Here is a 57,671-nt window from a genome sequence, read left to right as displayed (position 1 = left end):
CGCGCATCACGCGGTCGAGCAGGAGGATGCTGAGGCCTTGGCCCGGTTGCTGGCCGCTGGTTCCGATCCCGATGAGGTCTTCAGCAACATGACGCTGCTGACGCACGCGATCGATGTCGAGGGTGATGGCTCTCTGCAGAGCGGGCAGCCGTTGACTGTGCACACCACGGCCGTGCTGCTTGCCTTCGGGGCTGATCCGGAGCTCGCAGACCCAGACGGCCGCACCCCCATGGACATGGCCAATCACCACGGCCACGACCTGGCCGTGAAACTGCTGCAGGCCCACATCAGCAGACAAGCCGCCGATAACAGATGAGGGTGCAGGCGATGCTCGTGAAGGCGAGGAAGTGCTCGGCCTTACGCTCATAGCGGCGGTGGAGGCGGCGGCAGCCGGCGAGCCAGGACATGGTGCGCTCGATGGTCCAGCGGTGGCGGCCGAGTCGCTGCGAGGTCTCGATCCCCTTGCGGGCGATGCGGTGCTTGATGCCGCGCTCTCGTAACCATCGCCGCAGGTGAGGATAGTCGTAGCCCTTGTCTGCGTGGAGCTTGTCCGGCCTGCGTCGCCGCCGCCCGCGGCGGGAGCGGATCGGTGGTATGCCCTTCACCAGGGGAATCAGTGCCTGGCTGTCGTGCAGGTTCGCCCCGGAGATTCCGACGGACAGGGGCAGACCCGTCCGCTCGGTGATCAAATGGATCTTCGATCCGTACTTGCCCCGATCAACAGGATTCGGGCCTGTCAGGTCCCCCTTTTCAGGGCCCGCATGTTCACCGAGTCGATCGCGCAGCGGGACCAGTCCAACTCGCCGCGGGAGCCGAGCTCGTCGAGGACCAGGCGGTGGAGCTTGGCCCACACCCTGGCCTGCGTCCACTCGGCAAAACGGCGGTGAGCCGTCGCCCCCGACGGACCGAACGACGCAGCGGGCAACTGCTGCCACGTGCAGCCCGACGTGGCCACGAACACGATCGCGGCCAGCACTTCACGGTCGCCATGCCGGCGGCGGCCACCGCCCTGAGGCCGCGAAGGGGCGTCAGGCACCACCCGCTGGAACAACTCCCACAATTCGTCCGGCACCAGCCGCTCAACAATCCTCACCACGACCCACAGCCTACCGATGCCACCAATTGAGATGACGTCTAAGGGGGGAACGCGCCTCCCTTCAGCGGCAGCTGATCTCCGTCGCGGTTGAGCTTAGGTACCAGCGGGCCGTTCACGCGCTCATGGCCGACGTCGCTGCCTCGGGCGGCGGCGAGGAAGCCATCACCCGCGCACTGCACGGGCTCACTGGACTCCCCGCGCTGATCGAGGACCGCTTCGGTCGGCTGAGGTCCTGGACCGGCCCTAGCCGACCCGACCCCTATCCGGAACCGGACCCCGTGCGCCAGGACGAAATGCTGCACGCCGTCGCCCGAGAGGTCGGGCCGGTGCGGATAAAGGACCGTCTGATCACCCTGGTCCGCCCGCACGGCGAGATCCTGGGCGTGCTGGCCCTGGTCGATGCCCGGGACGAGGCCGACGAGCACACCGTGCTCGCCCTGGAACACGCCGCCACGTCGCTCGCCCTGGAACTGGCGCACCTGCGCAATCTGGCCGAAGTGGAGCTGAGGCTGCACCGCGAGTTGGTCGACGACCTCCTGGCGGGGACTGACGAAGCGAGCGCCTACGCCCGGTCCGAGGCAGTCGGACACGACCTGCACCGCAGCCACTACGTCGTCGTGGTGCAGTGGTCGGACCGGACTGCGGACGACTCCTTTGCGCAGACCGTGGGCCGGGCGGCCTCTGCCGTGGGCATGCGCTCGCTGTTGACCCGACGTTCCGACCACGTGGTCCTGGTCGCCGACAACAGGCCGCACGCCCGCGCGCTGTACGAGGCGCTCGCCCGGGAGACCGGGACACGGTCTGGGACGATCGGGGTGAGCGCCCGTTGCGACTGCCTGGACGACATCCCCCACCGCTACCAGGAGGCGCAGCGCGCCCTGGAAGTGCGCCGCCACTCCCGCGAGCACTACGGCACGACGTTCTTCGACGAGCTTGGCCTCTACCGCATCCTGGGACCTGGCAGCGATTACCGGGAACTGGAGACGTTCGTCCACGAGTGGCTCGGGCAGCTCATCGACTACGACTCCCGGCACCACGCGGCCATGGTGGAGACCCTGTCCCGGTACTTCGACTGCGGCGGCAATTACGACGAGACCGCCGACTCCCTCGCAATCCACCGCAGCACGCTGCGCTATCGGCTCCAGCGCATCCGCGACATCAGCGGCCACGACCTCGCGAACGTCGAGGACCGGCTGAATCTCCAGGTGGCGACCCGAGTGTGGAAGATCGTGCTGGGTGGGCCCGGCTGAGGCGCCCACGCACCGCGGCGCCGGCTCCGCTGTCCCCATCACCGTGGGGAGCAGGATGCGGCCAGACTGAAGAAGAGGTCGTCGAACCGGGCCGCGTACTCCTCCAACGGCCCCGGCGCAGACGGACACGGACGGCGAGCGGTCATCTACAGTCCCCAGCACGGCAGTTGACTCCTACCACCGGCCTACGACCAAGCCGAACTGCCGTCAACCCACGCCACCGCCGGATTTAACGGACTACCGGTAACTGCTGCCATTTCCGCCCCTTTGCTGATCCGCCGTCAGCGCCCGCTCCACAACGCCCTGGTGCGACCCACCGAACCCCCGCTGGGTACGCCGGCCGACCTGGCCGACGGAGCCGGGCCGTGCGTCAGACCGCCCTCGAACCCGGCCACCGGATACTGCTCTACACCGGCGGTGTCGTGGAATCACGCGACGAAGGCGGCGAGGAGTTCGGCCTGGAGCGCTTCACCGAGTACGTCACCACCAGCACAACGAACTCAGCGACGACGCGACCATCGTGCTGGTCGAGTGGCAGCCGCCCAGCGGCCGCGGCCCGCGCAGTAACCGTTCTCGGCCCGTCCGGCCAGGTCGAAATGCTTGACGGTCTCGCGGGAGCGGCCGCACTCGACCGGCCTGGAGTTGACGATCCACAATGCTGAGCGACGGCAACCGTGCTCCCTACCGGCTGTTACAAGCCGCAACCGACCAGCGAAGCCCAATAGCGCGGCGCCGCACGCGCGGGCCTCATCATGGCCGTAGCGCGTCAAGGGCTCCGCCGATTCGGCGGTGTGCCCCGGACAGTCACGCCGGTTCGGTCGTGTCGCGCGGCCGACGGGCGCCGTTGAGCAGAGCATGGCGATGACACCGAGTCGGCCGCTGACACCACGGACGGGTGCGGTGCCACCCGTCCTGCCCAACGAGTGAGCCACGCGGGCCAGGACCACTCACCGTCCTGGAGGAACCGTGACCCGAGCTGAAGACAAGGCGCCACCGATCGGTGCCCTGAACGGGCGCATGCTGATGGCGGCAGTGGTATCCGCGATCAGCGGGATGCTGTACGGCTACGACACAGGCGTCATCTCCGGCGGGCTGCTCCAGATCGCCAAGGAGTTCCACATCGGAAACACCATGAAGGAGGTGATCGCGGCCGCGATCCTCCTGGGTGCCGTGGTCGGCTCCCTCGCCTGCAGCCTGCTGTCCGAACGTGTCGGTCGACACCGCACGATCCTGATGATCTGCGTGGTGTTCGTCCTCGGCAGCCTGGCCAGCTCACTCGCACCCACTGCGGTCGCTCTGGCCCTGTCCCGGGTGCTGCTCGGCTTCGCCGTCGGCGGCGCCACTCAGACCGTACCCGTGTACGTTGCCGAGCTGGCCCCCAAGTCGATCCGTGGACGTCTGGTGCTCTGCTTCCAACTCGCCATCGGTGTCGGCATCGTCATCGCGACGCTCGTGGGTGCTAGCGAGGCGATCTCCTGGCGGGAGGCGATCGGCGCAGCCGCCGCACCGGCACTGGTGATGCTTCTCCTGCAGTTGCGCCTGCCCGAGAGCCCGCGGTGGTTGGTGCTCAAGTTCGGCCTCGGTCGTGTGGAGGAGGCGCAGAAGGTGCTCTACAGGTTGCGGCCCGACGGCTACGACGTCTCGTCCGAGCTCGAAGAGATCGTCGCTCTGGAGGGACGCCAGCAGCGGACCAGCAGAGGCAACCGCGGTTGGAGCGGGCTGCGGCAGCCATGGGTACGGCCGGCCTTGGTAGTCGGCTGCGGCATTGCCCTGTTCACCCAGCTGTCCGGCATCGAAATGATCATCTACTATGCTCCGACCATCCTGACCGACAACGGCTTCTCCAAGACGACCGCGCTCTGGGTCAGCGTGGCGCTGGGCACGGTCTACCTCGTCATGATGGTGGTCGGCCTGATCATCGTCGACAAGGTCGGTCGCCGCCGGCTGACTCTGGTGATGGTGCCCGGCACGGCGCTCAGCCTGTTCGCGCTCGGCGCCTTCTTCGTCACCGGCCACTCCGGCCGCGCCTACGTGCCACCAATCGTCGCTTGCCTGCTGACCTTCATGTTCTTCAACGCTGGCGGGCTCCAGCTGATGGGCTGGCTGACCGGTTCCGAGATCTACCCCCTGGCGGTGCGTGCGGCGGCCGCAAGCGTGCAATCGGCCACTCTGTGGGGCACGAACCTGCTGATCACGCTCACACTGCTGACGATGATCAGTATCTTCGGTGTGGGCCAGGTGTTCTGGATCTACGGGATGTTCAACGTCGCGGCGTGGCTGTTCGTGTGGTGGCGGATGCCCGAGCTCACCGGGCACAGCCTCGAAGACATCGAGAGGCACCTGAAGAGCGGGCGGTTCCGCCCGCGCGACTTCGCTCGCGTCTGACTGCTTGAGCAGGACCATCCGGGGACGCGCGTCCGGCAGGTGCGGTCGCATGCGCGAGCTGATGCGTGAGCCGATCGGGATCGCCCAGCGCGCCGGTATGCGCAAGCACTTCCACTTCTCCCTTCACTCCTTGACAACGGCCGCCACTGTGGGAGGCCCTGACGCTCAAGAACTGCTTATCCGCATAGCCCAAGAGCAACTTGTTGACAAGGTCGATCCAAGCGGCCCTGGTGCTCGTCGGCGGAGCCGGCTGGGAACGGTGGGGCGCTGGCGGGGTGCGTCCGCCGGGGCTACGAGTCAGGAGCTGGGTGGCTGTTCCGGCTCCCCGTCGTTGGCGGTGAACACTTTGGTGAAGGTGGCTCCGCAGCGGCAATGGGAGTGCTCTATCAGTTCCCCGGCTTCGGACACGCTCAGCCCCTGACTGAGTCGCACGTGCACATGATCGGCCATGAGGAGCTGCTTTCCTTGACGTCCGTTATGCGCCTCAGGGTGACGACTCGTCGCGTTCGATGGCAATGTCGCAGCTCACACCAAGTGTTTGATCTTTGTGTGCCCGCCAGTCTTCCTTCGCCCCAGCTGACGTCCCGGCGGCACCTGTTCGGCGCACCCGCAGGCCGCCGGACTGGTCACTGCCCCCCGCTTGCTCCGGGCGGGCGGCAGCGCTCCACGAAGAATTGGCACTCTCCTGCTGGGAGTGCCAATTGGCTGGGTCGGGTGACGTGCTCGCGCGGCCCTGAGCGGAGCGCGTGGTCGCACGGGCGAAATGCCGCGGGCGTCACCCTGCTCCGCCATTGTCGACCCAGGCATCGATGCGGAGGATTCGCAACAGTGACTGCCAAGATCATCGCCTATGAGGAGGAGGCGCGCCGCGCGGTGACCGTCCCGCTCAAGCAGATCGCCCGCAACGCCGGCCTGGAGGGTGGAGTCGTGGTGGAGAAGGTCCGCACCCTGCCCGTCGACCACGGCCTGGACGCCGCGACCGGGGGGTGGGTCGACATGCTCGCCACTGGGATCATCGACCCCTCACTCGCTCCGCCCTGCACAACGCGGCGTCCATCGCCGGCCTGTTCCTCACCTCAGAGGCCTTGATCGCCGAGAAGCGGGAGGAGAAGGAGGCAGCGACCGCAGGAGCCGGCGTCGATCTGTGACCGTCGCTGCGTGCGGCGGCAGATCAGGGGGTGTCGATGGCTGAAGTGCTGTCGGCACCCGCTTTTCGCGTCGGTCGACCGATGTCGCCCGAGTGTCGGTGATCAGCGCGAGATCTATCTCCCGATTCCTGCAGAACTACTCGAAGGATCGAGCTTTGCGGCCAGAGCGTGGACCGTGCGGGTGGGGCGCACCTTGATCAGCCCATGCCGAGCCAGCCCAGCAGGGTCTGGAGCAGAACGACGGCCGACAGCAGGGCGATGACGGACACGCACACGGAGGCCACGGCGCGGAAGAGGGGGCCGTTGGCGGCTGCGCCCAGGACGCTGTGGCGGTTGGCCAGGGTGAGGACATAGGTGAGCAGGATGGGGGTGATCAGACCGTTGACGACCTGGGCCCGCACCAGAAGCTGGACCAGGTTGCCGGGGATCAAAGCGATGGCGGCGCCGATGAGAATCTGTGCCGAGAACAGCCCGAGAAACAAAGGGGCTTCGCGAAAACGGCGGGAGACGGAGCTTTCCACACCGACTGCCTCCGCGACGGCGTAGGACGTGGACAGCGGGACCACGGCGGCGGCCAGTGCCGAGGCGCCGAGGAGCCCGAGGCCGAAGAGCTGTGCGGCGAAGCGGCCCGCCACCGGCTTCAGCGCCGAGGCGGCCTGCGCCGCGGAGTCCAGCGGTGCCCGAGTGGTGATCGCGGCGGCCGTGGCGATGATGATGAACATGCTGATGGCGTTGGCGAAGATCGATCCGGCGACGGTGTCGGTCTTCTCCCGCGGGTATTCGGCGGGGCCGATACCACGGTCGGCCACGGCAGCGGCGACGTAGAACTGCATGTACGGGGTGATCGTGGTGCCGATCAGCGCGACCCCGAGCAGCAGGAAGTCCTTGCCGGCGACGAAGTGCGGCCAGGCCAGCTGGGCTCCGGCCTGCCTCCAGTCCGGGTGGGCCAGGACGGCGGCGAGAGGGTAGGTGAAGAACGCCAGCGACAGCACCAGGAAGATCTTCTCCGCGTACCGGTAGGAGCCGAGGACCACCAGCGCCCACACTCCCGCCGCAGCGAGCGGTACCGCCATATAGCGGGAGGCGCCGAGAAGTTCGAGGGCGGCGCCGATGCCGGCGAACTCGGAGACCACCAGGCCCAGGTTGGCGATGATCAGGCATAGCAGGGCGAAGGCGGTGACACGGACGGAGAACTGCTCGCGGATCAGCCCGCCGAGCCCGACACCGGTGTAGGCGCCGAGCCGGGCGCACATCTCCTGCACGACCACCAGCGCGACGGTGACCAGGAGCATGAAGAACAGGGTGCGGTAGCCGTACTGTGCTCCGGCCGAGGCATAGGTGGCGATCCCGCCCGCGTCATTGCCCGCGTTGGCGGCGATCAGGCCGGGACCGGCGACGGCCAGGGCGGTGACCAGGCGGCGCCTCCAGCGCGGCGCGGGCCGGTCCGGCGCAGCCGTGGCGGGCACGTCGGGGACGGCGGGTGCCGTGGTGGAGTTCCGCTCCATGACCGTGGCCTTTCCTCTCGGATATGTGGGCAACAACGAGGCGCGCGGCTTCGCATCAGGGGACGAGGCGGAAGACGCGGAAGCGGCCGCGTTCGGGTACGAGGGCGTCCACCAGGTCGTCGGCGAGGATCCGGCCGACGGGACGGTGCTGGTCGTCGACGACCACGACGGAATGGCGGCGAGTGTCGGTCAGCCGCTCGACCACCTCGCTCAGCGGCGCTCCCGGGGCGACGGTCACCGGGGCCGGCTCTTGGACGAGGTCAGCCAGCTGGGTGCCGGGTTTGGCGAGCAGCAGCCGCACCACCGGCACGTCGTCCATCAGCGCGCCGTCACCGTCGAGGACGCACACGGCGTCCAGGTCGGCGGCGTGCTCGGCCTGCCCGCGCAGCTCGGCCACCACGTCCGCCACCGACCGGTCGGCGGTGGCGGTGATCAGCAGGGACGTCATCAGCGCACCGGCCGTGCCCTCGGCGTAGCCCAGCAGCCTGCGCAGCCGGTCAGCCTGCTGGGGGTGCATCGCGCCCAGCAGCCGCTCCCGCTCCTGTTCGGGCACGTCGCGCAGCGCCTCACTGGCCTCGTCGGGCTCCATCTCCTCCAGCAGCCGGGCGGCCTGTGCGGTGGGGGCCTCGCGCAACAGCGCCTTGAGGTCGGCGGCGTGCATCTCCTCCAGCGCGTCCGCGGCCTTGCCGGGCTCGACCATCTGAAGCAGTTCGCTGCGCGGACCGCGGCCCAGGTCCTCCAGCAGGTCGGCCAGCTCCGCCGGACGCAAGGTCTTCAGGGCAGAGTTCGGGGCGCGCAGCCGCACCTGTCTCGCTGCGGTGCCCTCGCGCTCCGGGCCGCCCAGCGCCTGGATAGCTGCCCAGTCCAGCACTTTCTCCGGTGCTGGCCGCCGGTGCAGGCGACGCGGTCCGATGCGGCGCAGCAGGACCTTGAGCCCGACCTCTGCGCCCACCAGGTGCCAGGTTCCGTCCACGCGGGCCAGGTACAGGTCCGAGGCGCGGATCACGCGTACCCCGTCGACGTCCACCAGCTGGTGGTCCAGTACATCGTGGGCGAGGCGTACCTCGCCGTCGCGCACCTTGAAGTCCCGCAGGTCCAGCCGGGCCGAGTTCAGCCGCACGCCGTCGGCGGCCAGGTCCGCGACCGCCGTGACCGGCACATAGGCGGCCCGGTGGCCGACCTTGACCACCAGCCCGGACACCGCCGGGTACGGTTCGCCGCTCCACCGGCAGATCACATCCAGCAAATGGCCGATCTCCTGACCGGCGGGGTTGACGACCACCACGCGCAGCAAGCCCGTCAACGAGACGAGGGCCTCCCGCACAGCCCTTTTGCCAAGGGCCCCGTCCTCGCGACGCTTCGGCCTGGCCGACTGCGGTTCCATTTCCGGCATGTTGAATACCCTCACGCACGCTTCGGATCAGGCAGGCACCAACACGCCTGTGGCTGTTGGCTTCGTCCGCGCGGCGCGGAGTCGTGCGGGCTGGGGGACAGCCCGCCTGCTCCCTGTAGCCAGGCTGCCATTACGGCGGTTTCCAGTCCTTCTGGCGGCTCGCCTATCTGGGCAGGTGGAACGGGATGGTCGTGATGACGATCTTCGGCAGTGGTCGCAGAGCCCGCCGCAGTCGGGGGGCGGTCTGGTTGTGGAGGACGCGTTGCCACCAGTGACGCACGACGATCTCGGGGAGGATCACGGTCAGCGTGAGATCGGGTCGCTGGTGGTGCAGGGTCTCGATGTAGTGGACCAGCGGGGCGACGATCGCGCGGTGGGGTGAGACGACGACCTCGAGCGGGAGGTGGTCGCCCCAGGTCGCCCAGTAGCTGCGGAAGCGTTCCGCCTCGGTCTCGGTCGGGCTGAGATGCAGGGCCAGGAGAGGTTGTCCGAGGGAGGCCGCGTATGCCAGTGCGCGCATGCCGGCGAGGTCGAGCCGGGCGATGGGCACGATGACCAGGTGGCTGACCTCCTCCGGGTATTCCTCACTCTCGGCTTCCTCTAGTTCCTCCGTCTCGGTGTCCGCTGTCATAGGGGGCATGGCAGTCGGCCGCACTTGCGGTCCGGAACCCGGTGCCGACTGTCGGGGCAGTTCGATGACGTGGGGGCGCAGGGCGAGGGCCTGGGTGCAGAGGTCGTAGTGGCGGCGGATGCGCAGGGCAAGCAGGACGAGGAGTCCGATCACGAGGACGGCGACCCATGCGCCCTCGGTGAACTTGGTGATGCCTGCGGTGACGAAGACGATGGCGGACAGCAGGCCGCCGGTGGCGTTGAAGATGAGGCTCTTGCGCCAGTGGGCCTGATCGCGGTGGCGCAGCCAGTGCACCACCATGCCGGCCTGCGACAGGGTGAACGCCAGGAACACCCCGACGGCGTACAGCGGGATCAGGGACTGCGTGTTGCCGGCGAACCCGACGAAGATTGCGATCGCGGCCAGCGCCAGGGCCAGGATTCCGTTGCTGAAGGCGAGCCGGTCGCCGACGCGCAGGAACAGGCGCGGTGCGTGGCCGCTGCGTGCCAGCAGGAACAGCACGCGGGGAAAGTCGTTGAAGGCGGTGTTGGCGGCCAGCAGCAGGATGGCGGCCGTCGCCGCCTGTACATAGCCGTACATGACTCCGGGGCCGAAGGTACGGCGAGCGAGTTGGGAGAGGACAGTCTCGTTGCCGTGCGGCACCACCCCGTCGAGGTGGACCAGTGCGACCGTGCCGCCGAACAGGATGATCAGCACGGTGACCATCCAGGTCAGCGTCGTACGGGCATTGCGCCACTCCGTCGGGCGGAATGCTGGTACGGCGTTGGAGATCGCCTCGATACCGGTCATGGCCGTGGATCCGGAGGTGAAGGCCCGCAGGACCAGCAGCAGGGTGACTCCTTCCGTGACCGGAAGCCGGGGCGTCGGCATGGGCTGGAATCCGTGGGCGGCCGCGTCGGCCAGCCCCACGGCCACAAGCGTGAAGACCGCGATGATGAACGCGTACGTGGGTGCCGCGAAGGCGGCACCCGCCTGGCGTACTCCGCGCAGGTTCCCCACCAGCAGGACGACGATCACCGCCACACCGATCATCACCGCGCTCGGGGCGAGTGCGGGCAGGGCTGAGGTGATCGCCTCGATCCCCGAGGCGATCGAGACGGCGACGGTCATGATGTAGTCGATCATCAGGCCGGCGGCGGCGATCACACCTGGCACCCGTCCGAGATTGTCGCTGGCCACGATGTACGAGCCGCCGCCGTGTGGATAAGCGCGGATCGTCTGGCGGTAGGAAACGCCGACGGCGAGCATCATGAAGGCGATGACCGCGGCGATCGGTAGGGAGTAGCGCAGTCCGGCGGCGCCGCCGAGTACCAGCACTGCCAGCATTGCCTCGGGGCCGTAGGCGACCGAGGAGAGGGCGTCCGCCGACAGGACCGGCAGCGCCACCAGTTTGCGCATCCGCTCGGCGGCGATCGCGGTGCCCGCGAGCGGAGGGCCCAGCAGTACCCGCCGGACGTGGTGGCCGACGCGTCCAAGCGGCGACGGTGGGGCCTCAGCTTCCTCTTCTGCCTCGACTCCGGGCAGGCCGGTGAGGGGTACGAAGCGACCGAAACGCTTCGGGCGCACGGCGTCCGGGTAGCCGCCGAGGTTGGGATCCACCGGCAGCGCGGACCGCCACGCTTCGGGACCCTCCAGGACCTGCCCCCACTCGCGTCCGACGTAGCGCAGGATCTTCAGGTCTCGGTCACTGAGCTTCGGCAGCAGGGCATCCGGGCTCGGCGCGCCCGCCGCGGAGGTGTCCGCGCTGTCATTCCCGCTGCCGTTGTCCGTATCCGACGAGCGACCACGCCCGGCTTCCATGCGGATCATGTACCCGATACCTGGACAGTAACCACCTCGTGTCGGTGTGGTCGATTGCTATGCGGCGTGCCGAGGCCGAGGTTGCAGCGGTGAAGTCCTTGGTGGAGATCGTCTTGAAGGCTTTCGTGGCAGCGTCATGGAGTCCAGTGCTCAGCCGATGAATCACAGGATGGTCGCTGCGGGCGACCGGAGCGCCGCGAGGCCGAGTGGGTGAAGGCGCAGGGTGAGGAGGGCGACGTCGTCAGGGCAGCGCTCGGTGAGGGGTCCGGCGAGGAGTTCATCACAGAAGGCGGGCAGGTGTTCGCGGGCGAGGGCAGCAGCGTGCTGGCGCAGTCGGGTCAAACCTGCGTCCAGGGATTCGCCGCGGCGTTCGATCAGCCCGTCGGTGTAGAGCAGAAGGGTGGAGCGGGCAGCGGCTGGGACCGGCTGAACCTCCAGGCGGCGACCCGTGTGTGGAAGATCGTGCTGGGCGGGCCTGATTGAGGCACCCACGCACCGCGGCGCCGGATCCGCTGTCCCCATCACCGTGGGGAGCAGGATGCGCTCCGCCGAAATGGCTCGTCAGGCATCACGCAGACCACCAGCGGTTCGAAGGCGATGGCCTGCCGCACACCGCAGGTGTCCTGCTCCGAGCGGTTCCTCCACGCCGGTGCACGGACAGCCCATGTAGGAATTGTTCACGGGGTCCGCAGAGGGGCAGTGTTCACGGGCTTGGACCGGTGACGTGCACCACTGGTCAACGCTGAGACCGTGTTCATCGCCACGCGGCCCCTACAAGGGTGAGGGAGACACCGTCCACGGCGGGCTTGTCCTTGCCCGGGTACTGGTAGACGACCTCGTCGAGCCGGATCTCCTCGACCGGCGCGGTGAGTTCGCGGGGGCCGCGCTGGGGGGCGCGGGCGGCGGCGTCGTCGAGGAAGGCCTGCATGTCGCTCAGGTACAGGCTGGTGTGGAAGACCGCGGCGCCGTTGATGACGACCTGGGAGAGGGCGGCGAGCGTGGTCTGGACGGCGATGACGGCCGTGGCGGCGACCGCGAGCGCGATCCGGCCGGTCACGGCCAGCCACGCGAGGGCTGCCCAGGTCGCGACGAGGAAGACACCACCGGCCAGCGAGGAGAGCAGGGCGATCCGCAGGGTCCTCGGCGCGGCGGCCAGGGTGCGCCGGTCGCATCGGTCGGACAGGGCCCGGTACCAGTAGACGAGGTAGTCGGTCATCGAGTTGGCGCGGACCTCGTCGCCGTACTTCGGCGTGGTCGCCCACCAGCGCATCATGCCGCGCACGTTGCGGTCGGCGACGTTGGCGTAGTGGATCTCGTAGTCGACCCGTGCGGTCAGGACGGCGCCGACACCGGCCGGCCCCACGGCGAGCAGCAGCAAGGGCAGCATCAGCGGGTTCAGCACCGACAGCACGCCGCCGGCGGTAACCATGCGGATCAGCGCGGACAGGAATCGCTGGGCGTCGGTGACCATGACGAGGGTGCGGATCACCCCCATCTCGGCCGCCTCGTGCCGGTCCGAGAACCCCTCCTCCGCGTACGCCGCGGCCTCGACCCGGCACACCGCCTCGACCAGCGCGGTGTCCGTCTCCGTGGTGAGCAGCGGGGTGATCCGTCGCTCGGCGTACGTGGCCACCGCCCCCGCGGTGCGACCCATCGCCGCCGCGAGCGCCACCACCAGCAGCGCGGGCACGGCGCCGCGCAGCCTCTCGCCGGCGGAGCCGTCCCCGAGGACGGGCTTCATGGCGTGGGCGGTTGCGGCCAGCAGCACCGCGGCCGAGACGCCCGTGAGTACCTGGCAGCCGAGCAGGAGCTGAACCGCCAGCCGGTCGGTCCGCCACGACAGCCGGGCGATCCGGCCGAGGACGGCCGGGATCTGCGCGCACATCCGCCGGAAGGAGACCTCGGCGAGGGGGTTGACGGAGTACTGCCCGCTGTAGGTGATGTCCGCCGGAGGTGGCGGAGGCGGCGCAGCGGTCTGCTGCTCTTGTGTATCGGCCGAGGTCAACGTGGTCCCCCTTGACGGTCGTCCGGCGTGGTCGTGAGGCTCAACGACCCGGCGGAGATATCGAACTCATGTGTTTCGGTCGGTCTCGAAATCCCGGGATTACGCATGTGGCGGAGCGTGGACGATGTATCGACCCGCCTCCGGCAACAGGAGCGCTAGGCACGGGGAGTGGCCGAAACGCCGAGCTTCCGCCCGGCGCCTCACAGAAGGCTCCGAAGCACGCCCCGGACTCGTCCAAGGCTTCGACGAGGGCCCGCATGTACGTAGCGGCCGCGCGGGCATGACCAGTGCGCCGTGGCTTACGAAGCCCGGGCCCAGCGGAGCAGATGTGCTGGGCGAGGGGCACTGTCATCGCCGCGGGGGTCACGCGGCCGGGTGCCTCGTCGATCACGGCCCAGGCGCTGCCCTGCGCGATCGTGATGAGGTTGCCGTCCTCGTCGTCCCAGACGCGGGGGATGGGAAGTCGCGCGGCTCGGCAGTACTCCGACATGTCCCATGCAGTGCGGGCCGCCTCCAGGTCCGCGTTCGACCGGTATTCCTTGACGAACAGCCGTATTCCGTCGTCGGTCAGGACCCGCCGGTTGATCGTGTCGGTTCCCATGTGCACCGGCTCGACCACGTCCACGACCAGCCCGTAGCGCTCCTCCAGCACGTCAGCTGTCACCGCCGCATCCCAGTCCGCCTCGCCCATCCCCGTCACCCGTCCGTGGAGGTGGGGCGGCGCGCGGTGAGGACGGTGAATGTGTTGTCCTCCACGAGGAACCCGCCCTCCGCGAAGGGGACCAGAGCCTTCGCGAGTGCCATCTCGAAGGCATCCTGGCGGTCGCCGAACAGATGCGAGGCCGCGAACGAAGTCGAGTACAGGTAGCCGATGACTTCGGCGATGCTCCATTCGCGGCGAACGGGGATAGTCGTGGAGGTGACATCGCAGAAGGCGGAAGCGCGCAGCACTTCTTCGTACGGCGGCCCGGACGGCCCGAAGACGCCGTCCCCCGCTCGCCGCTGCTCACCGAGGAACTGCTGGACGACGGCGCGCGCGGCTTGCTGCCAGGCACTCTCGGCGGTCCACAGGCTGCGGTCGCTGAACACCGCAAGCACGCCGCCGGGGCCCACGTACTCGGCCAGTCGGTTAAGGAAACGAGGCCGGTCGAGCCAGTGAAAGACACGGCCACAGGTCACGAGGTGCGGCTGCCATCCCGCCGGCGGTTCGAAGTCCTCCGCCAGCGCGTGCCGGATCTGCAACCACTGACCGCCGGAGAGCACGGGACGGAGCACGGCCTCAGCTTCGGCGCACATCGCCTGGTCGGAGTCGACCGCGATCACCTCGTCGAAGTACGGGGCGAGCGCGCTGGCAACGAGCCCTGGGCCGGTGCCGATGTCCAGCAGACGCCGTGGAGAAGCCGCAGGCGCCTCGCAGGCGAGAAGGACGGCAAGGTCGACTGGGATGCCGGGGCGGAAGCGCCGGTAGTAAGAGGCAGTTCCCGCAAAGGCGTTCACGAACCCCACCCGCCCCACATGCGCGCGCCGCTCTCCTGACGCAGGTTCTCCAGCATGGTGTGGGCCTCGTCGACGAGCCCGATGTCACGATGAGTGATCCCCCAGGACAGCGAGTCGAGGGAGTCCAAAGCCGCGTACGCCCGGCATGCCGCCAGCTCCTCTTCGGTGAGTTGGCGGCCGTATCCGTGGTGGAAGGCGGCAAGGAGGTCGGGGCGCTGCGCGAGAATCCGGTAGCGCAGGCGGCTGAAGTCCCGGTGGGCAGCGGGCTGGAGTTCCGCCCACTCGAAGTCGATGATCCGAAGCCGTTGCTCAGCCTCCTCCCACATCCAGTTCTTGGGCATGTAGTCGCCGTGCGCCGCCACCTGCGGCAGACGCGGCGGAGCTTCCTGGAGGAGCGCACGCACCAACGTGATCTCATGGTCCGGCACGTGCTGCGCAGCACCGTCGAGCAGCTTCGCAACCGTCGCGCCCCACACCTCGTCGGTCACGTCCGCAGTCATCGGCTCGTCCGCCGCCGCAGCGTGGTGCCGGGCAAGGAGTTCTCCGGCCTGCTCGTAGGCCTTGCGCTCCTGCTCGGCCGGAACACGGAGCGTGTCCAGACTCCGCCCGGGGACCCCAGTGACCAGGACGGCGCGCGTCTCCGTGTCGGAAGCGACCAGCTCGGGTGCACGGTCGGCGCCGAGGGAGATCGTCCACTTCTGGTAGGCGTCGACTTCGCGTCGGTGCAGCTTGGGGCCGGCATGTTGCTTGGCAAACCACCGCTCACCGCCAGGTCCGTTGACCTCCCAGACCGACGGCCGGATGTTGCAGGGCCGGGGATGTTCAGCTACGACGGTGTACGTGTCGGTCACCGATCCCACCAACTGGTGGAGTGCGCTGGGCATATCGGTCACGTCGGTGCGCCCTTCCGCTGGCTGAGTCGCCCAGCCGAGCCACAACATGTGACCGGACGGGCGCGCAGGGTATTCACGTGTGGTTGGGTAGCTTGCCAAGTGCCACTGACAATGCGGTCTGAGCTGGTCATTTGCGTGCCCGGAAGCGAAGGACGATGCCGGAGGCCATCTCGAGCAGGGACTCGCCCAGAACTCCGTACCTCCAGCCGAGCGTCACCAGGTGTGGGTCGTTTTCCGCCTCGACGCGCTTCCGCAACGCTCGTACCCGTCCCAGGGCTTCGTCGTGACTGATGCGAGTGCGCGCCGCGTACTCCTTCGACGTCGCGCCAATGGCGACCATCCGCCACGTCTCGGTCTCCGCCTCCGAGAAGGCTCCCGGGAAGGCGACCTTTTCGGGGCGCTGGAGCTGCTCGGTGACGAAGCAGGCATGGACGACTGCGGCCCGGCCACGTACGCCGAACTTCTGTCCGCAGTGCTTCAACTGAACGTTGATCGTTCCAGCCGTGATCGCGAGGTCGGAGGCGATCGCGTCGGTGCTCTTGCCCTCCGCGACCTGCTGGACGATCCGGATCTGCGCGGGTGTCAGGTCGAGCGATGTCGGGGACGGGCGTGCCGGTCTGACACTCACAGGAGCTCGTGATCCTTTCAGGGAGGAGGAACGGTTGTCAGGCGCGGGCCAGCCACCGACGCCGCTCGGCATCGGTGACCAAACTCCGCTCGTGGTCAAGTTCCAGCTGGGCAAGACGGGTGTAGTGCTCGACCACATCGGTGCCGAAGGCCTCCTGCGCGAGAGCGCTGTTCTCGAACGCGACGAGAGCATCGGCGAGGGTGGGCGGGACGGAGGTGCCGCCCACCCGGTAGGAGTTGCCCGTCTCTTCCGGACCGAGGGTAAGTTTCTGTTCTATGCCGTGGTCCATGGCCGCCAGGGCCGCGGACAAGGCCAGGTAGGGGTTGGCATCCGCCCCCGGCACGCGGATCTCCAGATGGAGGCCCTCGCCGTGGCCGACAACGCGGACGGCACAGGTGCGGTTGTCGTAACCCCAACTGAACGTGGTTGGCGCGAATGAGCCAGGCGTGAACCGCTTGTAGGAGTTGGTGTTCGGGGCGTAGAGAGGGGCCAGCTCCGGCAGGCCGACGAGCAGGCCCGCGATGGCGTGCCGCCCGGTCTGGGACAGTCCGCCGCCAGGCTCGTTGAGCTGGCTGATGGCCTTCGACCACAGCGACACGTGAAGGTGCAGACCGTTGGTACGGCCGGTTTCCGGGGCTGCCATGAAGGTGGGCGCCAGTCCGGCACGCGAGCCGAGGGTGCGCACCGCGTGCTTGAAGAGCAGGTGCCGGTCGCAGGCGGTGAGGGCGGGCCCGTACGGGAAGGTCACCTCCACCTGGCCAGGCCCGGCCTCCGTCTTGATCGCTTCCACAGGCATTCCAGCACCCGCGAGCGCGCGCTGGAGGTGGCGGAAGAACCGGTCGGAGACCGGATCATGGTCGAGGGCGTAGTCCAGGTTCTCCGTGGCCAGCGGCTGCAGGCCCTGGTACCCGGTCTGCTCCACTTCCGCGTATGTGCCCCTGTAGAGGACGAACTCGGTCTCGATCCCCGCCTTGGGGTGCAGGCCGTGCCTGGACAGCCGGGTCATCTGCTGGTGGAGGACCTGGCGGGGGGCGATCTCGATGGGTGTTCCGTCGTGGGCCACGGCGTCGCCGAGCACGACGGCGGTACGCGGCAGCCACGGCACCACTCGCAGGGTCGACAGGGCCGGCTGCACGGACAGGTCCTGGTAGCCGGTCTCCCACGAACTCAGCGCGAAGCCGTCCGCCGGGCTCATGTCCACGTCGGTGGCCAGGACGTAGGCGCACACCTCAGCACCGTGATGCGCGACGCGCTTGAGGAAGTGATTCGCGTCGTACCGCTTCCCCTTCAGCCTCCCCTGCAGGTCGGGGACGGCGAGCAGCACCGTGTCAATCGCACCCGCCTTGACGAGATTCCGCAGATCGGAAAAGGAGAACGTCTTCGCGGAACGCCCGCCCTGCTCGTGGACGGACGCGGCAGACAGGCGCGCCACAGCACTGCTGCTGTTCGTGGTGCTCGTCATCAGATGACCTCGTCTTCGTACGTAGCCGCCGAGCGGTCGAAGTGCTGGGCCGGCACTTCGTACGAGCTGCCCTGCTTCCGCCACCACCCCCAGGCCAAGGCTAGAACGGCGAGCAAAGCGATCGGCGCGTAGTTGAAGGTCTCCACGGACACCAGGCCGCCGCCGGCGGGGCGCGTCTGCGGCAGGCAGAACAGCACCGTCACGAACACCACCCAGATGACCGCGATCGTGCCGACGGTCACGCCCCAGGTGCCGAGGTTCCACGGTCCGGGCTGGAACCGGTGGCGGTTCTTGATACGCAGGTAGATCGGGATCGCGTACGCCGGGGTGATGCCGACCACGTTGATGCTGGTGATCGCCGCGTACGCGACCGGGCTGTACAGGCTCGGCAGGGTCAGCACAGCGGCGCACGCGACCGCCAGCAGCACGGCCATGCGCGGGGTACCAGTGCGGCCGTCGACCTGGCGCCACAGGTGCGAGCCCGGCAGCGCCCCATCACGCGAGAACGCGAACACCATCCGAGACGCCGCCGCGGTCTCGGCGTTGCCGCAGCACAGCTGGGCGATAATCACCACGAGGAGCAGCGCCTTCGCCCCCGCCACGCCCAGCGCATCCAGGAAGATCTGCGCCGGCGGCACCCCGGTCGCCGTGCCCACGGTGCCCGCGTAGTCCTGGATAGCGAAGGTGAGCCCGGCCAGCAGGACGAACCCGGCCAGCCACGACCAGCCGATCGCGTGGATGATCCCGCGGGATGCGGACACCTGAGCGTCGGTCGTCTCCTCCGACAGGTGCGCGGAGGCGTCGTAACCACTGAACGTGTACTGGGCCAGCAGCAGACCGAGCACCGCTACATAGAGGGGGCTCGACCAGCCGGTGTTGTTGACGAACTCACCGAACACGAAGTCGGCGGACTGGTGGTGGGAGGGCACGATCGCCAGTGCGCCGACGATCACCGCGACGCCGCCGAGGTGCCACCAGACGCTGATGCTGTTGAGGATGCTGACCAGCCGGACCCCGAACAGGTTCAAGGTGGCGTGCAGGACCAGGATGCACAGGAAGATCACCATGACCCTTCCCGGCGTTGGCTCGAAGCCCCACTGCAGGTTGAACAGGGCGCCCGTAAACAGCGCGGCCCCGTAGTCGATGCCGGCGATCGCGCCGAGCAGGCCCAGCAGGTTCAACCAGCCTGTGTACCAGCCCCATTTCCGCCCACCGAGCTGCTCTGCCTGGTAGTACAGGGCACCGGAGGTCGGATAGGCGGAGGTCACTTCGGCGAGGGCGGCGCCGAGGAGCATCACCATGGCACCGACGACGATCCAGCCCCACAGCATCACCGACGGGCCACCGGTGTTCAGCCCGAAGCCGTACAAGGTCATGCAGCCTGACAAGACGCTGATGACACTGAAGGAGATCGCGAAGTTCCCGAACGGCCCCATGCGTCGGGTGAGAACGGGCTCGTAGCCCAGCTCGCGCAGGTACGTGTCGTCGGACTTCCGTGGTGTCGCGTGGCGGTTGGGACTCAGACGGGACATGGGTCGGCCTCCAAGACTCGGAGAATCGGGCGAAAGGGCAGGTTCATGCCAATGGGTTGTGTGGGGTGACGGCTGTCGGTTACGGGTGCGGCCCGGCGCGGGGTCTCCGGGTACGGGCGTAGGAGAGGGACTCGGCGCGCGCCCGAAGGAGCAGCGCCTCACCGGGATCCGGCCCTGCGGCCCCGTCGTGCACTGACGCCCATGGCTCACGGGCCGCATATGAGCCCATCGCCTCGAACACCTCGGCGGCCTCCAGGTACCGGTGCCCCGCCCACAACGCGTAGGCGAGGAGATTCAGATCGGCGACCGAACGGTGCTCGACGGGCGCCTTGTGGAACCAGTCGTGGAAGGCGGTCAGCGTGTAGTCGAGCATCGACTCCTGCGCCCACTGGCGCCGCCACAGCGGATCGGCACGCGACTGTCGTCGCTGCTCGACCTGTGCGTACGCCGGCAGAAGCAGCAGCGGCGATCCAACCGGCCGCTGCGAGGCCACGGATCGGCCGAAGTCGAAGACCGTGGCCAAGGAAGCGCCCGACGGCCCCTCAAGGGCGAGCAAGAACTGCACCACACGGTGGTAGGCCTCGCGGTTGTAGGGATCACGCTGGTTGACCTCGTAGAGCAGTCCCCACGGACCGCTCGGCAGCATCGGTTCGGCGGACCTCATGCGGTGTTCCGGCCGCAGCTGGCGGGCGTCGACCTGGGCCAAGGCGACAAGACACACCCACGGCACGGGATCGTGCGGTGCGCGACGGGCTGCAAGCAGCGCCGCACGCCGCGCTCGCATCTCGAAGTCGAGGGTCTGCGGGTGGTGTTGGCGGTGGGCACGCAATGCCCTCTCGACGGCGACGCGAACAGCCATCAGCTGCGCGTCATAACTGTCGGGCTCCTCGGCGAGCCATACGTCGACGACGTCCGAACGGGCGGCTGCCACGGCCAGCAGCTGGGTGCGTGTCGTTCGCAGCGCCCAGTGCGTACCCGTCTGCCAGAGCAGCTCCCGCGCCTGCCTCCAGCGCCCCGCCTGTAGTTCGACCAAGGCCACACGGAGATCGTCGTCGTGGCCGGCGGGGTGGTAGACGAGACGCATCAGAGTCCCTCGGAGGGAATCGTGCGCCGCTGGCGAGCCGGATCGGGGCAGTTCCTCCGATGCAGGCGGACTGTGGGGGTTGACGTGCTCTGCGCGCTGGACGCGAAAGTCATCGGGGGCCTCGGGCAGGTTGGGGGAGGGCCGGAAAATGGATGGAGGTGAGCCGTCGACCGAGCGGAGAGAAGGGACTCGCGCACCGGCCCCGGCTCGCTAGAAGCGGATCTGTCCGATCATGTCGGCGACGCCCGTCAGGAACCGGTTGATGGTCGGGGCCATGGACGTACTCGCCAGGAAGAACCCGAAGAGCACGCAGACGACCGCAGGACCGGCTTTCACGGACTTGCTGCGGATGAGAACGACCACGAGGATGCCAAGCACCAGCACGAAGGAGATGCTGAGCGCCATCAGGAGGCCGCCTCCTCTGCGGGCCCTCGCCGCTCCCGCCGAGCCTGGCTTAACGCGCGCCGCAGGGCGTCTGGCCGCGTCAGCGCACGCGGACCTCGGGGGAAGACATGCCAGTGCATTCCCGGCGGCGTCGTGCTCTCCGCGGACGGCACGACGACGTGGCACTTCTGCCCCAGAGCGACGGTCCCCGGCTCCTCCCACCGGGCCGCGGTGCCCACGGGAACCAGGAAGTACAGTCGAGGCTCCGGACCTCCGTGGTCAAGAATCACCGGGCCGACCGGCTCGTCCCCCTCGTGGAGGATCTCGATAGCGCGTCGGCCTACAGCCTCCACGGCTCGTACGGCGTCCCACCACTCCCCCGCCGAGCACAACTCGGGCTCCTCCCCGATTGGCATCCAGCGCGGTGGGGTCGCGCGAGCTGCGGGATTGTCGTCGGACATGGAAAAGGCCTCCTCACCACTGGGTGTGAAGAGACCATTCCATTCAGCAAGCTACCCTGCGCGGACAGTCTGTCCGTGGGCTTCGCGCGCCAAAGCCCTTGACACAGACTCAGGTTGTGCTAATGCCCGTCCAACTACCAAAGGCTGATAGCTCGTTGGACGGATGGGCGTCCATCCTGAGCAACGCCGCGGTTGTCTCGCGAACGGACGGGTGGAACCGCGTGTGGTTTGGCGCGACCTTCCGTGCACGCCTGAGGTCCGCGAACGCGCCCTCCCGGTCGCCCGTGGCGAGCTTCGCGGAGGCCACGTCGATGAAGTGGTGGCTCGACCGCTCGCCGACGGTCGTGGTGGGCGGAACCCACTCGCCGCCGGAAACCGGAGACCATTCGGTGAGGCGGGCGAGAGCCTGCTCCGTGTCTCCCATGTCGATCATCGCGTGCACCTCGTGGATGCGGATGTTCGTCGGCCCGAACGACATCTCGTACGCCAGGGAGTCCCGGTTTCCCGCCATGCGTGCGACCTGCTCCGCCTCCCGCAGGTACGAGTCGGCGCGGTCGGCGTTGTTCTCCCGGGCTTCGAGGACGGCCAGCTTCAGCAGCAGCGCGCCGTCGACGGCGAGCGCGTCCTCCGTGAACGAGCGTTCCGGCTGGAGCCGCTCCAGCTCGGTCCGCAACGCAAGGAGCTTGCGGCGCGCCGGCGAGTACGCGCCCTGGCGAAGCATCGCCCCGGCGACGAGGTAGCCGGCCGTGAACTGCATCAGAGGGTCGCCGGAGCGGTCGGCCGCCCAACGGACACGCTCCAGCGCCGTGTTCGACAGGTCGTGGTGGCCCATCTTGTGGGCAAGGGAGTTCACGGCGCGGTAGGCGCGAGCCAGGTGCCAGAAGGCCTTGCTCCGGTCGCCGTTGCCACCGCCGAGAGCCACGTGCGTCAGTTCGGTGATGATCGGCGGCAGCAGGGGGCCCATCGGCGCGTACCGGGCGTCGCGACGCAGGGCCGCCACCTGGTCGACCTCCGACGCGAGCACAGGAAGCGCCCGCGGGGAGATCTCCAGGTCGTCGGGGCTGTCGTAGCAGAGCAGGAGGCGGCGGAGCTCGGGTATGACGGCGTGGACGCCGTCCTCGGCCTCCGGCTCACCGTAGTACGGCTGGCCGGTCAGGACCTCGGGGCCGAAGCGCAGCGCCTTGGCGAGAGCCAGCACTAGGGAGGGTGAGGCCTTACGCGCGCCCGACTCCAACTTCTGCACGTAGCTCGGGGATACCGCAACTTTCTGCGCTAGTTGGGCGGCGGACAGCTTCCGTGTCCTGCGAGCGACGCGGAGACGGTCTCCCAGTGTCAGGTTTTCACTCATCGGTAGAGCTGTCCCTTCGCGATGAAGCACTTCGATCAGAGTACGGATAATGTCCAAGCCTGCGCCCCTGGTCGCCAACTGTTAACAGAGCCGACGGCCGAGTGCCCACGGGGTGGATCTGCGGCACGGACCAGAGACACGTCGCTCATCCCTCCTGGGCCTCCGGTCGCACGACCGAAGTAGGGCATGTCGTGATGAAGCGGACGCGAAATGAGTACAGTTACGACCCTCCAGTCAAGAGGTGGGCGTCGAAATAGCTACGGACAGTTTGTCCGCGTGAATCCTCCACGTGCCGGAAACCCGCGCTCCCCATCCGGCGCAGACAGTAACGAGGTACTTACGGCGAGATGAGGGCTGTCCTGTCGCAAAAGTCAGTCGTACACCTGCCGCTGAGCTGTGTGGACTGGATTGGGTGAGACGAGTGGACACGGTTCGTTGAGACGGACGGCGACTTCCTGTGACAGAAACCTGTAGGGCGGTCCGAGCGGCCGCAGGTCGCGCCCGAGTCGATCCGTGGTCGGCTCGACGAGGATGCGGATGAGCTACTCGACATCGTTCATCAACTCATCCAACGCCTGGCGAGCCAAGGGAACAAAACGTTGCTGGCAGCTCTCTACGAGGGCGTTCCTCTCGGCAGCACTGGAGCGATAACGCTCCTGCTGCTCCTCGCTCAATGGCTCCTTGCTCAACAGCATCAGGGACTCGATTGACGGCTCGATATTCAGATCTATAGCTTTCGCATACTCGTCGGCGGCCTGCGCGACGTCGGCTGGCCCTTCCAGCTGGACTGCGTCGGCTGCGCGGCGAGTCGCACGCACGGCGTCGATGGCTGCACCCCGCCTGATGTCATAGCGGTGTTGGTCAAAGGGTTCCACCGTCAGTCGGCCCAGCTGCCAAATGTCCCCTTGAGCCTCGTGAGCAGCGTCCAGCAGGCCCTGGTAGGCGGCTTGCCTGCGGTCCCTGCGCCATTTCCGGTGCTCGACGCGCAGTTCGCGACGTTGAGTGCGGTCCCGCGCAGCCTCTTCGCGTATCTGCTGTTGTTCCAGGGCTTCGTTTCGGCGCCGCTCGGTCTGAGCGGTCACGAACGCCGTCAGACCACTGCCGAGCAGGGTGCCGCAGATTGCGATGACTGTCGTAATCAAGCTACTCGCCACGTTGGCCTGCGCTCTCCCCTCGTTGCCGTTTCACGGAGGCCCCACCAGAGCCCGCTTGGCCGAGGAGGTTTCGCGGTCGGGCCTCGGGCCGCTGTGCGGGGTGCCCGAGGGAGTTGCGCAGTCGAATGCCGCTGAAACCGCAGGTGCTGGAAATGATGGTCTCCCAATACGGCCACAGGACGCCCAGAACCCGCAGCTGGATGCCGGCATCGGCATGCAGGGCAAGGAGGTCGCCGACGGATTCGGGCGGCCCCAGCGGCTCGACGGGCTCTTCCGCGACGTAGGCGTGCGGGACGGGCTCACCAATGGGGCGGAAGGGAGTGGAGTCGAACCGGTAGGCGTAGAGGCGAACGCTTCGGATCTCCTCCAACCAGTCGTACTCGATCGCGTGTACTCGATCGCCCCCGCCTGGGCCGATGATCCGCTCGCGGTCTGACGGGGACGTGTCGGGCGTCACCCATGCCATCGCCCTGGGACACTGCCTGGGAAACCAGTAGTCGGGGGCGCGGACCGCGTCGACGGCCCAGACGAAGGCCCCCTGGTCCTTCGACGTCGGGGAAACGCGCGGGACGAAGCGGGTGATCGTCGGATCCTCGGAGAAGTGCAATACCTGTCCAGGTTCTGGCCGCATCGGGGCATCGTAAATCCACATGCACAGTTCGTGTCTTCCGCATTTCCAGGCACGCCACTGCGGGGCACCGGAACGAGCCACAAGGTGGCCGGTGCGGGAAGCCCTGAGCGTCAGGGGAGCCATACTGGGATTCGCCTCAACAACTGCGGGTCGGACGCCGCCATGCCGTTGTCGCCGACCGGTTCATGCGTGCGGCACCAGGCGGGGCAGAGGTTGGAGTTCATGTGGCCGCCTCCTTGCGGGCTCCGTGGAAGGCCGTCCTGATCACGGCTCGCTGCGCGTCGCTCAAGGGAGGGGCCGCGTCCACACAGGCGTCGATCCGCGCCCAGTAGGCAGCGTTCCGTCCCGGGGCGGGATCGCGGACGGGCCGGGCGGCGCGTCGGGCCTGTTCGGGTTCGCTGAGAGCCGGGCGGCCGGGGATGCCACGAACATCCCCAGCCGTCGGCGTGTTGGTCGGGACGGTCACAGGAACACTCTGCCGAGCCGGTGACGCTCGATGAGGTCGAGGACCTGGTCCATGACGGCGCCTGGGTCACCGCACCGCTTGATCGCGCCCGCGATGATGTTCCAGAGCTCCGTCACGTTCGCGTCAGCGCCGGACTTGTAGCCCTCGATCTTGGCGAGGGCCTTCTCGACGGCGACGCCCTTAGCGTGCGCGGGTCCGCAGTCGACACAGAGGCCGAAGCTGCTGCCGTTGTCGGCGACGGCCTGCTCGATGGCGGGGCTGCCGTCGTACACGCATACGGTGGTGTCGGTGGTCTTCACGCCAGCACCCCCTGGTGGGTGAGCAGGACGCGGACGGCGGCGAGCCGGTGGGCGGGGGCCTGACCTGTGGGGACGACGATGGTCTTCCGGCCAGCGGTCTCGATGTAGAAGGCGTAGAAGCCGTCACGGAGGTCTTCGGGGAGGCCGCTGGGGTCCCACTCGATGAGCTGGATGCCGTGCTCGGAGAGGACGGCGTGCAGCTGCTCGGTGGGGGTGGGCTTGGCGAGTTCGGCGAGGATGCGGTCGACCGCATCCTCGATGCGGGCGTCCCGGGCGGCGGGCGTCTCCGCCGCGTGGACGGACTCTCGGTCGAGCCGTTGGGTCGCGGTCGACGTTGAGGTCTGTGCGATGCGGTGCATAGAGCTGTTCCGATCTCTTACTTCGCGGTAGGTGCGGATTTGCTCAACAGAGGCGGTCCGGCCGGTACCCGGCCCGCCTTCGTCGTTTCCGGCAGACGCTCCGGCCTGGTACGTCGGAGCGGCGCCGTTCTCCTCGGGCAGGAGGCCGAGGAAGCGGTGGAGGTCGACTGTTCGGGCGACCCGTCGACGCTTGAGGCGGATGACCTCGACGGGCAGCCTGTTCTCGGCCGCCAGCTGGTACGTGGTGGATTCGGCGAGAAGCAGCGGCCGGCCGACGATCGGCCACAGGGGCACGACGGCCGGCCGGTCGAGGATCTCGGCGATTGACATGGCTGGGACCGTCACGCCGACTCCCGTTCTGGGATGTATGGCTTGAGGAGTTGGGGAAGTTCGCGGAGCGCCAGCACCACCGCGAGGCGGTAGAGGGAGTCGGTGGAGAGCTGCTTCTCTCCTCGTTCGGCCTTGGACAGGTGCCCTGGGTCGAGCCCGGAGCGTTGTGCGACAGTCCGAAGGGCCATGCCCCTAGCCGTGCGCACAGCACGGAGAGAATTCCAGTCACCGCGCCGACCCTTGTCCTCGGCCGTCGCCCGTTGCGCCTCACCCTCATCACCGGCGATGCAGAGCGTGAGCATCTACGTCCTCCTCCCGCGCGAACTCATGGCTCACGCAGGCTCTCCACGGCACTCACAGGCCAACTCGACACGCCGAAGAAGATCACCTGAAGAGACCGAACAACGTCACACGAAGGGTGCGGAGATCACAGAGCAGGTTTGCTGGCGGTTTCCTGTCGGCGAGGCGTGAACCAGCCATCCCCGACGCCCGAAAATGTCAACGCCCGTGCATGCAACACCTGTTGTCGTCAAGGGGTTGACGGAAAATTCCTGCGGACACTTTGTCCGCTCGCTGCACTCGCGTAGTGGAATCGTCTCTGCACGCTCCGTTGCACGAATCCCCGACGGACTCCACCACCCATGCGCAACCCAGGTGTGTCTCCGGCCGAGCCACCGTTCTGCCCCGCCTACCCCGCACTGGAGGAGTGTTCCCATGGCAGCCCGTACGCGCAGTTCAGAGGGCATGGCCCCTGTGCCGACCGGCAAAGCAGTACCCCTTCAGAGTCAGAGAGGTGCAGAAGGAACCGTCGGGCCGACCACAGCCACGATCTCGCCGAAGATCGCCGTCGCGCTGCATGACGGCTACTACGGGTGCACATCGGGCACGGGCTTCAGCAACAGGGCCTTCCTTGAGGTGCTCACGCGGACACTGCCTCGCGGACGCCTCCTGGTCATGCCTGTTCACATTTCACGCTCCGATCCCAGTTACGACCCGGCATGGGCGGCCGAGACGGAGGGCATGCTGCGGCAAGCCGGGGCCGAGGTCGTTCCGGTTCCGGGTGGTCGAGCGGCGACCGTCGCCCTCGCGGGCTGCGAAGCATTATGCGAGCGAGTCACGGAAACTGCCCGGAAGCGCCTTGCCGATGCGCCCATGGCACAACTGATCGGTCTGGACATCCCCTTCCTCGGGCTCGGGCCGCATCGACGTTCCGACGATCCGTTCAGCCTCCTTCTCCTGCCTCGGTCAACGAGCGAGCTCGCCTCACCGAAGGACCGACGACGCATCCGCTGGGAGCACAACGGCCTGACAGCGGCGGTGCGCGGCGGTGCACGCATCGCCGCCATCTCGCACCACATGCGCGGCCATCTCGAGCAGGTCTACGGCATTCCGCGACACGCGGTGGTCGATCTCCCCAACGGCCTGCTCCCGGGCGACCACGCGGACGTGGCCCCGGCTCCGCTGCCTCCACAAGCCGAAGCGGGGTTCCTGCTGGCCATGGGCCGGGCGGTGGAGAGCAAGGGCTTCGAGGACCTGCTGGAAGCCCTCCACATCCTCAGCACGCAGGGCGAACGGGTGCCGCACCTCCTGCTCGCACCCACAACGCACACAGAGACACTGACCGGCTACCAGCGGCAGCTCCAGGCGATGGTCCACGACTACGCGATCGACGCGACGTTTCTGCCGCGCTTTTCCCCGATATACCGCTCGTGGCTCAGGAGCCCGGCCCTCCGCGGGGTGGTGGTGCCCTCCCGAGCCGAACCGTTCGGGAGGATCCCCCTCGAAGCCTTCGCCTCGGAGGCCGCGCCGGTGGTCGCGACGCGGGCGGGCGGGCTCACGGAGACGGTCGTCGACGGGGTGACCGGGTTCACGGCGGAAGCCCGTGACCCCATGGACCTCGCCCACGCGATCGGGCGGGCGCTTCACATCGGCGCCCGCGAGCGTGACCAGATGCGTGCACGTGGCAGGACGCTGCTCCTGGCGCGCCACGACTACGAGGCCACGATCCGCTCCTACCTGCGCCGGCACACCCCGTGGGCGATGGCGCTCAGCGCCCCCTTGAGGGGTGGAGCGTGACAACCACTGCGCTGGTCTCCCTCAACTCTCCCTATCCCTTCTGGCAGTTATCCGACCGGCACGCCGGACGATTACGGTCCGCATTCCCGGGCGTCCGCTTTCTGCTCGCCCAGGAGCATGACGTCCCCGTCGAGATCAGTACCGCTGACGTCTATTTCGGCTGGACCTTCGACGCGGAGTGGCTCAAGGCCTCCCCACGGCTCCGCTGGGCGGCCACCCCATCCGCAGGCATCGATCACTGGCCGGTCACCGCGCTCGATGTCGCCGGCATCACGCTCACCCGCGGGTACGGCTACCACGGGAGGCCGATGGCCGAGCACGCGATCGGCCTGCTTCTCGGCTTCTCGCGGGGCCTGTTCACGAGTACACGGCTTCAGACCCGGTCCGTCTGGTGGAAGGACGACCTCGCCGACAGCTTCTTCGACCTGTACGGCGAGACGCTCACGATCGTCGGCTGCGGCTCTGTCGGCATCCGCCTCGCCGAGGTGGCACATGCCTTCGGAATGCACGTCATAGGCGTACGGCGCAAACCCCCTCACTCCGAACCCGGCGGGATCGAATGGGTGCCGGCACACCGTGTTCGTGAAGCCCTCCCGCGTTCGCGTGCCGTCGTCAACCTGCTTCCCGCGAACGACGAGACGTACGGGTTCTTCGACGAGAGCACCTTCAAGGTGTGCCGTCCGGGGACGGTCTTCATCAACCTCGGGCGGGCCAGCACCGTCGACCACCACGCGCTCCTCGGCGCCCTCGACCAGGGCCCGCTGGCCGGCGCCGCCCTCGACGTACAGCCGCGCAAGCCGCCCGCACTCGATGATCCGCTCCGCCACCACCCGGGGATCGTGCTCACGCCGAAGAGCGCTGTCTTCAGCCACGCCTACATGGACCAGGCGGTCGCCTTCTTCGTCGACAACCTCCGGCTTTTCCTCGCCGGCCAGCCCCTCAACGGTGCTGTCACTCCCGACCCACGGAGATCCTCATGACCCACACTGAACAGCAGCTCCCCAGGACCGACCTGTTACGACAGTTCGCCGAGTCGGGACGGAACCATCCCTACCTGGCCTTCACGCTGAACTCCATCTGCAACCTCGACTGCGTCTTCTGCAAGCCGCGGTGCATGCCCGACTACGGGCACAAGGACAAGACGCTCAAGGTCGCCGACTACGCGGGCATCGCGAACGAGGCCGGGCTCTGGGGCATCCGCAAGGCGCACTGCTCGGGCGGGGAGCCGACGCTGCGTGCCGACATCCTCGACATCATCGGAGCGCTCTCCGCCGGTCTCGGCGACGAGGCGACCATCGGCATGACCAGCCACGGCAACCTGCGCCGCGGCCTGACCGTGGACGCGCTGCACAATGCCGGGCTCACGTACCTGAACATCAGCCTGCACAGCCTTGATCCCGCACGGTCTACCGAGATCATGGGCGGCGGCGACCCGCGAGTCTCCCGTGCCACGATCGACCGGGCACTCGAACTCGGCCTCAAGGTCAAGATCAACTGCGTGCTCCAGCGGTCGTACCTGGACGACGCCTTCGGTGTCGCCGAGCTCGCCAGGCAACTGCCCGTCGCCGTACGGCTGATCGAGTTGCAGCGCATCGGTCCGGCGGAGGCCCTCTTCCCCACCGAGTTCGTGCCCGAGGCGGAGGTCCGCGAACGCCTGCACGCCTGGTTCGAGGAGGCCGGCGAGATCTCCCGTACCGAGCTGGGAGTGCGAAGCCCGGGACGGTACCTGCAGCCGCCCGGCTGGGCGGGCTCCGTCGGATTCATCTCCAACTCCTCCTGCGCCACCTGCTCCGACGCCAACCGCATCAAGATCACGCCCACCGGTATCGCCCGGCCCTGCATCCTCCACAACCGCGACATCCCCCTGAAGCCGCACCTCGCGAACGGCAGCATGGCCGACGCCTACGCCCACCTCTTCCGCGCCATGCTCGAACGTGACAGCAACGAGGCCTGGCAGGGCTTCCACTACGTCGACTACGACCTGCGCTGGGACCGCATGGAGCGACCGCAGGGCGTGCCCGTGCTTCCCCTGCTGCCCGTGGCCAGCGGTACGGGTGGGAGCTGCTCGCTTCGCCGGCCCGGAGGTGAGTCCGAGTGACCACGGTCCGCCCCACCTCGTCGTACGCGCAGCTCGGCGTCGTCTACGCCGAGCAGTTGGCCGCCCAGGGCGTCACTGCGAGCATACTCACGCACAAGTGGCAGGTCGGCGACCTCATCGCGCCGCACTCGGACATCGACATCCGCGTCATCCTCGACCAGACCCCCGACTCGTGGTGGGAGTGGAACGAGCGGCTGGCCGCCGCCCATCACCGGGCGGTGGCCATGAACCCGGCCCACAGCCGACTGCTCGAACATCCGCCCGGGTTCGCGTTCACCGCCGACGAGCTCGACCGGAACCAGGTGTCACCAGCCGAGATCTCCACCTGGAGCCTGGTCACGGGCAACGCGGCCACTCTGCGGCGGTGGCAATCCAGTGCGCAGATGCTGCCGTGGAGCCGCGCGGACGAGAGGTTCTACCGCGGGATCCTCGACGCACGGATCGGAGGTCGCTACCAACTCGACAAGGACAGCACCGACAACGTCCACCACGACCTCGACGGCTACCGAAGGCACTGCGTCGCCTGGCACTACGTGGCGCCGTGCTGGTTCGCGGCTGCGGCCCTCGCCACGCGCACCCGCTGCCCCGGGAAGACGGCGGCCCTCACCCAGTGGCACCCCGGCGAACTCGAATCCCATGCCGAGAGGTTCCTTCGCCTGTCCGCCACCACCTCGGATCCGGGCCTCTCTCCCACGCAGCTACTGCGCACGGCCCACATCACTGTGGACGCCGTACTGCGCCGCACACCGCCCCCCAGGCCGCTGCAGGAGGCGGTGGATGCGAAATCAGCGGCCTGGACCACGGCCGCCGGCATGCTCCGCGTACGCGTCGCCCGCTGGATCTACTACCTGAATCCCCCGCCGGAGACCGTGACCGGCTACCTGATCGCTCGTGAGCAGAAGGAACTCCGTTCCGCCCGGAACACCTTGACCCGCCTCGCCGACCTCACCTCCGGTGACAACGCGCTGCTCGTGAAGGCTATGACGGAGCTGCTGCCACCAGGCCCGACCACGGCGAGCACCCTTCACGACCTCCTCGTCCTGTGGGGGCGTCACCGCTCCGTCGTCGACGACTTTCTCTCTGCCAACTCCGCGTGACCAAAGGGGCTCTCCATGACGTCCTCCGTGCTGTCCGGCGCCCAAAGGACCCTCAAGACCGCGAAGATCAAGATCACGACCAAGTGCAACCGCCACTGCGACTTCTGCATCTTCGCCGAAGGCGGTCAAGGCGAGAACATGCCGCTGGACACGTTCAAGCAGGTCCTCGACCGCCTTGGACAGATCCCGTTCCGGCAGCTGCACATCAACGGCGGAGAACCCACCGTCCACCGCGACTTCAGCGAGCTGAGCGGCCTGGCTCGTGACCGTTTCCCGGACCAGGTCATGGTGCTCGGCTCCAACGCGATCACCCTGGCCCGCAACGAGCGCCTCCTCCAGGCGACCCTCGCGCACTATGACCAGGTCCTGATCGGCTGCGACGAGGAGCACGACAACTACGACGAGGTCAGCGTCGTCATCCCGGTACTTCGGGAGGCCGGAAAGACTGTCGTGATCAACAGCGTGCTGGAGGCCATAGCCCCGGACCGCCTGCGGCAGCTGGCGTCGATGTGTGATGAGTACGGAGCCATCCACGTCACCAACCATGTCCACCACATCGATGTCGGCCAGCCTGCCAACGATCTCGGTGGGCTCTGCGACCGCAACGTCGACCAGCACCTCATGATCGAGGTCGACGGCGACTGCTACCGGTGCTTCAACGCCATGGCCAAGAACGACAGCGAGTTCACGGTCTGGGACGACGACTTCGCCGCCAAGGTCTTCGCGCCGCGCGGCAAGCACTACGACTTCTGCCTGAAGTGCCACGAGTACAGGGACTCGGGTCTTCAGGTCGTCCCCGCCCTCGCCCGCCGCACGGCTTCCGTCTAACCACCCTCTTCCCGGAGGTGCCCATGCCCGCAGTGCTCGGTCTGAACTTCCACCACGACACCTCTGCCTGCCTCGTCGTCGACGGCCGCATCTACGCAGCCGAGGAGGAACGATGGAGCGGCGTCAAACACAACCGCACCACACGCAAGGGCATCCTCACCGCCCCCACCCATGCCCTCGACTGGTGCCTGCGGTCCGCCGGCATCACCGCCGACGACATCGACCACGTGTGGACCCCGTCCATGCGGCCCAGCCCACGGCACGGATCGTGGGCGTCCCCGGAACAGGCCGAGCTCGCCGCCCTGCTCCCCCGGGCGCTCGGGCAACGGTTGAAGCTCATCTCCCACCACACCGCGCACGTCCTGGCCGGCTATCTGCTCTCCGGCGAGGAACACGCCGCCGGACTGGTCATCGACGCGGGCGGGTCCCCCCTCGGCACGGACATCGCGTCGGGACGCGAACGGATTACCGGCTACGACCTGAGGCCTGACAGCATCGACCGGATCCACCAGGTTGCACCAGCCATCGCCCCCGGTCCATCCGGGCCCGTGCGCACCCACCCGTCGCTCGGCCACTTCTACCGCAACCTGGCGCTGCGAGTGATTCCGCCGGGCAACGAAGTCGAGGGCAGCATGATGGCCCTGGCCGCGTTCGGGGACCCGGACCACTATTACAAGGAACTCAGCGACCTCGTCCATCTCGGCGAGCACGGGCACGTACACGTCGCGGCGCCATGGGGCTCGTACGACGCCGATACTCCGCTCCGGATCGAAGGCGCCATCTGGACCGCGCAGTCTGCCGACTCGAAGCCGCTGGACGCCCGCGCCGACCTGGCTGCGGCGGCACAGCGGGTCTTCGCCAAGGCGGTCATCCACGTGGCCCGTCATCTGCGCCGCCTCACGGCCGCCCGCACACTGGTCTTCTCCGGCGGCTGCGCCCTGAACTCCCATCTCAACGGCACCCTCGCCGAGGAGTCCGGCTTCGAGAACCTGTTCGTCGCCCCAGCGCCGCACGACGCCGGCACCGCGGTCGGCGCCGCCCTTTACGCCTGGAACTACGTTCTCGGACAACCCCTTGTGCCGACACCCGAGGACGCTGACTGGGGCCCGCTCCCCGGCCCCCTTCCCAACGGAGCGCTCGCGGGCGGCTACCGCAGCGTCTCCGGCCTCGGTGAACGGCTGATCCCAACCGTCGCCGCGCTCCTCGCGGGCCACCACGTCGTCGGCTGGGTACGCGGCGGCATGGAGTTCGGGCCCAGGGCCCTCGGTCACCGCTCGATCCTCGCCCACCCCGGCAAGGCGGAGACCAAGACCCGCCTGAACACCCTCAAACAGCGAGCCGAATACCGCCCGTTGGCGCCCCTGGCACTGGCCGAGGAAGCCGACGCGTGGTTCCTCGGGGACGGCGACCCGTTCATGAACCGCGTCGTACGCGCCCGGCACTGCAAGTCCGACCGGATGCCCGCAGTTGTCCATCACGACGGAACCGCCCGTCTCCAGACCGTGAGCCGAGGGCACTCCGGCGTCCGCCCGCTCCTGGAGGAGTTCCACCGGCTCACAGGCGTGCCCGTCCTTTTGAACACTTCCCTGAACTTCAAGGGAACGCCCATTCTCCGCACCGCCGAACAGGCCGTCGCCGCCGCGGTCGAGCTCGGTCTCGACGCCTTGGTCGTCGAGGACACGCTGGTCCTCGCCCCACACGTGCGCATCGACACGGCCGTGTCGGCCTCCTACGGAACGGACCGCGCATGACCAGCACCCCCGCCGTGAAGGACCAACTCGGCTTCAAGGACTGGCCGGAGCCGGAACGAGAGCGCGGGCGACTCGCCGCAACCCTCGCCACGACGATCTACGCCGGTCACGTCCGTGACCAGGGCACTCCCTACATCAACCACCCGGTGCGCGTCGTGACCATCCTGAAGAACGAGCTCGGCGTCACCGATCCCGAACTGCTCATCCTCGGCCTGCTGCACGACGCGCTGGAGATCTCGCCGTCGGCGGAGCCCCTCATAGCGTCCCGCCTGGGCCCAGCCCTCACACAACGGCTGCGCTCCATGACCCCCGACCACAGGCTGGAGCAGCGCCCCAAGCAGCCGCAGGACTCGGACGTCTGGCACAGCAAGATCAGGAGTCTCGGCCCGGAGGAACTCCTCGTCCGTCTCGCCGACCGAATCGACAACCTGCGCGACCTGCGGCACTCGCCGGACCCGGACCGCCGGACGCGCTTCCTCAACAGCCTGACCAGCACCTACCTGCCGCTCGCCGAGGAGTCCCGCGTCGCGAGCGCACCACTGCGAGCCGCGTACGAGGTGCTCCACACCGAGTACCAGCAGCAGACGGAGGCAGACAGGTGACCCCGGTCGTCCACTCCATGTCGCCGCGGGGCCGCACCGGAGGCCGCGTCTACCTCCGCATGATCCACGACGCCACAGCCGATTCGATCGAATGGCGCACGGTGCCGGACTACAAACGCGCCTACACCGTCCGCCGAGGACGAAAGGTGCGACACCTCGCCCGCCTCGCACCTCACATCCGCGCACTCAGAAACGAGCCGGGCACGTTCCTCTGGGACGACCTCAGCATCCTGTTCTTCACCCGGGAGATGCGGGCCCGGACCGTCTTCGTCTTCCACCACTACGAACCGCTCCAGTTCGACTCCTGGCCTCTCGAACCGCTCCTGTGGCGCAGGCTCTTCGCGGTTCTTCCCCAGTGCCGCGCGGTCGTGTGCGTCGCCCCGTCCTGGGCGGCGTTCCTCCAGGAGCGCGGGGTGAACAACGTCCAGGTGATCTACAACGCCTTCGACCTCGCCAAGATCGACAGAGTCCGCGGCATGGACCCGGCCGAATGCAAGGCCCGCCTCGGTCTTCCCCAGGACGAGATCACCGTGTACGCGGGCAAAGCCGTGCACTGGAAAGGCGTCGAGACGGTCGCTAAGGCCATCAAGGGCGAACCCGGGTTCCGTCTCGTGACCACCGGAAGCAACACCATCGGCTCCCCGGGCCACCACTTCGACCTGCCCCGCCCCCGGTACCTCGAACTCCTGCGGGCCTGCGACGTCGGTGTCTTCACTCCGCGCATGCGGGAAGGGTGGAGCCGGTGTGCCGCAGAGGCCCTGCTTCTGGGCATGCCCTGCCTCATCCAGCCGATCGCCGGACTCGGTGACCTTGCGCGTCTGACCGAGCAGCCGCCCCCGGATCCACGCCGGCTGGCCCGGCAGATACGGGAGCGGGCGGACGCGGCGCCCGACGAGTCGAAGGCCGTGTACGAGACGCTGGCCCGCTTCGACACGACGTACTTCCACGACGCCTGGTCCCGCCTCCTCGCACAGGCGGCGGGACCGTGATCAAGAAGTGATCAGCTGGCGAGCTTAGCCAGCGCCGCGTCGATCCGAGCGAGCGTGCGGTACTTGCCGAGGACCTCGAGGGACTCGAAGAGGGGCAGACCGACCGTGCGGCCCGTGACCGCGACACGCACCGGGGCCTGGGCCTTGCCCAGCTTCAGGCCGTGCTCCTCGCCGGCGGCCAGGACCGCCTCCTTGAGGGACTCGGTGCTGGTCCAGTCGGCCGTCTCCAGCTTGGTGCGGGCCGTGGTCAGGAGAGCCACCGGGTCGCCCTTCATCGCCTTGTCCCAGGACGCCTCGTCCTCCACCGGCTCCTTCAGGAACAGGAAGTCGACGTTGGCCGTGATGTCCGAGAGGACGGCCACGCGGGTCTGGGCATGGGGGGCGATCGCCTCCCATGCGGCCTGGTCGAAGTCCTCGGGCGCCCAGTTGGCGTACGGGGCGCGCAGCCACGGCTGGCAGGCCTCGATGAACTTCTCCAGCGGCAGGGCGCGGATGTACTCGCCGTTGAAGGCGGTCAGCTTCTTGATGTCGAAGAAGGCCGGCGAGGTGTTCACGTCCTCGATGCGGAACTTCTCCTCCAGTTCCTCGTACGGGCGGAGCTCGACGTCGTCGCCGGGGCCCCAGCCGAGCAGCATCAGGTAGTTGGTCATCGCCTCCGGCAGGTAGCCCTCGGCGAGGTAGTCCTCAAGGGCGACCTTGTCACGGCGCTTGGACAGCTTCTGCCGCTTCTCGTTCACGATCACCGGCAGGTGCGCCCACACCGGGGGCTTCGCGCCGAGCGCCTCCCACAGCAGCTGCTGCTTCGGCGTGTTCGACAGGTGCTCGTCACCGCGGATGACCAGGGTGATGCCCTCGTCGAGGTCGTCGACCACGTTGGCGATCAGGAAGACCGGGGAGCCGTCACCGCGGGCGATGACGAAGTCCTCGATCGCCGAGTTCGGGAAGGACGGCTCACCCCGGACGAGGTCCACGACGACCGTCTCGCCCTCGGTGGGCGTACGGAACCGCAGCGCCCGGCCCTCCACGTACTCCAGACCCCGGTCCCGGCAGAACCCGTCGTAGCCGAGGTGCTGCGAACCGGTCCGCTCCTGGAGCTGCTCACGGGTGCAGTCGCAGTAGTACGCGCGGCCCTGCGTATAGAGCTGCTGGGCAGCCTCGCTGTGACGGTTGGCGTTCTGCGACTGGAAGTACGGACCCTCGAAGGTGGGATCGTCCTTGGAGATCCCGATGGCCGCGAGCGCGCTGATGATGCCGTCGATCCACTCCGGCTTGTTGCGGGCCGCGTCGGTGTCCTCGATCCGCAGGACGAACTTGCCCCCCGACTGTCGCGCGACGGCCCAGTTGTAGAGAGCCGACCGGGCCCCGCCAACGTGGAACATTCCAGTCGGAGACGGGGCGAAACGCACGCGCGTGGAGGAGGTAGACATGCGGGCAAGCCTACCGATTCCCAGTAGGTGCTCGCCCGCACCCACGCTTCTTCAGTCCTTTGCCGGGCGACGGTTACGTTCGCATACGTGCCAGGCTGTGGCCGCGCTGATGCCGAATGCCGCGCCGAGCTGGGCATACGTGGCGCCACGTTCCTCACGCATCCGTACGAGATCCGCTTCCTGCGCACTGGTGAGTGCATGCCGTCCGCCTCGACCGGAAGCCGGTACAGGGGGCGGATCGGTCAGATGGCGCCAGGTTGCCCCCTGCACAGCCGCTCGAACCGTCGCGTACTTCAGATGGAACTTGTCAGCGAGCGATCGTAGGGAGGCACCACTGGCATGCGCAAGCCTCATCTCTCCCACTGTCGTCGCAGTCAGGAGTACGCCTGGGCGGCGCGCTTCCCCGGGGACCTTCTCAGACGCCTGTTCATCAACGTGCGCCCAGGTGACGCCCCGGATCGCATCATGAACGGTGTTGTAGGTGAGGCCGTCTCTCGTCGCGAGATAGTGCACCGACGCGCCACCTGCATGCTCGCGTCTCAAGCGACGCACATGGTCATCGTCCAGAACGGTAGGGCTGGGCTGGTCAGGATCAGCGGGCTGAGGCCGGCTGATTGGCGGTGGGTTGTCCACCTGGCGCCAGGTGGCGCCATAGACCGCCTTGGACAGCGCCCTGCTGGTCACCCCAAACGCACGTGCGAGACGATCTACTGAAGCCCCGTTCTGCACCTGCCGCCGCGCCTCGCGCACCAGCTCGGCGGTGAGTACCCTCCGGCCGCCGAGGTACCCCCGATCTGGGCCATCAGGATGTCCCGAGACTTGCGACGGCACTCAACACCCCCACTACTTAGCCCGGGCAGGCCAGATTCATACCTTCGGCAGGTCGTACGTACAGCGACACGACCGAATCCAAGGACCACACCGTTCCTCACCAGCATGCACTGACCGTTCCAATGGCATCGCCGCGTTCAGCTCAGGCAGCTTGATGCCCCTCCCCGATAACCGCCGGGACCGACGACGTCCGCGATTTTACCGGCGGCGCCAGGCAGCCCTGATGATCATCTCGTCGCACGGCAGCTACATGAGGGGAGGACGGGGCCTCCGTGGAGCCGTCGCCAATCCTTTCGTGCGGCGACTCCAGCCCAATCTCGAACCACGTCGTCTTGCCGTCAGGTTTCGGTTGCATGCCCCAGGCATCCGCCAAAGCGCCGACGAGCAGGAGACCTCGGCCGCTCTCGTCGTTCGGCCCGGCTGCGACGGCGCTCGGCATCGTAGGCTCAGTGTCCGTGACCTCCACACGAAGCCGTTTGGCGGTGCGCGTCACAACGACCTCGCACGGGCTGGCTGAATGTAGGACGGCGTTGGCTATGACCTCACTCGCCAGCAGCTCAACGGTCTCCAGCGCTTCATCTTGCAAGGAGGCGTCCAAGGTCCGGGCCAGTTCTACAACTTGGCGACGCGCGGGCGGGACTGCGTCTGCGGCAGCCGAAACCATGAATCCGTTCGCGGGACGTTCGGGATTGCTGCGTGCCATGACGACAACCTCACATCGGTAGCGGCCTCACTGAACGGAAGCCTTCCATCCGACAAGAACCGTGCGACGACAGTTTGTCCCTAGGTATTCCACGCAAGGTGTCTTGAGCTTGAGGCGAGTTGTGGTATTCGAGGAGCAGCGAGCCGTCTCCGACTTCTCGCGACCAGTCAAGATCAGCAGACCGTTCCCCCCTGAGGCCTGCGCCTCCAGCGCCCTTTGGCACCACGAGGTACGAAGCGGAGTAGGGGTCCCTGTGATGGCACCAAGGCGTCTACGACCCGGCGTCGGTGTCTCCTGCCAATCAGCCAGTAATGCCGACGGTCATCTTCCAGTCTTACGTACAGTCAGGCCATCGAGCAGGGCATCGGCGACCGCCTCTTCGTAGAGGGCCTGGTCGGCCCGTCTCATGGCCGCTGCGAGTTCCGGGTCCCATGGCGTGGGCTGCGGCTTACCGCGGAGCCGGATGTGGTCGTCGTCCTGAGCGATTCCGGTGTTGTAGTCGGCCGCGGTCATCATCCAGGGGCGGGCGTTATAGAGGTTGATCAGCTGGCTGGTCATGTCGATACCGGGCCAGTCGAAGTCACCGTGGTAGTGCAGGGTCCCACCCCCGTGCGTGATGGTGCGAGCAAGCCGATGGAAGGCGGTGGAGGGGCGGCCTTCGGCGCAGATCAGCGGCGGGCTTTCTGGGCCGAGTTCTTGTGCGGCGCGGCGCAGGACAGCCGGGTTCTCGCAGACGTAGACGGTCGGGAGGCTGACCGTGATGGGCAGGGTGACCAGTTGGTGGAGGGTGATGTGGAAGGGAGTGCCGTAGCTGGCCGCACCGGTGAGCCACTCGCCCAGCCCCTGTCCGTGGGCGGGGAGGTTGAGGACGAGGACGCGGCTGGCAAGGTCGTCGACGATGACGTCGAAAGCGTCCCACAGCTCACGGCGCTCTTCGGCAGTGGACGGCACGGAGGCGCTGTGGGCGTGAGCCAGGGCGCGTAGGACAAGGTTGGGCAGCGGACCGCGTCCGGGATTGAGGGCTTTGGTGTCACCGGTGGCGATTTCGGCGAGGGCGGGCAGCATGAGCGGTGGGGTACCAGCAGCCCGGGCGTCGAGGTGTTCCAGGACCCGCACGGCGTGGGCGAGCGCTGATGTGTCGCCTTTGTTGATCAAAGTGGTCAGCGTGCCGTCGGTGGCGAGGTTGCTCAACCAGACCCGGTACCAGGGACGTGTGGAGTGGAGCGGGCTGGATTCCGCTTGTGCAAGGAGTTGTGTGCGGGCGTGCTGGAGAGCGGCCTTCTCGGCAGGGCGATTACGCAATGGTCCGCCGGCTCGTGTGAGGACTTCTGCGAGCGGGGACCCAGTGGCAGTACGGATGGCAGCGTCGAGGTCGGCGAGCCGGATGGTGATCTTCGCTGTGCCGGGTGGGCGGTAGGTGCCGGTCAGGCCGATGATGGCCTCGCGTTCGGCGTCGGTGGGTGCGCTGACGCTGATGGTGCCGTCGAGGCGTCCTCCGGTGCGTTCCAGTGAGCGGCGTGCGGCTGCCAGCAGGCGCGTGTATTCCGGCTGCAGGTAGCGCTCGTGGGTTGTCGCAGGAGTGGTGGTCACGCTTCATCCGCTCCTTCGTCCTGCTGGTCGTCAGCGATGTCGTGGTCGTCCGGGCCGGCGAGCAGGCCGTCGGCGGCGCGCGCGTGCCGACTTGGGGTGAAGCCGAGGAGATGGGCGGCCAACTCGTCGGATCCGGGGTAGCCGAGATCGTCGAGGATCTGCTGTCCGTCCCAGAGCATGAGCATGGCGGAGACGGTGTGGCTGGCCTTGTCGTAGTTCATGTCGTAGTGGGCAATGCGGGGGACGGTGGGGTAGGTGATCCACAGGTCGTGCCCGGTCATGAACAGGTCTAGGTCGAATTTGACGGTCAGGGCGAGCAGATCGGGGCGGTACTGCTCGTCGATGCCGGCGAAGGCTTCGTCCAGGGCGATCAGGCGGGGGCAGGTGGGGCGGGCGGAGCTGTACTGGGCGTGGGCTGCGGCGAACAGCGGGAGGTGGATGGAAGCGGATTTCTCGCCGCCGGACATCTCGCTGTGCTTGGAGCGGGTGAGTTTCTCTTCTTTCTCGCCGGGCCGCGACAGCAGCAGTTCGAAGGTGCGCCAGGAGCGGTAGTCCAGGACGTCGGCGATGATCTGCTGGTAGGTCTTGCGGCGGTCGCGTGCTTTGCCGGTGCGGATCTGGGCGCGCAGCAGGGAGCGTAGTTCGGCCAGTCCAGACGGGCCCAGGGCCGTTGCGTCCTTCTTCAGTAGCTGGTTGACGGCGCGCTGTTCGTCGGTCAGGGCGTCGGACTGCACCCAGCGGATGCCGACGGTGGTGCCGGAGGACATGGGTTTGGCGCGGGTGTCGGCGTCCATGGCCTTGACCAGGTTGCGGGCGTCGATGGTGCGGGAGTGGATCTGCTGGGCCAGTCCGGTCAGCAGGGCGTCTTCCAGGACGGTGCGTTCGCGGTCTTCCAGCAGGATGCGCTGGTCGGCGACTTGCTCGGCCAGTCGGAGGCCGAACTCGGCGACCGGGGCGGGGCCTTCGGCGTCGGAGACTCGGGCGAGGATGATGTCGCCGTCCGGTTCCCACTCCAGGTGGTAGCCCTGATCGGATTCCGCGAGCGCGTTTTCCAGGTCGGTCAGGGCGGTGGAGATCTTCGTGGTGGTGGTCTTGAGAACGTTATCGGTAGCCCGACGGCCGCGGGTGGCGGTATCGATGGCGTCCAGGAGCGTGACCGTGGTGGACGGCAGGGCGCTGCGGGCGGCGTCATCCGGGGACACCTGCGGCGGGTTGGCGGTGAGCTGGGCGATCACGTCACTGGCGGCTTGTTCGGCGGTGGGCCAGACGCTGACGGGTGTCCATGGGGTGGCCGCGGGGGCGTCCAGCAGGAGGAGCAGGTCGGGGCGGGAGTAGGGCTCGAGGCCAGCGGTGGTGCGCAGTTGTTCGTCCAGGGCCGTGGTGAGGGCTTCGCTGATGTGTTCCAGGGCGTTCTCGGCGGTGGTGAGCCGGGTTTGCTGCGCCTGGGCTTCTGCGTCGGCCTGGTCGTAGGACGTATTGGCTTCGTCCAAGGCGGTCTGGGTTTCCTCAAGCTGCCTTTGGAGGTCGCGCAAGGGAGCGTCCAGCAGCGCTTCCTCGGTACGCAGGCGTTCCGCCAAGGCCTCGTAGTCGGCCTTGCGAGTGTTCAGTGCCTCGGTCTGTTCGGCGTAGTCCTGGCTCTGCTCTTTGATGCTCTCGCGGCGGTCGGCGAGATCGTTCTCGGTGTCGTGGATGGTGGATCGCGTGGTGTGAAGGTCATTGCCGGCTCTGACGAAATCGTTGACCGCGCGTTCGACGTCAACGAGTGCGTCGCGCTGTCCGGGTAGGCGGGCAGCGGCAGCCGCACGACGCAGCTGGCGCTCTTTGTCGTGGGTATTGGCGATGGCCAGATCGAGGGCCCGGTGTGCGGCATCCCGCCGTCCTCGGGCGTCGGCGAGCTGGACGGCGGTGACCTCGACGTCACGGACGGCTGCGGCGATCGGTGCGGTGGGCGGCAGCCGACGGCGGGCAGTGTCGAAGTCCGCCACGGCCTCGGCGGCGGCTTGCTGCGCGGTGGCCAGGTCAGCGAGCTGGTCTTCCAGCGCGTTGATCGTCTGGTCCAGGGCGTGCAAGCGTTCGCGGCGTCGGGCGGCGCGGGCGGTGGCACCGATGTACTCGGGCTGGGTCTTCGGGTGGGCGCCGAGCTGGATCCCCAGTGTGAACTGTGCGCGAGTGCTCACCGCGGGAGAGCAACCGGTATCAGGGGTGAGGTCGTCGGTAAGGCGTACCGAGGCCAAGACCGCGGCAACGGCTTCGGCCGGGACCTGAGACTGTTCCTCGTCAGGGACGAGGACGTCGGCCAGGGTCCGGCCGGTGGGACGTTGGGCAGCCGGCAGTGGGAGCAGGTAGCCGTCGGGCTCATTGTCGGCGAATGCCTGCACGGTGGCGTCGACGTGCGGGTGGACCCAGGCTGTGAGCAGCCCCGCCCCATACAGGGCGCCTTCCACCGCCGCGGTCTGCTCGTGCGGCACGTCGTCAGTGAAGCGGATCAGCCGCCACAGTGGGGCGCCGGCACGGCCGCTGCGGTCTGCCGGTCGCAGGTCGTTTGGCGGAGGAGCATCATCTTGTTCAGCGGCAACCTTCGCTCGTTCGGCGCGCACCTTGGCGAGTTGTTCGTGTGTCTCGGTATGGCGGCGCTTGAGCGATTCCTGCTGGGCAAGAGCGCTGGTACGGCGTTCGTCGGTGAGCGAATGGAAGACCTCGGTCAGTGCGGGCGCATCCGGCTCGCCGACGGCTTCCAGCGCGTCGGTGAGAGTCGGCGCGTCAGCGGGGAAGAGAACGGCGGTCGGGGCCGTGCCCGTCCAACGGTCGATCATCTTTTGCAGCGCGGCGACGGCATCGGATCGGGCGGCGGCGAGGGCGTCGGCGGCCTGGGTGCAGGCGGCGGTGTAGTCCTGGACCTCCGTGTCTGCGACGTCGAACCGGGTCTGTTCGCGACGCTCGTCCTGGGCAGCGATTTCGGCCGCGTCCAGGTATCCGCGCACCTGACCGATGTCATGACGGCGTACCGCAGCCCGGCTCCCGACCTGGGTCATAAGGTCATCGGTGAGGTTCAGCGGGTCGTCCTCGGTGACCAAGCTGGCGGACTGCCCTGCCAACAGCAGGGCCTGCATGTGCCGGTCGGCAGCGCCGTGCAGCTGACCAAGCCGCTTCTCGACCCCGTCGGCCTCAGCTGTCAGACGCGCCACGCGCTGCCGCACCTTCTCCAGGCGGCTCTCCGTGTCGGCGATGTCCTTTCCCTCGCTTCGGACGCGGTCACGGAGCTCTCGCAGGCCGACCTCTTTCTTCAGAGCGTCGTGGTTGCGCAGCCCTTCCAAGTGGGCTCCGAGCTTCTTGCGGTTCGTCGCGGCTTCGCCCCTGGCTGTATTGGCGGTCTTGAGGGCGGCCTCCGCCACACGGCGGTCCTTCGCCGCTTTGGCGATCTTGTCGCAGTGACCGGTGGTGGCCTCGCAGCGTGCGTTGATCCGCTCGACGCGGTCCCGGGCGTGCGCGCGCAGGTAGGCGGTGTAGTCCCGCAGGAAGTCCTGGACGGCCCCGTCGGCCTTGGTCAGGGAGTCCAAGACGGCCTGGATCTCGGCAAGGTTCTCGAAGTCCCGAGCAGCTTGGGTAATCAGGTCGTCATCGACCGGGCGAAGGCCGGCTGTGAGGGTGTCGGAGAGTTTGTCCGGGTCGAGGTCCTTGGCCAGCAGCGGGCGGCGCAACTGGAGCAGCAGGTTGATCAACTGGGCGTAGCGCTGACGGCCAAGGCCGAACAGGCGGTCATCGATGGCTTCCCGGTACTCGGTGGCGGTCTTGTAGAGCGCGTCGGTGCCGAGGAGCTTCTCGAGCTCTTTCCTGCGCAGTGGCCGAGAGTCGGCGCTGAGCAGGCCGAAGTCCACGCCGATCCGGCCGTCGGTGACGAAGAAGAAGCGGCCCGGGCGTTCCTTGCTCTTCTGAGCCAGTAGGCCGATGCCGACGGTCACGGCCTCCAGCAGTTCGCCGTCGGCGGTGGTGCGGGTAAACTCCATCCACACGTACCCATACGCCGATTCCTGGCCCCGGTAGAGCAGGTTGGACTTCATCGTGCGTTCCTCGCCGCTGAACGGATCCAGTCGGCGCGGGTCGATGCTGCCGTCGAGGACCAGCGGGAAGAGGACCTCCAGCGCCTTGGTCTTGCCCGACCCGTTGTGGCCGCGCAGGACGAGACGGCCGTCAGCGAAGACGAACTCCTCGTCCCGGTAGTCCCACAGGCCGATGATCCCGGCGCGTGTGGGCTTGAAGCGGACGGTCGGAACGTCGTCAGACCGGCTCGGCTCAGGGAGCGTCATCATCAGGAGGGGTCCTCCGCGGCGGAGAAGTCGAATGCGAACTGCCCGTCGCTCTGCGGATGAGGCAGGACGGCGGTGATGTTGCGGTAGCGGCCCGCCGCCGGGCGAACCAATACGCCACCGGGCACCGGATGCACCAAGCGCAGATCGGCGAGGAGGACGAGGGCCTCGGCCAACAGGCCACGCGGGTCCGCCTGCCACTTGCTGGTGAACGAGGCCGGCCCGAACTCCTCATAGAGCTCGTTGATCATCTCTGCCAAGCGGGCGTCTTCAACCAGGGGCAGCTCCGGGGTCCGGACCGGCTCGCTCACCTCGTCTTCGACTTCCACCTGTTCGGGTGAATTGGTGCCGTCGACTGCGGGGGCGTCTAGCGCAAGAGCGGCCAGCGTTCCGGCGTGCGGCAGCGCCAAGTCGATACGGGCGAGCAGGTCGGCGTGCTCTTCCGCAGGATCCGGTGGCTGCATGCGCTTCAGCTCACGCGATCGTTCGGGGTCTTCTTGCAGGTCGGCGATCTTGGCCAGGAGCAGACCGGCCGTGCGGTTAACCGCGCCGCCGCGGCCAGGGAAGCGCCGGTCGGTGAAGTGACCAGTGGTGTCGACAAGCATGATGCCCTCAGCCCGGCGCTCGATCTGCAGCCCCGTCAGGCGCACCAAATCCTCCGCCAATGTGGGCTGGCGTAGTGCGGCGGCAGTTTCGGGATCGGCGTCGGCGAAGTACACCACTGGGTTTTCGATAACGGCGCGGCGCGCCCGCTGCGCCCCATGTCGGCGTCGGGCATCGCGGCCGATGCCGCTCGGCGGTGCCTCCAGCAATCCGGCGGCGCTCGTCAGGTGCTGCAGGGGCTTGCCGGGACGGAACAGGGCGTTGCATAGCTCGTGGTCGATGTCGAACAGGGCGTCCCCGCGGTCCGGGTCGCGGGCCCAGGCTTGGGTCGAACCGTCCGAGACGCGCAGGGCCCCGTACTGCACCAGCCAGTCCATGACGTCCACGATGGCGTCTTTGTGCCCCGGAGCAGTCGGGTTAAAGCCGAGATGATCGATAGCGTTGGCGTGCGGGCTGAAATCCTTCACCAGGTCAGCGAGGGCGATCTCGACCCGGGAGCCGTGCAGGCACGCCAGCACGAGACACAGGTACGCCAACCGTCGTCGGTCGAACGGCCTACGACCGCTGTTGGCCGCGAGGATCGCCTGGCTGCCGTCGAACACGTCCAGGCGCCGAATCAGCCTCGCGTGCCGGGCAGTGGTGTGGAGGGTGTAACCGAAGAGCGAGCGGAAGTCCTCGGCCAGCTCGTCCGCCCAGCGCAGCACCACCGCCAGCGCACCTGGGCGGGGGTGGCTCTCACTGATCACACTGTGCAATAGCACCAGCCGGGCGGCCTCCTGATACGAACCCAGCTGCGCCGGCTCCACCCTCGCAGCAACGCGATGCGCGGCGGCCATCAGCTCACCTCCGCCGTCCCCCGCCGGATCGGTCCTGCGGGAGAAAGCTCCAGTGTGAAGCCGGGCAGCACCAGCGTGCCGTGCACGGTGCGCAGCCGACTGCCGGTCTGGCTGGGGATGAGCCGCAACGTCATTACATCACTTGCCCCGGTGGCCGACCGCAACCGGCCCGCGACCACGGTCCGTGCTTCCAACGCCCGGGTGAGCAGCTTCAGCACCGCCCGAAGCTCGGACTCGTCCAGCACCCGTTCATGGGGACCGTGCTCCAGTAGCCGTTCGGCCGCCACCCGCTCAGCCGCCCGCACCGCCCGCTGCTTCTCCCGCAGCCGGGCGCGCGCCCCGCGCTCGGTACGGATCGGCTGCGGACCCCCGGGCGAGGGCCGTTTGCCATGCCGGAACAAGCTGACGCTCACCTCAATGCCGGGAGCATCCCACCACGTCGAGCGGGAAGAGATCTGCTCACCGTCGTCATGGGCCCCGCCCAGGTGCCGGGCCGAACGCAGGTCGAACGCCGCGGCGATCAGCGCGTTCGCCGCTTGCTCATCCGGCGCCCCCGCAACCCAGGCTGCCAAGTGCCGCAACTGCGTCGTGCGGCTCACCCCGCTTCGCCGCGACTCAGTGACCTGCCGCAGCAACGCGATCACACCCGAGATCGCCGTACGTGTCGCCCCCTGCAACTGGTCGGCTTTCGAATCCGCCACTTCGCTCGCGAGGAACCACTGGCGAAGCCCCACCCAGCGCCGACGCCAATCCTCCCGGCGGGCCTCCGGCCTCATCATCGGCCGCTCGTCCGCCTCCGCGGCCCGCTCCAACAGCGTCTCGATGCCGCTGTCTTCCACCAGGCGAACCGCGTCAGCCAGGCGGGGTGCGTACCGCTCGAGCTCAGCGGAGAAATCGCTCATGTGCGCCAGCAGGGCATGCTTGTGCCGCAGGAACGTCTCCGGCGAGATGTCCGTGGTTCGCGTTACATCGTTCAACGTCAGATAGAACCGTGCGGCCCTGCGGGTCATGTCATCCAGAACGCTGTCCAGCCGTGAGAGCTTGCGGTAGATCTCCTCCCGGTCGGCGCTGAGGTTCGCCGCGGCCAGGGCCTTGAGATCGGACAGGATGTCAGCGAACACCAGCCGGGACAGATTCGCGTCCTCCACCCGCGCGCCGAGCACATCCTCCACCGCCATATAGGCCCGGTAGCCGATCTCAGTGAACTGATAAACAGACTGCCGGTTTCGATACGCGGCCAGGCTTCCCGCCCGAGCGGCATCCTCCACCCGGCACAGCACCCGGGCACCCTCCCGCTCGCGATCCCGATCCCCGGACAGGACATCCAGCATCGCCCGCAAGTTGAGATCCGCAATGGCGGGAACGTCAGCGTGGTTGGCAGCCAGCTCCCCCAGCACTGCCGCCACATCGCTGGTGTGCACCTGTACCTGGTGAACCATCCGCAGTTGGTTCATCGCCCGCAAGACCCACAGATACGACGCCCAATCGTCACGCTGGGTGAAGTTGAACAACCTCAGCCGATCACCAACTACCAGGCCATCAAGATCGAATGACCCCAGCGTGCCGGAACCATCTAACTGCGGCACCTGCGTCCCTCCCTCAAGCCGCGCCCCCGGCGACCATCGGCTTCAACTGTGACACGCCCCTACGACAGCGGGCGGACAGATACTCGCCCTCAACGGAGCAGCACAAACCGCTTCGGACGGCCTTCTGCGGCGTGACGCCACTCGGGCTCCAGGCCGTCGGCCGTCGCACATCGAACTCGAGGATGTTCGACAGCGCGTATAGCCGTCGCTCGTCGGGCACCTCGGAGGTGCTGGCTGTGGCGGCCTGGTGGCGTGCCGCGAGAACGCCGAACGCTTGACGGCCAAGATTCGCCGTTGTCGCCGCTGAAGCCGACGCTTCACATGCACACCCCCGACAGTCGGTCGTCAGGACCGAAGAACGAGGTGTCGTCATGGCCGTCGCACTGGGCCCCGCGCGGCAAGCGGAAGGCGTTCAGTACGGGTTATCCACAACCTCCGAGTTATCCACCAAGATCAACGCGCCGTGTCAGAAGGATGTTTTGCTACGCGCATGACAGGAAGCTCGCAATATCTCCGAGAAAACGATCCACTGTCCGCCGTCCCTTCGCGCTCCACTGAATGCATGACGCCGGTGAGGAGTATGACCAGCACGCCGCCGCAGTTCGAACTCCGCTGCGGCGGACTGCACTTGGTCATACGACGGATACCCACGTGGCTCGTCACAACTGTCACCACAGCCACGGGAGCCGGGGCAGCCTGGTGGACAAGCCGTTGAGCGTACGAGCCAGAAGCAATCAAGCGTGACCACCGAGCCAGCTCATCGCAAGATCACGCCAAACGAAATCGCTGTTCAGGATCCCTGCCGCGTCGCCGGCGTGAACCCAGGAGCGGTCAACAGCGAGATCTCGTAGCCGCCTTCGCCCGAGATGAGCGAGTCGCTGTCCCAGTGCAACTCAACCTCGTCCAAGCCCTTGTTCCGAACGAGCCAGTCGTAGTTCTTCAGCGCGGTGATCGTCTCTTCGGTCATGGGCCCGAGGCTACTGGGCACGGCAAGACGCTGCTGGCGTTCACCCGGAACTGGGAGCCTGCAACCGCCGCCTTCGACCCACACCAAGATCGACGGAACTATGATCTGGCCCAGGTCAGAGGCGTCCCCCGCACCTCTGCGCCAGGGACTTTTCAGGGACTTTCAGCCCTGTCTGAGGGACTTCCGAGGGACTTTCCGCCGCGTAACGCGGCAAGCCCCTGAAAGGCCGGAAAGGGCCTCCGACGCAGGTCAGAGGCCCTTTCCCAGACAAAGCCGCAGGTGGCGGCAGACGAGTCGGGCTGTACGCCGGGTTCAGTTCCTGAGGGCCATCGCCCCTTGGGCGACGAAGGAGCCCCACCGGTGAAGGTTGTCCTACGTCGCCCACAGGAAGGACGAGAGCCCCTACACAAGAACAGGTGGATCTTCAAGCCACCACCATCTCCACCGACCAGAAGTAACTAAACCGCGATCCCATAATAGCCGTTCCAACTCCTCGATCCCCCAGACCAGACCACCGGCTTGACCAAGGCTACTTCTACCCCTGATCGAGTTTTCATTAGCGTCCGCTGAAGCTCGAGATCCGCCAATACAGGACCGGAATCCCATCCCTGATCCTGCAGCAGACGACAAAGGGAAAAGTAAAAATCCCATGAGGTCGACCGAACAAAAATCGGTCCGACATTGGGTGCGGCAAGAACCCGGAAGAGCAGTGCCACATCCGGGCTTGGCCCGGTGCCCGAGCGGGCCGAAGCCTTACGCCAAAAGATCTCAGCGGGGCACCCGCACGGATATCCAGTTTTTGAACTCGGGCTCAAATATCGGCTTCCGTCGCAAATATGCTGCTCACCCTTACTATTCGGGAGCACGAGACGATTGAGGACGTAGTCGGCACTGTCTATCTCTATCGCGATCTCATCAATCAGGATGGTCCGGACAAATTTTCCGGTAGTTTCAGCTCGCTTACGTCGCTCCGACGGGAAAGCCGCGCCTATGGCCTGATCGACTTCACGGTCTCGCGCAGTTATCGTCCACGCCATGCTGGCGACCGTTCGGTCGACAGTCGAGAGCTCCGCCGTAAGTTCCGCCACCGCGGCATCACGCAATTCCTTCTCCTTCATTCCGGCCACTGCCACTCACCCTCTCGACTGTCTGCGATACGGTGATTTTGCCGGTGGGACTCCGCTTGGCCATGCCGGGATTTCCTGGTAGGGGAAACAATGTGGGTGATCCGCTGTGCAAGCGGATCACCCACGTGAGTCAGCCTCTACAGAGCGGCCATGGAGTTCCGTTCGGGTCCGTGCATGAAACCTGCCACCCAACGGACCGGGGCGCTGGCAGGGAAGAGGGTCACCCGGACGTTGAAGTCGATCAGGATCTCCTTACGGGCCTGCACGTCCGGCGCCCGGAACCAGCGGTCCGCGACGGTCTCACCAGTCGGCCGCCGGACCATACCGGGCGCGCGCTGCGGTTCGGCCTCGAGGGTCGCCAGTTCGCGTCCCAGGACTGCGTACCGTTCGCGGAACCAGGCGGCGTCGTCCGGCGAGTCGTACAGCCCGGCCTCGCGGTCGGCGCGCAGTCGTTCGCGGTTGGCCCGCGTTTCGGCGATGCGTTCGGGGATGCCGTTCCCCGGGTCGTACACCGTCTCGTAGATCAAGCCGTCGCCGAACCTCTGCAGGAACCATTCCTCGACGTAGCTGTCGAGAAGATGGGATCGGATGAGCGGTGCAGGGCGGCAGTCCTGGGCGCGGAACCATCCCTTGTTCCGGGCGGCGCAGGTGTAGCGGGGCGGCACGTCGTTGTTCGAGGTCTGGGTGTAGAGCTTATTGTGGCACTGCCCGCACAGGGCGACTCCCGTGAGCAGGTAAGCACGGTTCGAGTGGCGCGTACCAAAGGGCCTACGGCCATGGATTGCCTTCTTCAGGGCCTCATGGGTCGCCCGGTCCCACAGCCCTTTGCAGAGGCGGACGGGGTTTCCCTCCTTGTCGAGCACCGGCTTGTGCCTGTGCATCAGGTATCCCAAGGCCGCCTCTGACAGCAGGATGTTCTTGAGGCTGGCCGGCAGCCATGGCCGACCTCCCGCCTGCTTGCCATACAGCACCGCCAGGTGATCGGCCGGCGACAGCTCCCCGGCACGGTTCAGCCGGGCCGCCTCACTGCTGGGGGTGACGTTGTCGGGGTCGGCCAGAATGCGGCGGGCGACCTCCCGTATGACCTCCGAGCCGTGCGGATGGAGCTCGACGTGGTCGATCTTGCCGCCCATCACCGTCCGTATGTACTGAAAGCCGTAGGACGGCTTGCCCTTCGGACGGCCGGCCGCCCTGGTCTTGACGGTGGCGTCACGGTTACGGCGCTGAATGGCGCGCAGTTCCATTTGCGCGCCCCACGCCTCCATGGTGAAGCGGTTCTCGTCCGCCGGATCGTCCAGCTCCCAGGGGCCCTCATGCCCGTAGGTGACGAGCAGTTTCTTCTCGTCCCGCATCTTGTAGCCGGTATTCAGGCAGTCGACCACGTTGCGCCCAAGGCGGTCCACGGCGGCGGCAACCAGGCCGTCGTAGGGCCCCCTTTCGTCGCGGAGCCAGGGGCCCAACTTCGGGCGCGTCATCGGGTCGGTGGCACCCGAGACCTCCCAGTCGTCGGCCCAGCCGATGATGTGGCCGCCGACGGACGCAGCAGCCGTCAGCACGCTCTCCCGCTGACGCTCAGGGGATGACGTGGCCAGCTTCATGCGGGACAGCCGCCGCACGCCAAGCAGGCACTTGCCGCATCCGTCGTAGGGTCGTTCGATCACTTCCAGGTCCGTACCACGCAAAAGATCTCTCCGTTCGGACACGCAGGATACGGAGGATTGGCGGCCGGACCTGGGCGGACGGCTTGGTCAGCCCAGGAAGGTCAGTCGAACCTGACGGTTGACATTAGAGATGTTGGTGTCCACCAGGCACACCGACTGCCAGGTCCCCAGTTCCATCTCTCCGCCGATGACCGGCAGGGTCGCGTGGGGCGGGACGAGGGCCGGGAGGACGTGGTCGCGGCCGTGGCCGGGGCTGCCGTGGCGGTGCTGCCAACGATCGTCGGCCGGGAGGAGGGTGTGCAGGGCGGCCAGGAGGTCGTCGTCACTGCCGGCGCCCGTCTCGATGATCGCCACGCCGGCCGTGGCGTGCGGCACGAAAACGTTCAGGAGGCCGTCCCGGCCCCTGCTCACCTCACGGAGGAAGGTCGCACATTCTCGGGTGAGGTCGAAGACCGTCTCCGAGGATCCGGTGGCGATATTCAGGACGCGGGTGCTGAAGGCATCGGACATGCCTCCATCGTCACCCACACGACCGACCTCACACACAACTGATGGCGTGTCCGGTGATACGAGCGGTCCACTTGTCGAGACGCCGTTGACCTGGAAGGCGCCATCTGGCTACTTTCAGCCGCATGTTGCGTTCAGCCCTGCTCACCACGCGCGGTCATATCGACCTGCTGCGGGTGGCCTCTGCCGCGTGTCGCCGCGGCCGCTGACGCCCCCTTTCCCGCTCTTTCACCCTCTTCTCCTCGCCTTGGCACCGCCCTGCCCGCACGTCTGAGCCCCCTCTGACGCGGCGCCGCCGAGGTGCGTTCCCGTCCGGCCGCTCTCCTCCTGATGGAGCACTCATGAGCATCAGCCATGCCCCACCCGGCGCCGCTGAGTCCGACATTTCCGCCATATCGGAAGATGGGCAGGCACCGTCCGAGCTCGAACCCCTCGTTCCCTCCTCCGCTCGCCGCACCCGCGTCCCCCGATGGCTGCGGCGCACCTCCGGCCCACTCCTGCTGCTCGCCCTCTGGCAACTCCTCAGCAGCACAGGCGTGTTGCCCTCCGACGTCCTCGCCTCTCCCGGCAGGATCGCTCAGGTCGCGGGCGATCTCGTCGCCGACGGATCCCTGCCCTCCGCGATGGGCACCTCACTGCGCCGGGTGGCGGCCGGTCTGCTGCTCGGCACCGTCATCGGCACCGGACTGGCCCTCGTCTCCGGGCTGTTCCGCATCGGCGAGGACCTCGTGGACGCGCCCGTCCAAATGCTGAGAACGGTCCCGTTCGTCGGCCTGATCCCGCTGTTCATCATCTGGTTCGGCATCGGCGAGGCCCCGAAGGTCGCCATCATCACCCTCGGCGTGACCTTTCCGCTCTACCTCAACGTCTACGCCGGCATCCGCGGCGTGGACGCCCAGCTGATCGAGGCCGGGGAGTCCCTGGGGCTCTCCCGGTGGGGGCTCGTCCGGCATGTCGTGCTGCCGGGCGCGTTGCCCGGCGCGATGACCGGTCTGCGCTACTCCCTCGGCATCGCGTGGCTCGCCCTGGTGTTCGCCGAGCAGGTCAACGCGGATGCCGGGATCGGCTTCCTCATGGTCCAGGCGCGGGACTTCCTGCGGACCGACGTGATCATGGTCTGCCTGATCGTCTACGCCTTCTTCGGCCTGCTCGCCGACTTCATCGTCCGCTCCCTCGAAAGGCTGCTGCTGCAATGGCGACCGACGTTCACGGGCCGGTGACGACCGGCGCCGCCAAGCCCCCCGCCCCCGCCTCGGCCGTCCGTGTCGAGGGGCTCACCCGCTCCTTCGACGGACGCGCCGTCATCGAACGACTGAAACTCGACGTGCGACCGGGAGAGTTCGTGGCTCTGCTGGGCCGCAGCGGCTGCGGCAAGTCGACCCTGCTGCGCATCCTCGCCGGCCTCGACCGCGACATCGAGGGCACCGTCCTCGTCCCGCGCCGCAAGGCGGTCGCCTTCCAGACGCCCCGGCTGATGCCGTGGAAGAAGGTGTGGCGCAATGTGCTGCTCGGGCTGCCCGGCAAGCCCGAACGCACCGTCGCCGAAAAGGCGTTGGAGGAGGTCGGCCTGACGCACCGCTCGGACGCCTGGCCGAAGACCCTCTCCGGCGGCGAGGCCCAGCGTGCATCCCTGGCGCGCGCCCTGGTGCGCGAACCGGATCTTCTGCTGCTCGACGAGCCGTTCGGCGCGCTCGACGCGCTCACCCGCATCAAGGCCCAGCGCCTGGTGGGCGAGCTGTGGCAGCGGCGCGGTTGCGCCGTTCTGCTGGTCACGCACGACGTCGAGGAGGCGGTGCTGCTCGCCGACCGCGTCCTGGTGATGGACGGCGGCGTCATCGCCCACGAGACGACGGTCGACCTGGACCGCCCTCGCAACATCACCGACCCCCGCTTCGCGGAGGTGCGCGCCGGGCTGCTGGAACGCCTCGGCGTCGCCACGGCCGCCGAAGCCGGCTGACTCCCCCGCTCATTCCTCTAACTCACACACACGAACGGATCCGTCATGCGACGACGCCTCCTGCCCGCCGCGCTGCTCCTGCCCTTCGCCCTGCTGCTCACCGCCTGCGGTGGGAACTCCGCTGCCGAGACCTCGGCCGGCGGCCGAACCGACGGCAAGGGCTCCCTCACCCTCAACGTCGGGGACCAGAAGGGAGGTTCCGAGGCGGTCCTGGAGGCCGCCGGTGAGCTCAAGAACCTCGACTACAAGATCAAGTGGTCCACCTTCACCTCCGGGCCGCCCCTGCTGGAGGCGGTCAACGCGGGCGCCGTCGACATCGGGGGCGTCGGCAACACCCCACCGGTCTTCGCCGCGGGCGCCGACTCGAAGATCACGGTGGTGGCCGCCTGGCACGGCACGTCCAAGGGCGACGCCATCCTCGTATCGAAGAACTCCCGGCTGAGCGCGGTGCAGCAGCTCAGGGGCAGATCGATTGCGGTGGCGCAGGGTTCGTCCGCGCACTACCAGCTGGTCGCCTCCCTCAACAAGGCCGGGCTGAAGCTGAGCGACGTGAAGGTCGAGTACCTGCAGCCGGCCGACGCCCTGGCCGCGTTCACCAGCGGCAAGGTCGACGCCTGGGCGGTGTGGGACCCGTACACCTCGCAGGTGCTGCAAGGGGGCCAGGGACGCGTCCTCACCACCGGCGACGGCGTGACCAACGGCCTCACCTTCCAGGTGGCGGCTCCGAGCGCCCTGAAGGACAACAAGAAGGCCGCTGCCATCAGGGACTACCTTGAGCGGCTGCGGCGCGCGCAGGGCTGGGTCTACGCGCACCCCGAGGCCTGGGCCAAGGTGTGGGCGAAGGACACCGGTCTGTCGTACGAGGTGGCGCTCGCCGCGGTGAAGCGCACCAACGCCTCCCGGGTCCCGGTCGCGGTGGACAAGTCGCTGATCGCCTCCGAGCAGCAGATCGCGGACACGTTCACCAGCCTGAAGCTCATCCCTCGCAAGGTGAACTTCGGCGACTTCGTGGACACCGAGTTCAACGGCAACCTGCCCCCGTCCACCGCGGCGCCCCGTGTCCTGAAGGAGTCGTGACATGACCGTACGGCTTCACTGGTTCCTGCCGACGGGTGGGGACGGCCGCACCCTCGTGGACCGGCACGCCTACGCGCCCAACGCGGCGGGTGCCACCCGGCAGCTGCGCGGGGTGCGCCCGCCGGACATCGAGTACCTGGCTCAGATCGCCAAGGCCGCCGAGCAGTTGGGCTTCGAGGCGGTCCTGACCCCGACCGGCACCTGGTGCGAGGACGCCTGGCTGACCACGGTCGCGCTCGCCCAGCACACCGAGCGGCTGAAGTTTTTGGTCGCCTTCCGTCCGGGGCTGATCTCGCCGACGCTCGCCGCGCAGATGGCGGCGACGTACCAACGTGTCACGCGTGGCCGGCTGCTGCTCAACGTCGTCACGGGTGGCGACTCGGCCGAACAGCGGCGCTTCGGCGACAGTCTCGACCACGACCGGCGCTATGCCAGGACCGACGAGTTCCTGACGGTCGTCCGCGGGGTGTGGGGCGGGCAGCCGTACGACTTCGACGGCACCCACTACCAGGTCGAGGGCGGGCTCACCGCGGTACCGCCCGACCCGCTGCCGCAGCTGTTCTTCGGCGGCTCGTCGCCGGCGGCCGGACCGGTCGCCGCGCGGCATGCGGACGTGTATCTGACCTGGGGCGAGCCTCCCGCCCAGGTCAAGGAGAAGATCGACTGGGTTCGCTCGCTCGCCGAGCGGGAGGGGCGCACGGTCCGCTTCGGGATCCGGTTGCACACCATCTCCCGAGACTCCGCCGCCGAGGCCTGGGCGAGCGCGGACCGGCTGCTCGACGATCTCGACGCGGACACGGTCACGGCAGCGCAGGCGGCGCTCGGCCGCAGCGAGTCGGTGGGCCAGCAGCGGATGCTGGCCCTGCACAGCGGCTCGCGGGAGGCGCTGGAGATCCACCCCAACCTGTGGGCGGGCGTCGGTCTGGTCCGCGGCGGGGCGGGCACCGCGCTCGTCGGCAGCCACGTCGAGGTCGCCGACCGGATCGAGGAGTACCACGCGCTCGGCATCGAGCACTTCGTGCTGTCCGGCTATCCGCATCTGGAGGAGGCGTACTGGTTCGGGGAGGGCGTGATCCCGGAACTTGCGGCTCGCGGGCTGCTGGACCGCGGGCCCACAGCGGCGGGCGCGCCGCTCCTCGTCGCGAGCGGACGCTGACCCGCCGGGAAGATCCACGCCCGCGACAGGGTTGGTGGAAGCGTGAACAACACACGCGAGGTCGACGTGGTCGTCACAGGCGCTGGGCAGGCCGGCCTGTCCAGCGCCTATCACCTGCGGCGTACCGGGTTCGAGCCGGAGCGCGACTTCGTGGTCCTCGACCACTCCCCCTCTCCAGGCGGCGCCTGGCAGTTCCGCTGGCCGTCGCTGACCTACGGCAGGGTGCACGGGATGCACGCACTGCCGGGAATGGAGCTGACGGACGCGGATCCGGCGCGGCCGTCGTCGGAGGTCATCGGCGCGTACTTCGACACCTACGAACGCACCTTCGACCTGCGGGTACGGCGGCCGGTGCATGTACGGGCCGTGCGGGAGGGCGCACAGGGGCGGCTGCTCGTCGAGACGTCGGCCGGGACATGGTCGACACGGGCCCTGATCAACGCCACGGGTACCTGGGACCGGCCCTTCTGGCCGCGCTATCCCGGCCAGGAGACCTTCCGGGGGCGGCAGGTGCACACCGCCCAGTACCCCGGGCCCGAGGAGTTCGCCGGACAGCGGGTGGTCGTCGTCGGTGGCGGCGCGTCCGGCACCCAGCATCTGATGGAGATCGCCCCCTACGCCGCCGCGACCACATGGGTGACCCGGCGTCCGCCGGTGTTCCGCGAGGGTGCGTTCACCCAGGACGTGGGACGGGCTGCCGTCGCGCTCGTGGACGAGCGGGTGCGGCAGGGGCTGCCGCCGAGGAGCGTGGTGTCCGTGACCGGGCTGCCGCTCAATGACGCCGTCCGGCAGGCGATCGCCGACGGTGTGCTGGACCGGCAGCCGATGTTCGACCGGATCGTGCCGGACGGCGTGGAGTGGGACGACGGGCGGCATGTGGAGGCCGACGTGATCCTGTGGGCGACCGGCTTCCGGGCCGCGATCGACCACCTGGCTCCGCTGCGGCTGCGCGAGCCGGGCGGCGGCATCCGGATGGAGGGGACGCGAGTGGTCGCCGACCCGCGGATCCACCTGGTCGGCTACGGCCCGTCGGCGAGCACGATCGGCGCGAACCGGGCGGGACGCGCGGCTGTGCGGGACATCAGGCACCTGCTGGCGGGGGAACCGGTCGCCGCCGCGTGAGGCGCGATGCGCCGGTCCTCAACTCGTTGTCTCCAGTTGAGCGTCCCGCCGGACCAGGGCCGCGTACCGGCCGTCCAGCTCCAGCAGTTCCTCGTGCGTGCCGCGTTCGACCGCGCGTCCGGAGTCGAGGACGACGATCTGGTCGGCGCTGCGGACGGTGGACAACCGGTGCGCGATGGTGAGTGTCGTGCGGTTGGCCGACAGGGCGTCGATGGCCTCCTGGACGGCGTGCTCGGTCCGCGTGTCGAGCGCGCTGGTCGCCTCGTCGAGGATGAGCACCGGCGGATCGCGCAGGATGGTGCGGGCGATGGCGAGCCGCTGTTTCTCACCGCCCGAGAAGCGGTGGCCGCGCTCGCCGACGACCGTGTCGTACCCGTCGGGCAGGGACATGATGTGGTCGTGGATCTGGGCCGCCCCGGCCGCCGCGTACAACTCCTCCTCGGTGGCGTCCGGCTTGGCGAAGCGCAGATTGTCGGCGACCGAGGCGTGGAAGAGGTAGGTCTCCTGGGAGACGACGCCGACCGCGCGGGCGAGCGTGTCGAAGTCCAGATCGCGCACGTCCACGCCGTCGAGCGTGACCCGCCCACCCGTCACGTCGTACAGCCGGGGCACCAGGTAGCCGAGCGTGGACTTCCCGGAGCCGGTGGGTCCCACCACGGCCAGGCTGCCGCCTGCCGGGACGGTGATGTCGATGTCCTTGAGGACCGGGCCGCTCTTGTCGTCGTAGTGGAACTCGACGTCCTCGAAACGGATCTCGCCCTTGACCTGGTCGAGGTGGACCGGCTCGTCGGGTTCGGTGATGTCGATGGGCAGGTCGAGGTACTCGAAGATGCGCTGGAAGAGCGCCAGGGAGGTCTGGATCTGGACGCCGGTGGAGAGCAGGCTGACCGTCGGCCGGAACAGGCCCTGCTGGAGCGAGACGAACGCGACCAGGGTGCCTATCGAGATGGACGGGCCGCCGAGTTGGAGCGCCAGCCCGGCGGTCCAGTAGATGACGGCGGGCATGGCGGCCATGACGATCGTGATGACGGCCAT

At 68.0% G+C, this 57,671-nt stretch carries 45 protein-coding genes and 5 pseudogenes (2 of these 50 only partly in view); 19 read left to right on the top strand and 31 right to left on the bottom strand.

What is annotated here, in order from left to right:
• A protein-coding gene (locus N8I84_RS35370) for an ankyrin repeat domain-containing protein (protein ID WP_263228084.1) crosses the window boundary here: on the top strand, nucleotides 1-316 show its 3' portion. 20 nt of this gene lie to the left of the window's left edge; only the last 316 of its 336 coding nucleotides appear in the window; the start codon falls outside the window, past its left edge; it ends in the stop codon at nucleotides 314-316.
• Here N8I84_RS35370 and N8I84_RS35365 read toward each other — a convergent pair.
• Nucleotides 288-1,087 (bottom strand): IS5 family transposase gene (locus tag N8I84_RS35365; RefSeq protein ID WP_263234646.1). Its coding sequence is split into 2 segments (ribosomal slippage): nucleotides 288-748 and nucleotides 748-1,087, totalling 801 coding nucleotides; the frame shifts between segments, so codons are not numbered across the junction. The genes N8I84_RS35370 and N8I84_RS35365 overlap by 29 nt on opposite strands.
• 44 nt (nucleotides 1,088-1,131) lie before the next feature.
• Between N8I84_RS35365 and N8I84_RS35360 the strand changes: the two are divergent.
• Both N8I84_RS35360 and N8I84_RS43420 read left to right on the top strand, forming a co-directional pair.
• A pseudogene (locus N8I84_RS35360) lies at nucleotides 1,132-2,346 on the top strand (PucR family transcriptional regulator); the annotation flags it as partial.
• Nucleotides 2,347-2,711: 365 nt separating this feature from the next.
• A pseudogene (locus N8I84_RS43420) lies at nucleotides 2,712-2,789 on the top strand (hypothetical protein); the annotation flags it as partial.
• 99 nt (nucleotides 2,790-2,888) lie between these two features.
• Here N8I84_RS43420 and N8I84_RS43415 read toward each other — a convergent pair.
• Nucleotides 2,889-3,002, bottom strand: a pseudogene (locus tag N8I84_RS43415) (IS982 family transposase); the annotation flags it as partial.
• A 361-nt stretch (nucleotides 3,003-3,363) separates the two neighbouring features.
• Here N8I84_RS43415 and N8I84_RS35345 point away from each other — a divergent pair.
• Both N8I84_RS35345 and groEL read left to right on the top strand, forming a co-directional pair.
• Complete coding sequence (locus N8I84_RS35345; protein WP_263234988.1) at nucleotides 3,364-4,731, top strand: sugar porter family MFS transporter; 1,368 nt, start codon at nucleotides 3,364-3,366, stop codon at nucleotides 4,729-4,731.
• 876 nt (nucleotides 4,732-5,607) lie between these two features.
• A pseudogene (gene groEL / locus N8I84_RS35340) lies at nucleotides 5,608-5,879 on the top strand (chaperonin GroEL); the annotation flags it as partial.
• Between the two features lie 197 nt (nucleotides 5,880-6,076).
• Here groEL and N8I84_RS35335 read toward each other — a convergent pair.
• The 18 genes and pseudogenes from N8I84_RS35335 to N8I84_RS35250 all read right to left on the bottom strand — a co-directional run bounded on the left by N8I84_RS35335 (nucleotide 6,077) and on the right by N8I84_RS35250 (nucleotide 26,043).
• On the bottom strand, nucleotides 6,077-7,384 hold the full coding sequence (locus N8I84_RS35335; protein WP_263233540.1) for an NRAMP family divalent metal transporter: 1,308 nt from the start codon (nucleotides 7,382-7,384) through the stop codon (nucleotides 6,077-6,079).
• A 55-nt stretch (nucleotides 7,385-7,439) separates the two neighbouring features.
• Nucleotides 7,440-8,777 (bottom strand): magnesium transporter MgtE N-terminal domain-containing protein, encoded by a 1,338-nt coding sequence (locus tag N8I84_RS35330; RefSeq protein ID WP_263233539.1) that lies wholly within the window; start codon nucleotides 8,775-8,777, stop codon nucleotides 7,440-7,442.
• 163 nt (nucleotides 8,778-8,940) lie between these two features.
• Entirely contained in the window at nucleotides 8,941-11,208 is a 2,268-nt protein-coding gene (locus tag N8I84_RS35325) for an APC family permease (RefSeq protein WP_079173191.1), read from the bottom strand.
• Nucleotides 11,209-11,370: 162 nt separating this feature from the next.
• Nucleotides 11,371-11,730, bottom strand: a complete 360-nt coding sequence (locus N8I84_RS35320) for a SpoIIE family protein phosphatase (protein WP_313884354.1) — start codon at nucleotides 11,728-11,730, stop codon at nucleotides 11,371-11,373.
• Nucleotides 11,731-11,983: 253 nt separating this feature from the next.
• Nucleotides 11,984-13,213 (bottom strand): annotated as a pseudogene (locus tag N8I84_RS35315) (ABC transporter ATP-binding protein); the annotation flags it as partial.
• 696 nt (nucleotides 13,214-13,909) lie between these two features.
• A complete protein-coding gene (locus N8I84_RS35310) occupies nucleotides 13,910-14,710 on the bottom strand; it encodes a class I SAM-dependent methyltransferase (protein ID WP_263233538.1) in 801 nt (266 codons plus the stop codon).
• Nucleotides 14,707-15,594 carry an aminoglycoside phosphotransferase family protein gene (locus tag N8I84_RS35305; protein ID WP_263234987.1) on the bottom strand — a complete coding sequence of 296 codons (888 nt, stop codon included), beginning with the start codon at nucleotides 15,592-15,594 and terminating at the stop codon, nucleotides 14,707-14,709. The genes N8I84_RS35310 and N8I84_RS35305 overlap by 4 nt, the downstream gene beginning before the upstream one ends.
• Nucleotides 15,595-15,730: 136 nt before the next feature.
• Nucleotides 15,731-16,231: a helix-turn-helix domain-containing protein gene (locus N8I84_RS35300; RefSeq protein WP_263233537.1), complete on the bottom strand. Its 501-nt coding sequence runs from the start codon at nucleotides 16,229-16,231 to the stop codon at nucleotides 15,731-15,733.
• 37 nt (nucleotides 16,232-16,268) lie between these two features.
• Entirely contained in the window at nucleotides 16,269-17,693 is a 1,425-nt protein-coding gene (locus N8I84_RS35295) for a glutamine synthetase family protein (RefSeq protein WP_263233536.1), read from the bottom strand.
• Nucleotides 17,693-19,225: an amino acid permease gene (locus N8I84_RS35290; protein ID WP_263233535.1), complete on the bottom strand. Its 1,533-nt coding sequence runs from the start codon at nucleotides 19,223-19,225 to the stop codon at nucleotides 17,693-17,695. The genes N8I84_RS35295 and N8I84_RS35290 overlap by 1 nt, the downstream gene beginning before the upstream one ends.
• A gap of 79 nt (nucleotides 19,226-19,304) precedes the next feature.
• A complete protein-coding gene (locus tag N8I84_RS35285) occupies nucleotides 19,305-20,309 on the bottom strand; it encodes a hypothetical protein (RefSeq protein ID WP_263233534.1) in 1,005 nt (334 codons plus the stop codon).
• Nucleotides 20,310-20,519: 210 nt separating this feature from the next.
• Nucleotides 20,520-20,714, bottom strand: a complete 195-nt coding sequence (locus N8I84_RS35280; RefSeq protein ID WP_263233533.1) for a hypothetical protein — start codon at nucleotides 20,712-20,714, stop codon at nucleotides 20,520-20,522.
• Nucleotides 20,715-21,263: 549 nt separating this feature from the next.
• Entirely contained in the window at nucleotides 21,264-22,502 is a 1,239-nt protein-coding gene (locus tag N8I84_RS35275) for a helix-turn-helix domain-containing protein (protein ID WP_263233532.1), read from the bottom strand.
• Nucleotides 22,503-23,044: 542 nt separating this feature from the next.
• A complete protein-coding gene (locus tag N8I84_RS35270; RefSeq protein WP_263233531.1) occupies nucleotides 23,045-23,644 on the bottom strand; it encodes a cation:proton antiporter in 600 nt (199 codons plus the stop codon).
• A gap of 1 nt (nucleotide 23,645) precedes the next feature.
• Nucleotides 23,646-24,287, bottom strand: a complete 642-nt coding sequence (locus N8I84_RS35265; RefSeq protein ID WP_263233530.1) for a DUF6886 family protein — start codon at nucleotides 24,285-24,287, stop codon at nucleotides 23,646-23,648.
• Between the two features lie 462 nt (nucleotides 24,288-24,749).
• A complete protein-coding gene (locus N8I84_RS35260; protein ID WP_263233529.1) occupies nucleotides 24,750-25,052 on the bottom strand; it encodes a hypothetical protein in 303 nt (100 codons plus the stop codon).
• Nucleotides 25,049-25,741: a hypothetical protein gene (locus N8I84_RS35255; RefSeq protein WP_263233528.1), complete on the bottom strand. Its 693-nt coding sequence runs from the start codon at nucleotides 25,739-25,741 to the stop codon at nucleotides 25,049-25,051. The genes N8I84_RS35260 and N8I84_RS35255 overlap by 4 nt, the downstream gene beginning before the upstream one ends.
• A gap of 11 nt (nucleotides 25,742-25,752) precedes the next feature.
• Nucleotides 25,753-26,043 (bottom strand): helix-turn-helix domain-containing protein, encoded by a 291-nt coding sequence (locus N8I84_RS35250; RefSeq protein WP_263233527.1) that lies wholly within the window; start codon nucleotides 26,041-26,043, stop codon nucleotides 25,753-25,755.
• A 412-nt stretch (nucleotides 26,044-26,455) separates the two neighbouring features.
• On the opposite strand from N8I84_RS35250, the gene N8I84_RS35245 reads away from it, so the two are divergent.
• From N8I84_RS35245 to N8I84_RS35210, 8 genes are read left to right on the top strand one after another with little or no spacing between them, the layout of a single operon-like run.
• The gene (locus N8I84_RS35245; protein WP_263233526.1) at nucleotides 26,456-27,817 is read left to right on the top strand and encodes a glycosyltransferase family 4 protein; all 1,362 of its coding nucleotides are present in this window, start codon (nucleotides 26,456-26,458) and stop codon (nucleotides 27,815-27,817) included.
• The gene (locus N8I84_RS35240; protein WP_263233525.1) at nucleotides 27,814-28,797 is read left to right on the top strand and encodes a D-2-hydroxyacid dehydrogenase; all 984 of its coding nucleotides are present in this window, start codon (nucleotides 27,814-27,816) and stop codon (nucleotides 28,795-28,797) included. The genes N8I84_RS35245 and N8I84_RS35240 overlap by 4 nt, the downstream gene beginning before the upstream one ends.
• Nucleotides 28,794-29,915, top strand: coding sequence for a radical SAM protein (locus tag N8I84_RS35235; RefSeq protein ID WP_263233524.1), 1,122 nt, complete (start codon nucleotides 28,794-28,796; stop codon nucleotides 29,913-29,915). Before N8I84_RS35240 ends, N8I84_RS35235 begins: the two co-directional genes overlap by 4 nt.
• Entirely contained in the window at nucleotides 29,912-31,012 is a 1,101-nt protein-coding gene (locus tag N8I84_RS35230; protein WP_263233523.1) for a hypothetical protein, read from the top strand. The genes N8I84_RS35235 and N8I84_RS35230 overlap by 4 nt, the downstream gene beginning before the upstream one ends.
• 15 nt (nucleotides 31,013-31,027) lie before the next feature.
• Entirely contained in the window at nucleotides 31,028-31,840 is an 813-nt protein-coding gene (locus tag N8I84_RS35225) for a radical SAM protein (RefSeq protein ID WP_263233522.1), read from the top strand.
• Between the two features lie 23 nt (nucleotides 31,841-31,863).
• Complete coding sequence (locus N8I84_RS35220) at nucleotides 31,864-33,591, top strand: carbamoyltransferase C-terminal domain-containing protein (RefSeq protein ID WP_263233521.1); 1,728 nt, start codon at nucleotides 31,864-31,866, stop codon at nucleotides 33,589-33,591.
• Nucleotides 33,588-34,193 (top strand): HD domain-containing protein, encoded by a 606-nt coding sequence (locus tag N8I84_RS35215; RefSeq protein WP_263233520.1) that lies wholly within the window; start codon nucleotides 33,588-33,590, stop codon nucleotides 34,191-34,193. Before N8I84_RS35220 ends, N8I84_RS35215 begins: the two co-directional genes overlap by 4 nt.
• Complete coding sequence (locus N8I84_RS35210) at nucleotides 34,190-35,182, top strand: glycosyltransferase (RefSeq protein WP_263233519.1); 993 nt, start codon at nucleotides 34,190-34,192, stop codon at nucleotides 35,180-35,182. Before N8I84_RS35215 ends, N8I84_RS35210 begins: the two co-directional genes overlap by 4 nt.
• Before the next feature lie 11 nt (nucleotides 35,183-35,193).
• Here the strand turns inward: N8I84_RS35210 and gltX are convergent, their stop codons facing one another.
• The 10 genes from gltX to N8I84_RS35165 all read right to left on the bottom strand — a co-directional run bounded on the left by gltX (nucleotide 35,194) and on the right by N8I84_RS35165 (nucleotide 51,327).
• The gene (gltX, locus tag N8I84_RS35205; protein WP_263234986.1) at nucleotides 35,194-36,561 is read right to left on the bottom strand and encodes a glutamate--tRNA ligase; all 1,368 of its coding nucleotides are present in this window, start codon (nucleotides 36,559-36,561) and stop codon (nucleotides 35,194-35,196) included.
• A gap of 1,021 nt (nucleotides 36,562-37,582) precedes the next feature.
• Nucleotides 37,583-38,104, bottom strand: coding sequence for an ATP-binding protein (locus N8I84_RS43240; protein ID WP_390899072.1), 522 nt, complete (start codon nucleotides 38,102-38,104; stop codon nucleotides 37,583-37,585).
• 360 nt (nucleotides 38,105-38,464) lie between these two features.
• Nucleotides 38,465-39,733, bottom strand: a complete 1,269-nt coding sequence (locus tag N8I84_RS35200; protein WP_263233518.1) for a TIGR02679 family protein — start codon at nucleotides 39,731-39,733, stop codon at nucleotides 38,465-38,467.
• Nucleotides 39,730-44,040 carry a TIGR02680 family protein gene (locus tag N8I84_RS35195; protein WP_263233517.1) on the bottom strand — a complete coding sequence of 1,437 codons (4,311 nt, stop codon included), beginning with the start codon at nucleotides 44,038-44,040 and terminating at the stop codon, nucleotides 39,730-39,732. The genes N8I84_RS35200 and N8I84_RS35195 overlap by 4 nt, the downstream gene beginning before the upstream one ends.
• Nucleotides 44,040-45,476: a TIGR02678 family protein gene (locus N8I84_RS35190; RefSeq protein ID WP_263233516.1), complete on the bottom strand. Its 1,437-nt coding sequence runs from the start codon at nucleotides 45,474-45,476 to the stop codon at nucleotides 44,040-44,042. The genes N8I84_RS35195 and N8I84_RS35190 overlap by 1 nt, the downstream gene beginning before the upstream one ends.
• On the bottom strand, nucleotides 45,476-47,062 hold the full coding sequence (locus tag N8I84_RS35185) for a TIGR02677 family protein (protein WP_263233515.1): 1,587 nt from the start codon (nucleotides 47,060-47,062) through the stop codon (nucleotides 45,476-45,478). The genes N8I84_RS35190 and N8I84_RS35185 overlap by 1 nt, the downstream gene beginning before the upstream one ends.
• A 790-nt stretch (nucleotides 47,063-47,852) precedes the next feature.
• Nucleotides 47,853-48,029, bottom strand: coding sequence for a hypothetical protein (locus tag N8I84_RS35180; RefSeq protein ID WP_263233514.1), 177 nt, complete (start codon nucleotides 48,027-48,029; stop codon nucleotides 47,853-47,855).
• Nucleotides 48,030-48,487: 458 nt separating this feature from the next.
• On the bottom strand, nucleotides 48,488-49,156 hold the full coding sequence (locus N8I84_RS35175) for a hypothetical protein (RefSeq protein ID WP_263233513.1): 669 nt from the start codon (nucleotides 49,154-49,156) through the stop codon (nucleotides 48,488-48,490).
• Between the two features lie 137 nt (nucleotides 49,157-49,293).
• Nucleotides 49,294-50,817, bottom strand: coding sequence for a recombinase family protein (locus N8I84_RS35170; protein ID WP_263233512.1), 1,524 nt, complete (start codon nucleotides 50,815-50,817; stop codon nucleotides 49,294-49,296).
• A gap of 87 nt (nucleotides 50,818-50,904) precedes the next feature.
• Nucleotides 50,905-51,327, bottom strand: a complete 423-nt coding sequence (locus N8I84_RS35165; protein ID WP_263233511.1) for a secondary thiamine-phosphate synthase enzyme YjbQ — start codon at nucleotides 51,325-51,327, stop codon at nucleotides 50,905-50,907.
• A 122-nt stretch (nucleotides 51,328-51,449) separates the two neighbouring features.
• Between N8I84_RS35165 and N8I84_RS42870 the strand changes: the two genes are divergently transcribed.
• The 6 genes from N8I84_RS42870 to N8I84_RS35140 all read left to right on the top strand — a co-directional run bounded on the left by N8I84_RS42870 (nucleotide 51,450) and on the right by N8I84_RS35140 (nucleotide 56,636).
• Nucleotides 51,450-51,533 carry a putative leader peptide gene (locus N8I84_RS42870; RefSeq protein WP_313884353.1) on the top strand — a complete coding sequence of 28 codons (84 nt, stop codon included), beginning with the start codon at nucleotides 51,450-51,452 and terminating at the stop codon, nucleotides 51,531-51,533.
• A 132-nt stretch (nucleotides 51,534-51,665) separates the two neighbouring features.
• The gene (locus N8I84_RS35160) at nucleotides 51,666-52,544 is read left to right on the top strand and encodes an ABC transporter permease (protein WP_263233510.1); all 879 of its coding nucleotides are present in this window, start codon (nucleotides 51,666-51,668) and stop codon (nucleotides 52,542-52,544) included.
• Complete coding sequence (locus tag N8I84_RS35155; RefSeq protein WP_263233509.1) at nucleotides 52,517-53,281, top strand: ABC transporter ATP-binding protein; 765 nt, start codon at nucleotides 52,517-52,519, stop codon at nucleotides 53,279-53,281. Before N8I84_RS35160 ends, N8I84_RS35155 begins: the two co-directional genes overlap by 28 nt.
• A 45-nt stretch (nucleotides 53,282-53,326) precedes the next feature.
• Nucleotides 53,327-54,358, top strand: a complete 1,032-nt coding sequence (locus N8I84_RS35150) for an ABC transporter substrate-binding protein (protein WP_263233508.1) — start codon at nucleotides 53,327-53,329, stop codon at nucleotides 54,356-54,358.
• A 1-nt stretch (nucleotide 54,359) separates the two neighbouring features.
• Nucleotides 54,360-55,514 (top strand): LLM class flavin-dependent oxidoreductase, encoded by a 1,155-nt coding sequence (locus N8I84_RS35145; RefSeq protein WP_263233507.1) that lies wholly within the window; start codon nucleotides 54,360-54,362, stop codon nucleotides 55,512-55,514.
• A gap of 42 nt (nucleotides 55,515-55,556) precedes the next feature.
• The gene (locus N8I84_RS35140; protein WP_263233506.1) at nucleotides 55,557-56,636 is read left to right on the top strand and encodes an NAD(P)/FAD-dependent oxidoreductase; all 1,080 of its coding nucleotides are present in this window, start codon (nucleotides 55,557-55,559) and stop codon (nucleotides 56,634-56,636) included.
• Nucleotides 56,637-56,654: 18 nt separating this feature from the next.
• Here the strand turns inward: N8I84_RS35140 and N8I84_RS35135 are convergent, their stop codons facing one another.
• A protein-coding gene (locus N8I84_RS35135) for an ABC transporter ATP-binding protein (RefSeq protein ID WP_263233505.1) crosses the window boundary here: on the bottom strand, nucleotides 56,655-57,671 show its 3' portion. It continues 786 nt past the right edge of the window; the window shows 1,017 of its 1,803 coding nt (coding positions 787-1,803); its start codon lies off the right edge, out of view; it ends in the stop codon at nucleotides 56,655-56,657.

Origin of the sequence: Streptomyces cynarae (assembly GCF_025642135.1) — a bacterium.
Taxonomy (GTDB): domain Bacteria; phylum Actinomycetota; class Actinomycetes; order Streptomycetales; family Streptomycetaceae; genus Streptomyces; species Streptomyces cynarae.
Note: the sequence above shows the minus strand (reverse complement) of the source record. Positions and strands in the feature narration are given on the sequence as shown.

What these genes read in the sequence shown, in the direction of transcription:
- N8I84_RS35345 (WP_263234988.1), top strand. Translation starts at nt 3,364, where the DNA reads ATGCTGATGGCGGCAGTGGTATCCGCGATCAGCGGGATGCTGTACGGC.
- N8I84_RS35335 (WP_263233540.1), bottom strand. Translation starts at nt 7,384, where the DNA reads ATGGAGCGGAACTCCACCACGGCACCCGCCGTCCCCGACGTGCCCGCC.
- N8I84_RS35330 (WP_263233539.1), bottom strand. Translation starts at nt 8,777, where the DNA reads ATGCCGGAAATGGAACCGCAGTCGGCCAGGCCGAAGCGTCGCGAGGAC.
- N8I84_RS35325 (WP_079173191.1), bottom strand. Translation starts at nt 11,208, where the DNA reads ATGGAAGCCGGGCGTGGTCGCTCGTCGGATACGGACAACGGCAGCGGG.
- N8I84_RS35320 (WP_313884354.1), bottom strand. Translation starts at nt 11,730, where the DNA reads ATGGGGACAGCGGATCCGGCGCCGCGGTGCGTGGGTGCCTCAATCAGG.
- N8I84_RS35305 (WP_263234987.1), bottom strand. Translation starts at nt 15,594, where the DNA reads ATGCCCAGCGCACTCCACCAGTTGGTGGGATCGGTGACCGACACGTAC.
- N8I84_RS35295 (WP_263233536.1), bottom strand. Translation starts at nt 17,693, where the DNA reads ATGACGAGCACCACGAACAGCAGCAGTGCTGTGGCGCGCCTGTCTGCC.
- N8I84_RS35290 (WP_263233535.1), bottom strand. Translation starts at nt 19,225, where the DNA reads ATGTCCCGTCTGAGTCCCAACCGCCACGCGACACCACGGAAGTCCGAC.
- N8I84_RS35285 (WP_263233534.1), bottom strand. Translation starts at nt 20,309, where the DNA reads ATGCGTCTCGTCTACCACCCCGCCGGCCACGACGACGATCTCCGTGTG.
- N8I84_RS35280 (WP_263233533.1), bottom strand. Translation starts at nt 20,714, where the DNA reads ATGGCGCTCAGCATCTCCTTCGTGCTGGTGCTTGGCATCCTCGTGGTC.
- N8I84_RS35275 (WP_263233532.1), bottom strand. Translation starts at nt 22,502, where the DNA reads ATGAGTGAAAACCTGACACTGGGAGACCGTCTCCGCGTCGCTCGCAGG.
- N8I84_RS35265 (WP_263233530.1), bottom strand. Translation starts at nt 24,287, where the DNA reads ATGCGGCCAGAACCTGGACAGGTATTGCACTTCTCCGAGGATCCGACG.
- N8I84_RS35255 (WP_263233528.1), bottom strand. Translation starts at nt 25,741, where the DNA reads ATGTCAATCGCCGAGATCCTCGACCGGCCGGCCGTCGTGCCCCTGTGG.
- N8I84_RS35250 (WP_263233527.1), bottom strand. Translation starts at nt 26,043, where the DNA reads ATGCTCACGCTCTGCATCGCCGGTGATGAGGGTGAGGCGCAACGGGCG.
- N8I84_RS35245 (WP_263233526.1), top strand. Translation starts at nt 26,456, where the DNA reads ATGGCAGCCCGTACGCGCAGTTCAGAGGGCATGGCCCCTGTGCCGACC.
- N8I84_RS35235 (WP_263233524.1), top strand. Translation starts at nt 28,794, where the DNA reads ATGACCCACACTGAACAGCAGCTCCCCAGGACCGACCTGTTACGACAG.
- N8I84_RS35225 (WP_263233522.1), top strand. Translation starts at nt 31,028, where the DNA reads ATGACGTCCTCCGTGCTGTCCGGCGCCCAAAGGACCCTCAAGACCGCG.
- N8I84_RS35220 (WP_263233521.1), top strand. Translation starts at nt 31,864, where the DNA reads ATGCCCGCAGTGCTCGGTCTGAACTTCCACCACGACACCTCTGCCTGC.
- N8I84_RS35215 (WP_263233520.1), top strand. Translation starts at nt 33,588, where the DNA reads ATGACCAGCACCCCCGCCGTGAAGGACCAACTCGGCTTCAAGGACTGG.
- gltX (WP_263234986.1), bottom strand. Translation starts at nt 36,561, where the DNA reads ATGTTCCACGTTGGCGGGGCCCGGTCGGCTCTCTACAACTGGGCCGTC.
- N8I84_RS43240 (WP_390899072.1), bottom strand. Translation starts at nt 38,104, where the DNA reads ATGGTTTCGGCTGCCGCAGACGCAGTCCCGCCCGCGCGTCGCCAAGTT.
- N8I84_RS35195 (WP_263233517.1), bottom strand. Translation starts at nt 44,040, where the DNA reads ATGATGACGCTCCCTGAGCCGAGCCGGTCTGACGACGTTCCGACCGTC.
- N8I84_RS35190 (WP_263233516.1), bottom strand. Translation starts at nt 45,476, where the DNA reads ATGGCCGCCGCGCATCGCGTTGCTGCGAGGGTGGAGCCGGCGCAGCTG.
- N8I84_RS35180 (WP_263233514.1), bottom strand. Translation starts at nt 48,029, where the DNA reads ATGACCGAAGAGACGATCACCGCGCTGAAGAACTACGACTGGCTCGTT.
- N8I84_RS35165 (WP_263233511.1), bottom strand. Translation starts at nt 51,327, where the DNA reads ATGTCCGATGCCTTCAGCACCCGCGTCCTGAATATCGCCACCGGATCC.
- N8I84_RS42870 (WP_313884353.1), top strand. Translation starts at nt 51,450, where the DNA reads ATGTTGCGTTCAGCCCTGCTCACCACGCGCGGTCATATCGACCTGCTG.
- N8I84_RS35160 (WP_263233510.1), top strand. Translation starts at nt 51,666, where the DNA reads ATGAGCATCAGCCATGCCCCACCCGGCGCCGCTGAGTCCGACATTTCC.
- N8I84_RS35155 (WP_263233509.1), top strand. Translation starts at nt 52,517, where the DNA reads ATGGCGACCGACGTTCACGGGCCGGTGACGACCGGCGCCGCCAAGCCC.
- N8I84_RS35150 (WP_263233508.1), top strand. Translation starts at nt 53,327, where the DNA reads ATGCGACGACGCCTCCTGCCCGCCGCGCTGCTCCTGCCCTTCGCCCTG.
- N8I84_RS35145 (WP_263233507.1), top strand. Translation starts at nt 54,360, where the DNA reads ATGACCGTACGGCTTCACTGGTTCCTGCCGACGGGTGGGGACGGCCGC.